General features: G+C 69.4%; 44 protein-coding genes and 1 tRNA gene (2 of these 45 cut by a window edge). 28 read left to right on the top strand and 17 right to left on the bottom strand.

Translation table 11 applies throughout. The annotated features are described in order from the left end of the window. From AC1DBE_RS10485 to AC1DBE_RS10475, 3 genes are all read right to left on the bottom strand, one after another. Window positions 1-385, bottom strand: partial view of a class II fumarate hydratase gene (locus AC1DBE_RS10485; protein WP_476970457.1) — the beginning only. It extends 1052 nt beyond the left edge of the window; only the first 385 of its 1437 coding nucleotides appear in the window; it begins with the start codon at window positions 383-385; its stop codon lies beyond the left edge, outside the window. A gap of 63 nt (window positions 386-448) precedes the next feature. Continuing rightward, window positions 449-1063, bottom strand: a complete 615-nt coding sequence (locus tag AC1DBE_RS10480; RefSeq protein WP_476903666.1) for a carbonic anhydrase — start codon at window positions 1061-1063, stop codon at window positions 449-451. 10 nt (window positions 1064-1073) lie between these two features. Further along, window positions 1074-1781: a DUF4245 domain-containing protein gene (locus tag AC1DBE_RS10475; RefSeq protein WP_476970456.1), complete on the bottom strand. Its 708-nt coding sequence runs from the start codon at window positions 1779-1781 to the stop codon at window positions 1074-1076. Between the two features lie 193 nt (window positions 1782-1974). On the opposite strand from AC1DBE_RS10475, the gene glpX reads away from it, so the two are divergent. Together glpX and galE are read left to right on the top strand one after the other, a co-directional pair. Further along, window positions 1975-2997: a class II fructose-bisphosphatase gene (gene glpX, locus AC1DBE_RS10470; RefSeq protein WP_476879322.1), complete on the top strand. Its 1023-nt coding sequence runs from the start codon at window positions 1975-1977 to the stop codon at window positions 2995-2997. A 149-nt stretch (window positions 2998-3146) separates the two neighbouring features. Beyond that, window positions 3147-4121, top strand: coding sequence for a UDP-glucose 4-epimerase GalE (gene galE, locus AC1DBE_RS10465; protein WP_476903667.1), 975 nt, complete (start codon window positions 3147-3149; stop codon window positions 4119-4121). A gap of 66 nt (window positions 4122-4187) precedes the next feature. Here the strand turns inward: galE and AC1DBE_RS10460 are convergent, their stop codons facing one another. The 5 genes from AC1DBE_RS10460 to AC1DBE_RS10440 form a co-directional block, all read right to left on the bottom strand. Then, complete coding sequence (locus AC1DBE_RS10460) at window positions 4188-5147, bottom strand: lipid II:glycine glycyltransferase FemX (protein WP_476970455.1); 960 nt, start codon at window positions 5145-5147, stop codon at window positions 4188-4190. Between the two features lie 3 nt (window positions 5148-5150). Beyond that, window positions 5151-6434, bottom strand: coding sequence for a mannose-6-phosphate isomerase, class I (manA, locus tag AC1DBE_RS10455; RefSeq protein WP_476970454.1), 1284 nt, complete (start codon window positions 6432-6434; stop codon window positions 5151-5153). 68 nt (window positions 6435-6502) lie between these two features. Beyond that, window positions 6503-8134 carry an LCP family protein gene (locus AC1DBE_RS10450; RefSeq protein WP_476970453.1) on the bottom strand — a complete coding sequence of 544 codons (1632 nt, stop codon included), beginning with the start codon at window positions 8132-8134 and terminating at the stop codon, window positions 6503-6505. Between the two features lie 11 nt (window positions 8135-8145). Then, window positions 8146-8670, bottom strand: a complete 525-nt coding sequence (purE, locus tag AC1DBE_RS10445) for a 5-(carboxyamino)imidazole ribonucleotide mutase (protein WP_476970485.1) — start codon at window positions 8668-8670, stop codon at window positions 8146-8148. 74 nt (window positions 8671-8744) lie between these two features. Beyond that, complete coding sequence (locus AC1DBE_RS10440; RefSeq protein ID WP_476970452.1) at window positions 8745-9950, bottom strand: 5-(carboxyamino)imidazole ribonucleotide synthase; 1206 nt, start codon at window positions 9948-9950, stop codon at window positions 8745-8747. A 195-nt stretch (window positions 9951-10145) separates the two neighbouring features. On the opposite strand from AC1DBE_RS10440, the gene AC1DBE_RS10435 reads away from it, so the two are divergent. Continuing rightward, on the top strand, window positions 10146-10715 hold the full coding sequence (locus AC1DBE_RS10435; protein ID WP_476879304.1) for a GtrA family protein: 570 nt from the start codon (window positions 10146-10148) through the stop codon (window positions 10713-10715). Window positions 10716-10726: 11 nt separating this feature from the next. Here the strand turns inward: AC1DBE_RS10435 and AC1DBE_RS10430 are convergent, their stop codons facing one another. Next, complete coding sequence (locus AC1DBE_RS10430; RefSeq protein WP_476970451.1) at window positions 10727-11443, bottom strand: TIGR03089 family protein; 717 nt, start codon at window positions 11441-11443, stop codon at window positions 10727-10729. 374 nt (window positions 11444-11817) lie between these two features. Between AC1DBE_RS10430 and AC1DBE_RS10425 the strand changes: the two genes are divergently transcribed. From AC1DBE_RS10425 to AC1DBE_RS10415, 3 genes are read left to right on the top strand one after another with little or no spacing between them, the layout of a single operon-like run. After that, a complete protein-coding gene (locus AC1DBE_RS10425; protein ID WP_476903669.1) occupies window positions 11818-12363 on the top strand; it encodes a WhiB family transcriptional regulator in 546 nt (181 codons plus the stop codon). Next, window positions 12363-15824 carry a glycosyltransferase family 2 protein gene (locus tag AC1DBE_RS10420; RefSeq protein ID WP_476970484.1) on the top strand — a complete coding sequence of 1154 codons (3462 nt, stop codon included), beginning with the start codon at window positions 12363-12365 and terminating at the stop codon, window positions 15822-15824. The genes AC1DBE_RS10425 and AC1DBE_RS10420 overlap by 1 nt, the downstream gene beginning before the upstream one ends. Continuing rightward, a complete protein-coding gene (locus AC1DBE_RS10415; protein WP_476970450.1) occupies window positions 15817-17550 on the top strand; it encodes a DUF5719 family protein in 1734 nt (577 codons plus the stop codon). Before AC1DBE_RS10420 ends, AC1DBE_RS10415 begins: the two co-directional genes overlap by 8 nt. An 8-nt stretch (window positions 17551-17558) precedes the next feature. Here AC1DBE_RS10415 and AC1DBE_RS10410 read toward each other — a convergent pair whose 3' ends face one another. Continuing rightward, window positions 17559-18059: a metallopeptidase family protein gene (locus AC1DBE_RS10410; RefSeq protein ID WP_476970449.1), complete on the bottom strand. Its 501-nt coding sequence runs from the start codon at window positions 18057-18059 to the stop codon at window positions 17559-17561. Between the two features lie 186 nt (window positions 18060-18245). On the opposite strand from AC1DBE_RS10410, the gene AC1DBE_RS10405 reads away from it, so the two are divergent. The 5 genes from AC1DBE_RS10405 (at window position 18246) to AC1DBE_RS10385 (ending at window position 23203) form a co-directional block, all read left to right on the top strand. Beyond that, window positions 18246-18635: a DUF3499 domain-containing protein gene (locus AC1DBE_RS10405; RefSeq protein ID WP_476879298.1), complete on the top strand. Its 390-nt coding sequence runs from the start codon at window positions 18246-18248 to the stop codon at window positions 18633-18635. Between the two features lie 83 nt (window positions 18636-18718). Continuing rightward, the gene (locus AC1DBE_RS10400; protein ID WP_476970448.1) at window positions 18719-18982 is read left to right on the top strand and encodes a hypothetical protein; all 264 of its coding nucleotides are present in this window, start codon (window positions 18719-18721) and stop codon (window positions 18980-18982) included. A gap of 88 nt (window positions 18983-19070) precedes the next feature. Further along, window positions 19071-20558, top strand: coding sequence for an adenosylhomocysteinase (ahcY, locus tag AC1DBE_RS10395; protein ID WP_476970447.1), 1488 nt, complete (start codon window positions 19071-19073; stop codon window positions 20556-20558). Between the two features lie 146 nt (window positions 20559-20704). Beyond that, on the top strand, window positions 20705-21928 hold the full coding sequence (locus AC1DBE_RS10390) for a L,D-transpeptidase (RefSeq protein ID WP_476970483.1): 1224 nt from the start codon (window positions 20705-20707) through the stop codon (window positions 21926-21928). Window positions 21929-21964: 36 nt separating this feature from the next. Beyond that, window positions 21965-23203 (top strand): L,D-transpeptidase, encoded by a 1239-nt coding sequence (locus AC1DBE_RS10385; RefSeq protein ID WP_476970446.1) that lies wholly within the window; start codon window positions 21965-21967, stop codon window positions 23201-23203. An 11-nt stretch (window positions 23204-23214) separates the two neighbouring features. On the opposite strand, the gene AC1DBE_RS10380 is transcribed toward AC1DBE_RS10385, so the two are convergent. Next, window positions 23215-24021 carry an RDD family protein gene (locus AC1DBE_RS10380; protein WP_476970445.1) on the bottom strand — a complete coding sequence of 269 codons (807 nt, stop codon included), beginning with the start codon at window positions 24019-24021 and terminating at the stop codon, window positions 23215-23217. 106 nt (window positions 24022-24127) lie between these two features. Here AC1DBE_RS10380 and AC1DBE_RS10375 point away from each other — a divergent pair, with 106 nt between their 5' ends. Together AC1DBE_RS10375 and AC1DBE_RS10370 are read left to right on the top strand one after the other, a co-directional pair. Then, on the top strand, window positions 24128-25120 hold the full coding sequence (locus AC1DBE_RS10375; protein ID WP_476970444.1) for a stage II sporulation protein M: 993 nt from the start codon (window positions 24128-24130) through the stop codon (window positions 25118-25120). Between the two features lie 125 nt (window positions 25121-25245). Beyond that, window positions 25246-26628 carry a TIGR01906 family membrane protein gene (locus tag AC1DBE_RS10370; RefSeq protein WP_476970443.1) on the top strand — a complete coding sequence of 461 codons (1383 nt, stop codon included), beginning with the start codon at window positions 25246-25248 and terminating at the stop codon, window positions 26626-26628. Window positions 26629-26703: 75 nt separating this feature from the next. Here the strand turns inward: AC1DBE_RS10370 and AC1DBE_RS10365 are convergent, their stop codons facing one another. After that, window positions 26704-28533 carry an AMP-dependent synthetase/ligase gene (locus tag AC1DBE_RS10365; protein ID WP_476970442.1) on the bottom strand — a complete coding sequence of 610 codons (1830 nt, stop codon included), beginning with the start codon at window positions 28531-28533 and terminating at the stop codon, window positions 26704-26706. A gap of 63 nt (window positions 28534-28596) precedes the next feature. Further along, complete coding sequence (locus AC1DBE_RS10360; RefSeq protein ID WP_476970441.1) at window positions 28597-30354, bottom strand: dolichyl-phosphate-mannose--protein mannosyltransferase; 1758 nt, start codon at window positions 30352-30354, stop codon at window positions 28597-28599. Between the two features lie 119 nt (window positions 30355-30473). Between AC1DBE_RS10360 and rsmI the strand changes: the two genes are divergently transcribed. Further along, complete coding sequence (gene rsmI, locus AC1DBE_RS10355; RefSeq protein WP_476970482.1) at window positions 30474-31331, top strand: 16S rRNA (cytidine(1402)-2'-O)-methyltransferase; 858 nt, start codon at window positions 30474-30476, stop codon at window positions 31329-31331. A gap of 212 nt (window positions 31332-31543) precedes the next feature. Further along, a complete protein-coding gene (locus AC1DBE_RS10350; RefSeq protein ID WP_476903676.1) occupies window positions 31544-33043 on the top strand; it encodes an NAD-dependent succinate-semialdehyde dehydrogenase in 1500 nt (499 codons plus the stop codon). Window positions 33044-33052: 9 nt separating this feature from the next. Here AC1DBE_RS10350 and AC1DBE_RS10345 read toward each other — a convergent pair whose 3' ends face one another. The 3 genes from AC1DBE_RS10345 to AC1DBE_RS10335 are packed head-to-tail and all read right to left on the bottom strand — an operon-like array spanning window position 33053 to window position 38084. Further along, on the bottom strand, window positions 33053-35551 hold the full coding sequence (locus tag AC1DBE_RS10345) for a transglutaminase TgpA family protein (protein WP_476970440.1): 2499 nt from the start codon (window positions 35549-35551) through the stop codon (window positions 33053-33055). Continuing rightward, window positions 35548-36927 (bottom strand): DUF58 domain-containing protein, encoded by a 1380-nt coding sequence (locus AC1DBE_RS10340; protein WP_476970439.1) that lies wholly within the window; start codon window positions 36925-36927, stop codon window positions 35548-35550. The genes AC1DBE_RS10345 and AC1DBE_RS10340 overlap by 4 nt, the downstream gene beginning before the upstream one ends. A gap of 14 nt (window positions 36928-36941) precedes the next feature. Continuing rightward, entirely contained in the window at window positions 36942-38084 is a 1143-nt protein-coding gene (locus tag AC1DBE_RS10335; protein ID WP_476970438.1) for an AAA family ATPase, read from the bottom strand. Window positions 38085-38245: 161 nt separating this feature from the next. Here AC1DBE_RS10335 and AC1DBE_RS10330 point away from each other — a divergent pair, with 161 nt between their 5' ends. The 5 genes from AC1DBE_RS10330 to AC1DBE_RS10310 all read left to right on the top strand — a co-directional run bounded on the left by AC1DBE_RS10330 (window position 38246) and on the right by AC1DBE_RS10310 (window position 44621). Then, a complete protein-coding gene (locus AC1DBE_RS10330; RefSeq protein ID WP_476970437.1) occupies window positions 38246-39157 on the top strand; it encodes a TatD family hydrolase in 912 nt (303 codons plus the stop codon). Window positions 39158-39439: 282 nt separating this feature from the next. Beyond that, complete coding sequence (locus AC1DBE_RS10325) at window positions 39440-40615, top strand: ubiquitin-like domain-containing protein (RefSeq protein WP_476970436.1); 1176 nt, start codon at window positions 39440-39442, stop codon at window positions 40613-40615. A 140-nt stretch (window positions 40616-40755) separates the two neighbouring features. After that, window positions 40756-41667: a 16S rRNA (adenine(1518)-N(6)/adenine(1519)-N(6))-dimethyltransferase RsmA gene (rsmA, locus tag AC1DBE_RS10320; RefSeq protein WP_476970435.1), complete on the top strand. Its 912-nt coding sequence runs from the start codon at window positions 40756-40758 to the stop codon at window positions 41665-41667. A 64-nt stretch (window positions 41668-41731) separates the two neighbouring features. Then, window positions 41732-42694, top strand: coding sequence for a 4-(cytidine 5'-diphospho)-2-C-methyl-D-erythritol kinase (locus AC1DBE_RS10315; protein ID WP_476970434.1), 963 nt, complete (start codon window positions 41732-41734; stop codon window positions 42692-42694). A gap of 85 nt (window positions 42695-42779) precedes the next feature. Continuing rightward, window positions 42780-44621, top strand: coding sequence for an ABC-F family ATP-binding cassette domain-containing protein (locus AC1DBE_RS10310; RefSeq protein ID WP_476879005.1), 1842 nt, complete (start codon window positions 42780-42782; stop codon window positions 44619-44621). A 634-nt stretch (window positions 44622-45255) separates the two neighbouring features. On the opposite strand, the gene AC1DBE_RS10305 is transcribed toward AC1DBE_RS10310, so the two are convergent. Next, entirely contained in the window at window positions 45256-45870 is a 615-nt protein-coding gene (locus tag AC1DBE_RS10305; protein ID WP_476970481.1) for a TetR/AcrR family transcriptional regulator, read from the bottom strand. Between the two features lie 281 nt (window positions 45871-46151). On the opposite strand from AC1DBE_RS10305, the gene AC1DBE_RS10300 reads away from it, so the two are divergent. The 8 genes from AC1DBE_RS10300 to AC1DBE_RS10265 form a co-directional block, all read left to right on the top strand. Then, window positions 46152-46223, top strand: a tRNA-Gln gene (locus tag AC1DBE_RS10300). Window positions 46224-46453: 230 nt separating this feature from the next. Next, on the top strand, window positions 46454-47944 hold the full coding sequence (glmU, locus tag AC1DBE_RS10295; protein WP_476879004.1) for a bifunctional UDP-N-acetylglucosamine diphosphorylase/glucosamine-1-phosphate N-acetyltransferase GlmU: 1491 nt from the start codon (window positions 46454-46456) through the stop codon (window positions 47942-47944). A 5-nt stretch (window positions 47945-47949) separates the two neighbouring features. Next, on the top strand, window positions 47950-48930 hold the full coding sequence (locus tag AC1DBE_RS10290) for a ribose-phosphate diphosphokinase (protein ID WP_138769945.1): 981 nt from the start codon (window positions 47950-47952) through the stop codon (window positions 48928-48930). Window positions 48931-49139: 209 nt separating this feature from the next. Further along, entirely contained in the window at window positions 49140-49763 is a 624-nt protein-coding gene (locus AC1DBE_RS10285; protein WP_476970433.1) for a 50S ribosomal protein L25/general stress protein Ctc, read from the top strand. Between the two features lie 96 nt (window positions 49764-49859). Further along, a complete protein-coding gene (gene pth, locus AC1DBE_RS10280; RefSeq protein WP_476970432.1) occupies window positions 49860-50447 on the top strand; it encodes an aminoacyl-tRNA hydrolase in 588 nt (195 codons plus the stop codon). A 285-nt stretch (window positions 50448-50732) separates the two neighbouring features. After that, window positions 50733-53390, top strand: a complete 2658-nt coding sequence (locus AC1DBE_RS10275; protein WP_476970431.1) for a helix-turn-helix transcriptional regulator — start codon at window positions 50733-50735, stop codon at window positions 53388-53390. Then, the gene (locus AC1DBE_RS10270) at window positions 53377-56106 is read left to right on the top strand and encodes a helix-turn-helix transcriptional regulator (RefSeq protein ID WP_476970430.1); all 2730 of its coding nucleotides are present in this window, start codon (window positions 53377-53379) and stop codon (window positions 56104-56106) included. The genes AC1DBE_RS10275 and AC1DBE_RS10270 overlap by 14 nt, the downstream gene beginning before the upstream one ends. Window positions 56107-56352: 246 nt before the next feature. Next, on the top strand, window positions 56353-57671 hold the start of the coding sequence (locus AC1DBE_RS10265; RefSeq protein WP_476970429.1) for a helix-turn-helix transcriptional regulator. Its footprint extends 1396 nt past the window's final position; only the first 1319 of its 2715 coding nucleotides appear in the window; it begins with the start codon at window positions 56353-56355; the stop codon falls past the right edge of the window.

Genomic DNA, 57671 nt, shown 5'->3' with positions numbered 1-57671 from the left:
CGGCCTTGAGTGAGCGGGACGCGAGCTCGGCGATGACCTCGTTGGTGTTCATGTTCGAGGACGTTCCGGAACCGGTCTGGAACACGTCGATCGGGAAGTCGCCGTCGTACTTGCCGGCGGCTACCTCGTCGGCGGCGTCCGCGATCGCCTGGGCGAGCTCGCCGTCGAGCACTCCCAGTTCTGCGTTCGCCTGGGCGGCAGCCTTCTTGACCCGGGCCAGTGCCTCGATGTGGGCGCGTTCCAGGGTCTTGCCGGAGATCGGGAAGTTCTCCACTGCACGCTGCGTCTGGGCGCGGTACAGGGCGTTTACGGGAACGCGGACTTCGCCCATGGTGTCGTGTTCAATGCGGAACTCTTCAGTGTTCAAATCTGCTGTGGAAGTCATGGGCCTAGCTTATTCGGCCCGAGGGGTCCACCGAAAACCGTGAACCCGGGGTCAACCGCAGCCCTAGAGCTTGCCGATCCCGGAGACGAGGTCCGCCCGGCCTTCGGCGAGGCTGTACGCCAGCCCGATCACCGCGGCCTGGCCATTCTCGACGGCCTCCGAAATCACCCGGGAGCTGTCCACCAGCCGCTGTGAGGTCTGCTTCACGTTCTCCACGACCATGTCGTTGATTTCGTGCTGGTCGTTGCGCAGCGAGGTGAGCACGGACGGGGTGATGCGTTCCACGAGGCTGCGCATGAACCCGACCGGCATCTCGCCGGTTTCCACCGCGTTTTTGGTGGCGGTGACAGCGCCGCAGCTGTCGTGGCCGAGCACCACGATCAGGGGCACACCAAGGACGCTGATGCTGTACTCGAGCGAGCCCAGCACGGCGTCGTCCATCACCTGGCCCGCGGTGCGGACAACGAACGCGTCGCCGAGGCCGAGGTCGAAGATGATCTCGGCGGCGAGCCGGGAATCCGCGCAGCCGAAGATGACGGCGAACGGGTGCTGGTTCTCCACGAGTTCCGAGCGGCGCGATGCGTCCTGGTTCGGGTGGGAGGATTCGCCGGCGACAAAACGTTCGTTGCCTTCGCGCAGCCGGCGCCAGGCGAGGGCGGGAGTCAGGTTAGTAGCCACGGCCCCTACTTTACGGTGCGGCGGTGGGAGACGGGGAAACCGTGGACGCCGGGTTACTTTCCAGGGCCTTTACGACGGCGGCGGCAAGGACCGAAAACTCGTCCAGCTGGGCCGGGCCACTGAGGATGACGGTGGTCCCGCGGTAGTCGAGCACCATGCTCTTCTCGCCCTTGCCGGTATCGCGCAGCTGCCAGTCGCGGCCGCCGGCGTTGCGGGTGCCCGTCACCGGTGCATTTTTGGTCTGCTGCAGCAGCCACGTCGGGTTGGCCTGCCGGGTCTGGACCAGGCCGATGAAGGACTCCTTGGGCGTCAGGTAGCCCACTTCCCAGGTGGCGACGCCGCTGCCGGAACCGGACTCCCAGCGGGCGTAATTCGAGCGGAACGTGTTGCCGGTTTCGGGTGCGACGGGTGTGAATCCCGCCACATCGGTGGCGTTCTTGGCGATCGCGCTGACGTTGATGTCCGGCCGGTATCCGTCGCCCTTGGGCGACGGGTTCATCAGCACCACCGGCAGGAAGGCCCCGATGCTCAGGACCAGGGCGATGATCATGCCGATCACCGACGCGTTCGCCCGCTTGGCCGCAGCGGCGCGGATGACGGGCTTGACGGGCTGGCCGCCGGCCGCGTTTCCCGCGTCCGGACCGGCCCCGCCCTGCGGTGATCCGGGGGTCTGGGGCGTCGTGTCCTGCAATTCATTCACCCCTCTATAGTCGCCCATTTCCGGCCGAACTCACATTCGGCGGGGTGCGGCCGCCGCCGCCGGACCGTTTCACTGTTTTGTCATTTCCATGACCCAAGGTGGCGCCGCGACTATGATCAATAACAGTCGGATCACCGCGGGGGCCGGAGCCCGGACACCGCGGGTTCAATGATCGCCACTCGAAGAAGAGGTTCACGTGTCACCAGCGTCCATGACCCAGAAGTACTCCACRCTTTCCCCGTCGCTCGCCGTCGGCATTGACGAGCCTGACCGCAACCTTGCCCTGGAACTTGTCCGCGTCACCGAAGCAGCCGCGATCGCCGGCGGCCACTGGGTGGGCTTCGGCGACAAGAACAAGGCTGACGGCGCCGCCGTCGACGCCATGCGCTCCTTCCTCCAGACTGTCCACTTCAACGGCGTTGTGGTCATCGGTGAAGGCGAAAAAGACGAAGCCCCCATGCTGTTCAACGGCGAACGCGTTGGCGACGGCACCGGGCCCGAGTGCGACGTCGCCGTCGACCCGATCGACGGGACCCGGCTGACCGCCCTCGGCATCAACAACGCTCTGGCTGTCCTCGCCGTCGCCGAACGCGGCTCCATGTTCGACCCCTCCGCCGTGTTCTACATGGAAAAGCTCGTCACCGGCCCGGAAGCGGCCGACATGGTTGACCTGCGCCTTCCGGTCAAGCAGAACCTGCACCTGATCGCCAAGGCCAAGGGCGTCAAGGTCAACCAGCTCAACGTTATGATCCTGGACCGGGACCGGCACCGCCCGCTGGTCGAGGAGATCCGCGAGGCCGGCGCCCGCACGAAGTTCATCATGGACGGCGACGTCGCCGGCGCCATCGCAGCGGCCCGCGCCGGGACCGGCGTTGACGCCCTGATGGGCATCGGCGGCACCCCGGAAGGCATCGTCGCGGCCTGCGCCATCAAGTCCCTGGGCGGCGTCATCCAGGGCCGACTGTGGCCCACTAGCGACGAGGAGAAGCAGAAGGCGATCGACGCCGGGCACGACCTCGACCGGGTGCTCTCCACCAACGACCTCGTCTCCAGCGACAACTGCTACTTCGCCGCTACCGGCATCACCGACGGTGACCTGCTCCGGGGGGTGCGTTACTCCAAGGACAAGGTCCTCACCCAGTCGATCGTGATGCGGTCCAAGTCCGGCACCATCCGCTTCGTCGACGGCGAGCACCAGGCCAGCAAGTGGGAGGGCTACGCCCGCAAGAGCTAGCCCCCAGCGCCGTTGCACAGCGTTGCACAGATCCCGGGACGCCCTGCGCGTCCCGGGATCTGTCGTCTGCGGGGGCTTCCCGGGCTCTGGTTGCCAGCGGTGTTGCGACGCGGGCCGTCATGGGCGCTGTCATTGGATAGGCTGGAGCCATGACTTGGCTTGTTACTGGCGGTGCAGGATATATCGGTTCCCATGTGGTCGCGGCGCTGCGCGCGGCCTCGATGCCGCCGGTGGTGGTGGACTCCCTCTCCAGCGGACACCGGGAATTCGTCCCGGACGACGTGCCGTTCGTGGAGGGGAACATCCTCGACGCGGACCTGATGGCGCGCACCATGATCGAGCACGGCGTGACCGGCGTGATCCACCTCGCCGGCTTCAAGTACGCCGGGGTCTCCGTGCAGGAGCCGCTGCTCACCTACGAACAGAACGTCACCGGCACCGCCCAGCTGCTGAAGGCCATGGAACTGGCCGACGTCGACAAGCTGGTCTTCTCCTCCTCCGCAGCCACGTACGGGACGCCCAGCGGGGACATCGTCACCGAGGACACCCCCACCCGGCCGGAATCCCCGTACGGGGAGAGCAAGCTGATCGGCGAATGGCTCATCCGGGACCAGGGCCGCGCCCGGGGCCTGAAGCACACCTCGCTGCGCTACTTCAACGTCGTCGGCTCCGGATCGCCGGAACTCTACGACACGAGCCCGCACAACCTGTTCCCGATTGTGCTGCGCGCCCTGACCTCGGGGAAGACCCCCAAGATCTACGGCACCGACTACAACACCGCTGACGGCACCTGCGTGCGCGATTACGTCCATGTGGCCGACCTCGCGACGTCCCACGTCGCCGCGGCCCGGGCCCTCGCCGACGGCCGGCCGCTGGAACGCGTCTACAACCTCGGCTCCGGCGACGGCCTCTCCGTCCGGCAAATCATGACGGCCATGGCCTCGGTCACCGGCATCGACTTCGAACCCGAGATCGGCCCCCGCCGCCCCGGTGACCCGGACCGGATCGTCGCCGACGGCGTCCTGGCCGCCCGCGACCTGGACTGGGAGATGCGCCACTCCGTGGAGGACATGGTGGCCAGCGCCTACGAGGCGCAGAAACGCGCCGGGTCGGCCGGAAGCTAAGCAGCTCCAGTAAGCCGGCCGACGCGTGCGTCCGCCGTCTTACCTGAGCCCGGAGCCCCCGTGGCCTTACCGGCGCAGCTTGGCCCGGAGCCTGCCCGCGGCCTGTGCCGCCCCGCGGGCCAGCTGGTAGGCGCTGTAGCGCAGCTTGTTGACCGGCAGGTCCCACGTTCCGGGGTAGGCGATCTCGCGGCCGCCGAAGGACTTCTTGAAGGCCGTGAATCCGGCCCACTTATGGTCAGGCTGGTCCGCCGGGGCCACACCCCACAAGTCCACGTGCGCCAGACCCTTGTCCTTGGCATCGGCCATCAGTGTCACGAGCAGCGGAATGCCCGCGCTGAGCTTCCGGTGGGTGTCATCGAGCGCGGCATGCGCGTAGGTCCGGGTGTCCGCGGAGTCATAGGCCAGGGCCGCGGCGATCGGCGTGCCCTCCAGCTCGGCAATGAACAAGGTGGCGGCGCCGGCCGGCATGAGGGTGCGGGCCACCTCGGTGAGGTAGCCGTCGCTTTGCGGCTTGAAGCCGTTACGGGCCGCCGTCATGTGCAGGAACTCCAGCAGCACGGAAATCTCCGCCGGGTCCTGGCTGGACCGGAACGTCACGCCCTTCTTGTGGATGTTCCGGTACAGGTTCCGGTTGACCGGCTTCATGTCCGCCAGGACGTCCTTGAAGTCACCATCCAGGTCCACGATCCAGCTGAGCTCGGGCTGCAGGTTCGCCGGCGCGGGCCGCAGGCCGCGGCTGCGCAGGACGGTGCCGGCGTCGGCGGTGGCAAAGCCGGCACTCACCGGCTCCAGCCGCACGGCCATGGCCCCGCAGCGGCGCGCCAGCGCCGTCAGCGCAGCCAGGGCGGCGTCGAACGCGGCCAGGGATTCGGCGAGCGGGCCGTACGGGGCGTAGAGCACCTTGCCGGCCGCGTTGGTCTCCTCGACGGCCAGGAACCGCCAGCCCTCTCCGGACTGTTCATGTACGGTGCGGCCGAGGGCACGCTGGACGTTGGCCCAGTCGGGGCCTTGCAGGAAGTAGTCCACGGGTCAGGCCCTCAATCCGGTCGTAACGGCAAATGCAACGGCGGGCCCGGTGGCGCCGGCGGCGGGGTGCACGTTGACCGGCGCCTCGGCGGCCGGCAGGAACGCGGAGGCGCCGCGCTCCAGGTGCAGGCCGGACTTGGGGGAGTCCAGCAGGACCGCGCCGGACACCACGATGATGACGGCGGCCCCTGCCTGCGCCAGCGGGACGGGCTCTGCGCCGGGCGCGAGTTCAATGCGCTGCAGGGAGAATTCCTCGAACGGCGGCCGGTAGAGCTCCTGGCCCAGCATGCTGGCCTCGGCGCTGAGCTCCGGGACACCCACGGCCTCGAAAGCGATGGTCTTCAGCAGCTCCGGCACATCGATGAACTTCGGTGTCAGCCCGCCGCGGAGCACGTTGTCCGAGGACGCCATCACCTCGATCCCGAGCCCGTGCAGGTACGCGTGGACGTTCCCGGCCGGCAGATACACGGCCTCGCCCGGCGCCAGCGAGATCCGGTTCAGCAGCAGCGAGATCAGCACACCCGGGTCCCCGGGGTACTCCGCATCGAGATTGACCACCGTGGAGAGGGCCGCCGTGTGCGCGCCCAGGGGTGCCCCGGACACCAGCACGGCGACGACGGCGGCCGTCGCCTTGGCAACGTCGTCACCGCCGGCGATGAGCCGTTCAAACGCGAACCGGAGGGCAGCGGGTTCGTCCGTGCGCGCCAGATCCCCGAGCAGCCGGGGAAGCAGGTCCGGAACCTCAATCCCGGCCAGGTCGAAGCAGTCCACCAGGTGCTGGAAGACCGCCCGCGCGTCCGCCGCCGGGCGGAACCCGCACAGTGCCTCAAAAGGCGTCAGCGCAAAGATCATCTCCGGCTTGTGGTTGTCGTCCTTGTAGTTGCGCTCCGTGGCGGTACGGGCGACGCCGGCAGCTTCCTCGCGGTCGAAACCGGCCTTTGCCTGTTCCAGGGTCGGATGCACCTGCAGGGACAGCGGGTGCTCCGCGGCGAGGACCTTGAGCAGGAACGGCAGGCGCGGACCGAACCGGGCCACGCTGTCGCCGCCCAGGAAGTGCTCCGGGTCGCCGGCGATCAGCTCGTCCAGCGGCCGCCGGCCGCCGTCGTGCCCTGCCCCCGCAGCGTCCGTCCCCTCCGTCGTGGTGAGGGCCACGGAGGGGGAGTCCGGGTGGGCCCCGATCCACAGCTCCGCCTCCGGGCCTCCGGACTCGGCCCGGCCGAGCAGCCGCGCGATCGCTGTGGTGGAACCCCACGCGTAGGGCCGGAGGACGTTCTCAAGTTCGTACACGGAATACCTATCTGCTCGCGGAGGGTGTGGCGGGAGCCGGCGGGACGGGCGGGATGCTGCGGCACGCCCTAGAGCGGGGCGCACTGGCCGTTGGTCGCGACCAGGTTGCGGATGGACTGCTCGTCCCCGTTGCGCTTGAAGTCGTTGAGCATCTTTTCGGTGATCGGCACGCCCTCGGGCGTGGTGGTCACCGGCGTGAAGTCGGACGACGTCGGCGACGGTGCCGGCGAGGTGCCCGGCAGCGTGCCGGCTGCCGAGAGCTGCCCGGGCAGGGCGTCCGGCTGCCGGAGGGAATCGTCGGCCGCGCCCTGGGCGGGGGCCGGCGCGAGAAGTTTGTCCACGGCCTGATGGATCTTGTTGAAGTCCGGGACGGTGGAGAAGGATGCGTCGAAGTCCGGCGGTCCGATGGTCAGCCGGCTCACGGGCTGGCCCTTGGACTTCATGGCAAGGTCGACGAAGCTGCCCAGTTGGCTCGAGGAAATATTGGAGTCGACCACCTTGGTGCCGGCCTTGACGATGTCCTCGAACTTCGCCAGGAGCGTTGCCGGGTCCAGCTGTTTGAGCATGGCCTGCTGGACACACTGCTGGCGGGCGATCCGTGCGTAGTCGTCCACGAATTCGCGGGAGCGGCCGTACCAGAGGGCATGAAACCCGTCCAGCTTGTTATCGCCTGCCGGGATCCAGCCCAGCGGCATACCGTGGATGCCGTGGGCCTCGTCAGTGGTGGGCCCGCTGATCGGCACCCAGCCGCCGGCCTTGATGCGGATGCCGCCCATGGCGTCGATAAGTTTGGCGAAGCCGTCCATGTCCACGAGGACGTAGGCCTGGACCTTGATGCCGAGGGTGCCGGAGACCGCCTCCAGGGTGGCCTGTGCGCCCGGATCCTCCACCCCGGGGTAGAGCTTCTTGTACTTGTTGGTGACCTCGGTGTTGATGGCGTTGATGAGGCACTCGTCGCCGCAGTTGTAGCCGTCCGGGTAGATCTTGCGCATGGGGGAGTCGGCGGTGAACTGGGCGTTCTGGAGGTTGCGGGGGATGGAAATAATGGCGGACTTGCCCGTCTTGGCGTCCACGCTGATCACGGACAGGCTGTCAGGGCGGCGGCCCGTGCGGTCCGCGCCGGCGTCTCCGCCCATCATCAGGAAGTTGTAGCGGCCCTCGGACGGCTCCATAGCCGGCCCGTTGGCGAAAATCGTGCCGATCGCGTCGCGCCCGACGTTCAGCAGGTACGCCGCGTAGCCCAGGCTGCCGCTGCTGAGCACCATCGCCAGGACCAGGGCGACCACGACGGCGGCCCTAGGACGCGGTTCCAGCAGTCCCGGCCGGATCAGCCGCAGCGTGTTGAGGAACAGCACCGCCCAGCCCACGGCCAGGGCCACAAGCACAATGACCAGCACCAGCGAGGCGGCGGCATTGGCGATGATGTTGATCAGCGTCGAACGGGAGGCGAGCAGCAGGACCAGTGCGATGGCCAGCAGCACCCAGGCCGTGAACGTGACCTTCAGGGCGTTGCGGCCCAGCCGGCGGTTTCCCGCGGCGATCTGGGCGCTGCCGGGGACCAGGAGCGTCATAACGATCAGCAGGAGGGCGCGTTTGACCAGGACCCGCGGTCCCGCACCCGAGGGGTAGCGGACCGGGTTGGTCAGGGCACCCCGGGGCGGCTGCTGTTGGTGCGGTGCAGCGGTGGAACCTTTGCTCATGGACGGGATACCTACCGGCCGCCCCGCGTGACGCAGTTTTCGGCGGAGAAGACCTCGGCCACCTTGCTGCGCAGGTTCGCGCCCTTACGGGTGGCGGCGTCGTTGAGCTCCTGGGCAAAGTCCATCAGGTCGGACCTCAGCCGCCCGGCCAGCTCGTCGGTGCCCGAGGCGAGCATCCGCACCGCCAGGAGACCGGCGTTGCGGGCACCCGCGATGGAGACCGTGGCCACCGGCACACCGGCGGGCATCTGCACGATCGACAGCAGCGAGTCCATCCCGTCCAGGGTTTTCAGCGGCACGGGCACCCCGATGACGGGCAGGGGTGTGACCGAGGCGAGCATGCCCGGAAGGTGGGCGGCACCGCCCGCTCCGGCGATGATGACCCGCAGGCCGCGTTCGTGGGCCGTCTGCCCGTAACGGATCATTTCCGTGGGCATACGGTGGGCGGAGACGACGTCTGCCTCAAAGGGAATGCCGAATTCTGCCAGGGCCTCGGCGGCGGCTTCCATCACAGGCCAGTCGGAGTCTGAGCCCATCACAAGACCCACGATGGGAGCCGCTCCGTTGGCGGCGGACCCTGAGGGCGGCGTTGGGGTTTCGGTGCTGGCGTTCACGCGGTCTCCTCGGTGGTTCCGGGTGCGGTGGTGGCCGTGCCGCTGTACGCCCGACCGTCCCGAATGATGTTGGCAACTGTGCCCGCCCGCTGGCGGACCGAATCGACGTCGGCCGTCGAGGTACCGACCAGGTTGACGTGGCCGATCTTCCGGCCCGGCCGCACGGCCTTGCCGTAGCAGTGGACCTTGGCGGCCGGTTCGCTGGCGAGGGCCGCCGGGTAGGCGGAGAAAAGGTTCTGGTTCTCGCCGCCGAGGAAGTTCTTCATCACCACAACCGGGCCCAGCAGGTCGGTGGCGCCCAGCGGCAGGTTCAGGACGGCGCGCAGGTGCTGTTCGAACTGGCTWGTGACCGAGCCGTCCTGCGTCCAGTGCCCGGTGTTGTGCGGGCGCATGGCCAGTTCGTTGATCAGGAAGCCCGCACCGACTCCGGGTGTTTCGAACATTTCCACGGCCATCACGCCGGTGACGCCGAGCTCGTTGGCGATCCGGATTGCGGCGTCCTCGGCGGCGGCGGCCACCTCCAGCGGGATCTCCAGTGCGGGGGCGATCACCTCATCGCAGACCCCGTCGACCTGGACGGTGTGCACCACGGGCCATGCCCGGGTCTCGCCGTCGGGGGTCCGGGCGACCATGGCGGAGAGTTCGCGGCTGAAGTCGACCTTCGCTTCGGCCAGGAGCGGGGACATGGCCTCGAACCAGTCAGCGGATTCGGCGGCGTCGGCCGCGGACGCAACGATCCGCACGCCCTTGCCGTCGTAGCCGCCGCGCGGCGTCTTGAGGACCACCGGCCAGCCGGCGTCGTCCCCGAAGGTAATGAGGTCTTCGACGCCGGCCACGGCGGACCAGCGGGGATTGGGCAGCTCCAGCCGGTCGATCGCGGCCCGCATCACCAGCTTGTCCTGGGCGTTGACCAGGGCATCGGGTCCCGGATGGACGTTGACGCCGGCATCGATCAGGGCCCGCAGGTGGGCGGTGGGGACGTGCTCGTGGTCGAAGGTGAGCACGTCGAGCCCGCGGGAGAACTCCAGCAGGTGGTCGAGGTCGGTGTAGTCGCCGACCGGGGCCTGGGCCACGGCGGCGACCGCCGAAACGTCCCCGCTCTCGGCGAGGACGCGCAGTTCGAAGCCGAGGGCGGTCGCGGCAGGGGCCATCATGCGGGCGAGCTGGCCGCCGCCAACGACGCCGATTACTGGAAAAGTCACATCCCCCAGCCTACCGAATACCGCACCGGAAGCGGCCCCCGGCCGCCGCGGCCGCCGCAACAGCCGTCTTTTTTGGCGTGTCCCGCCGGGCGGCAACCGATGGAATAGGGCCAGCTGGAAGCGCGCCGTCGAAAATCGGCGCTAAAATGGCATGTTGGCCGTACGGCCGCCAGGTACTACGGGCCACGGAGGGTCATGATTAACACACTTGCAGAGCGTGCGCGCGGGCTGGCCTCGCTTTTCTGGCGCGAGGTCGCTAAGTTCGGCGCCGTCGGCGGTGTCGCCTTTGTCATCGACAACGGCCTGACGTATTACCTGATGCACGGCGCCATGTCCGACAGTGAAGCCAAGGCCCGGTTTGTCGGCGCCACGGTCGCCACGATCTTCTCCTGGGTCGCGAACCGTTTCTGGACCTTCCGCCACCGCCGGCAGGAAAACGTGCTGCGCGAGTTCGTTATGTTCGTCCTCATCAACGGCATCGGCATCGGGATCTCCACCGGCCTCACCGCCCTGGCCAAGTACGGCATGGGCATCACCGACAAGAACATGCTGTTCCTCGCCGGTGTGGTCGGCATCCTCGTCGCCACCGTGGTGCGCTTCTTCGCCTACCGCTTCCTTGTCTTCAACAAGGAACTCGATGATGAGCCGGAGTTCTCCCACGACCACGAGATCATCGAACGGCACCAGCACGGCCAGGCCGGCGTCAAGGTACCGGGGCAGCCGGTCCACGAAGCCGACCCGTCCGGCACACCCGAGAACCGCTGATCCGGCGGCCGTCAGCTCCGACTGACGCGCTCGTCGCCCAGCAGACGGTCCGTCACGGCGACGTCCGGGTGGACCAGCACCACGGACCCGTCGCGCTGCCACGCCCCGAGGGCCTGCGCCAGGACTGACTCCAGCCCCTCCGCCGCCCGGACCAGCAGGCGTTCCCCGTCCCCGGCAGGCGCGGACGCTGACGCGGCGAACCCGTCCAGCAGCTCGGCGTGCGTGTAAAGGGTCCCGGACCCGCCGCGGACAGCCCCGCGGCCGGCCTCCGGGTCAACGTGGGCCATAAAGACGTCCCCGTGGCTGCGCACCTCGGCGGCATAGTCCAGCACCCCGGACGGCAACCCGCCGGACCACCGCATCGCCAAGGCCGGCAGCGCAACTGCCACAACGGCGTCGAACCCGCCCTCTGCGGCCGCCGGACCGGGCTCCGCGGTGGCCAGCAGATCGGCCTCCGCGGCGTCCAGCACCACCTCCATGCCAAGCTGCCATGCCGCCAGCGCGAGGACCACCGATTTCCAGTGCGCCGGCAGGTCCAGCCGCAGCCGGGTGCCGGGTTCGGCATCGAGCTCGTCCTGCAGCAGGTTGCTGGTCTTGGCCACCCAGTTGTCGAGGACCCTGCCGGAAAGTTCCACCCGCTCCGCGTCGGGGCCGTACCAGGTCAGCCGGGGTGAGGTCGACTGTCCGGAACGAAGGTCTGCCATGAGGTTCAATGCAGGGATGTTCATCCGATCATCTTGCCACGGGGCCGCGGGCGTGATCTCGGTCACAGCACTGACCCCCGCGGCCGCGGACCCGCCGGCGGCGGTGGAGCGCCCGGCCGGAAAAGTTGGCGTAATTGCACGCGAAACGGCGAAAAAGCTTCCAAAAAGTACTCAGTAGGCTGTCAATTTCGCGTCATCCCGCGGAACAGCCCGCAAAACTCCCGGGCGTGGCGTGCCCCGGCAATTCCCCGGAACTTGATTATTATCTCCGCTGCGGCTTGACTCCCGGATACTTACACACGTGTAATTAGGTATCGAAAGCCCATGCGCATCAGGCGGCACACAACCGAGTGTCCGAGGGTCAGGCAAGGGCTGTAAAAATCAGAGAGGGAACGCCGATGGGGCTTGCAGCGCGTATCCATGAAGACGAAGTTGTCGCCGGCCAGGCGACGGCAAAATACCGTTCACGCGGGGTGCCGAGCGACTGGTACGTAGACCCGGCCGATCCGGATGCGGCGGAGCGGTACAACGAACACACCCAGGATTCACTGCAGGACCAGGCCACGGCCTTCCTCGCAGCCCACGAAGCTCTTCTGGCGGGAAACCCGGAGTCGGACCATGATCCGCTCGACCCGCCAATGGAATTGCAGACCCTGCATTCCGGCACCACCGCCCAGCCGGTGTGGATCGGACTTCCCTCCCAGCAGGACTTCGACGATGAAGGCGAACTGGGATGGCAGACGGACGCGCTGTGTGCGCAGACCGACCCGGAGGCCTTCTTCCCGGAAAAGGGCGGATCCACCCGCGACGCCAAAAAGGTGTGCGGTGCGTGCAACGTGCGCTCGCAGTGCCTGGAGTACGCCTTGTCCAACGACGAGCGCTTCGGCATCTGGGGCGGCCTCTCCGAGCGGGAACGCCGCCGGCTTAGGAAGCGAGCAGTCTAATTCTTCAGGAAGTACGGGTCACCGCCGTTGTGGTAGCCCACAACGGTGGTGACTATCTCCCCAGGACCCTGGCGGCAGTGGCGGGGCAAACGCGCCCGGCGGATGCGGTCATCGGCATTGATACCGGATCCCGAGACCACTCGGCGGCACTGTTGGGGCAGGCCCTCGGACAGTCCAACGTCACCGTCTACGACCAGACCCGCAGCGGCATGGGCGGCGCGGTCCAGGCCGGGCTGAAGGCCCTTGCCCCTTGGCGCGGCGACGCCGGACCGGCCAGTGCCGAGTGGATCTGGCTGCTGCACGACGACTCAGCGCCGGACCCCGAGGCCCTCGCCGAACTGTTGCACGCCGTCGAACGGGCACCCTCAGTGACCGTGGCCGGCTGCAAGCAGCTGGACTGGCACGCCGGACGGCGGCTGATCGACGTCGGACTTTCCACCAGCCGCTGGGCCGAACGCCTCACCCTGATCGAAGCCGATGAACTCGACCAAGGCCAGTACGACGGCCGCAGCGACACCTTCGCCGTCAACTCGGCGGGCATGCTGGTCCGCCGTGACGTCTGGGAAGACCTCCGCGGCTTCGACCCCGCCCTGCCCGGCAGCGGCGACGACGTCGACTTCTGCTGGCGCAACCGGCTCGCCGGCCACCGGGTGGTGGTGGTACCGAGCGCCCGGATGTTCCACGTATCGCACCGGCCGCAGGCCCTGGGGAACGCGACGGCGGCCCGCAAGGCCCAGGTCCACCTCCGGCTCAAGCACGCCCCCGCATGGAAGGTCCCGCTGCACGCCGTCGGCGCCCTCTTTGGCAGTCTCTTCAAGCTTGTCCTCAGCATCGCCGTCAAGGACCCCGGCCACGGATTCTCGCAACTCCTGGCAACCCTGGGTGCACTGGCCCGGCCCGCCGCGGTATTCCGCGGCCGCCGCAACGCCGCCCGCACCCGTCGCATCCGCCGGTCCGTCATCAAGGGCCTGCAGACACCCCGGCGCGAGGTCTGGGCCCACCGCCGCTCACTGATGGAGGCCCTGGGATCGGATGATGCCAGCGACTCCGCCCGGCACGACGCGCTGGGCGAGCAGCCCAGCGGTGATTCTGCGGACGACTTCGCGGCCCTCGGCACCACCGAACGCGGCTGGGTGGGCAACGGCGCCCTGCTGGCCCTGCTGGTCACCGCGGCGGCTTCACTCGTCGGCCTCCTGAGCCTTTTCCGGGCCGAAGCCGTGACCGGCGGCGCCCTGATTCCCGTCTCAGCCCGCCTCGACGAGATCTGGAACCACGCCTCGAGCTGGTGGATCGCCCTCGGCGCCGGGCTGCCCGGCCACGGCGACCCCTTCGGCTACGTCCTGTGGGTGCTCGGCGTTCTTGGCGGCGGCAATGCCAGCGGCGCCGTGGCGTGGCTGCTGCTCCTGGCGATGCCGTTGTCCGCGCTGGGGGCCTGGTTCGCCGCCGGCGCCCTGACCGCCCGGCGCCGTCTGCGCCTCGCCGCAGCCCTCGTCTGGGCCGGCGCCCCCGCCCTTCAGGTCGCCCTCAACCAGGGGCGCCTGGGTGCGCTGGTGGCCCATGTGATGATGCCCCTCCTGGTCCTGGCCCTGCTGCGCGCCACCGGATCCGCTCCCGGCCGCGGACGTTTTGCCGTTCCGGCCCCGGGGGAGCGGCGCTTCACCGAGGCCCCGCCCGCCAAACCCGGTATCAACGGCACCCCGTCCTGGACCGCGGCCGCGGCCGCGGGCCTGGCACTGGCCGTAGTCACCGCCGCGGCGCCATCGCTGCTGCTGCCCGCCGTCGTCGTTGTGACGCTGTGCGGTGTGCTGCTGCGGCGCCGCGGACGCACCATCTGGTGGTCCCTACTGCCCAGCCTCGCCCTGTTCCTTCCCTTCGCCATCTCGGCCGTCGACCGGCCGCGCGCGCTGCTGGCCGATCCCGGCCTGCCGCTCGGCTTCGACGCGGCGCCGCTCTGGCAGCAGGCACTGGGACAGCCGCTGCGCTTTGAGTCCGGCGCCGGACTCGCCGATCTGGCGGCCTTCGGCCCCGGGCCCGTCCCGTGGGCGCTCCTGCTGGCACTGCTGCTGGGACTGCCTGTCCTGCTCCTGGCCCTCGCCGCCCTCTTCCTTCCCGGCCGGCACGGCACCAGCCGGCGGCCGCGGCTTGCCCGCAGCCTCTGGGCAGGCGCCCTGGTGATGCTGGCCGGCGGCTGGCTGGCCGGGCACGTTGCCACGGGCGCCAGCGCCGACGTCCTCGTCACCCCCTTTACCGGGCCCACCGTCTCCGCCGCGGTCTTTGCGCTGCTGGGCGCGGCGCTGTTCGGCGCCGAGGCCCTGCTCGACGCCGCTGACGGCACCGGCGAAGCCGCCCTGGCCCGCACCATCCTGATCCGCGGCACCGCCATCGCGGCCACCGCGCTCCTGCTCGCCGCCCCGGTGGCGGGCCTGGCCGCGTGGGCGGCGCACAACGTGCTGCAGTCCGACCCGCCGGCCCTCGCCACGGCAGCCGGCGGGGACCCCGCCGCGGGCACCACCGCGGACACCGCCGACGCCGGCAGCATTGCCGGTGCCACGGCGGGCACCGGCACCGATCCGGACGCCAGCGCCGCGCTCGGCTCCCGCCGGCTGGTGCAGGCGGGCAAGGCCCGCACCCTCCCGGCGACGGCCATTGATCGTGGCGAGGGGCCGGAGCAGACCCGGACCCTGGTCATCTCCGCGCAGGAAAACGGCACCTTCGCGGCCGCCCTGATGCGGGGGGCCGGCACACGGCTGGATGACCTCTCCACAATCGCCTCCGCCCGTCCTGTCATCGGCGCACCGGGAGAGGAAACGGTCCGCGAGGACGACGCCGTTGCGGCCTCGATCCGCAGCGTCGTCGCCACGATCGCCGCCGGCCAGGGCGTCGACCCGCGCCGCAAGCTCGAACAGCTCGGCGTCGGTTTTGTGGTGCTGGAAGCCAGCGACACCTCCGCAGAGCTGACCGCGAGCCGGATGGACGCCGTCCCCGGACTCGTCGCCGTGGGCCAGACCGATTCCGGCTGGCTCTGGCGGATCAGCCCCCTGGACGACAAGGCAACCAAGGCCGCCGACGTCGCCCACCGGGTCCGGATCATCAACCGCGCCGGTACCACGGTGGGGCTCCTCCCCGCCGGTGCCGTCGCCTCCGACGCCACCGTTCCGTCCGGACCGGAGGGCCGTCTGGTGGTCCTGGCCGACCGCGCCGACCCGGGCTGGAGCGCCTGGCTGGATGGCAAGCGCCTGACCTCCACCACCTCCGACTGGGCCCAGGCCTTCACCCTCCCCGCCCAGGGCGGCCGGCTCAGTATCCGGTACGAGAACCCGTGGGCCCTGTGGACCGGCATTGCCCAGTCCATCGTGATCGGACTGACCGTCCTGCTCGCCGTCCCGATGCCCGCGCGCCGACCCAACACCGGGCTCTCCAGGGACGAAGGCTCGCTGCGTAAGGAACATCAGCATGCATGACGACCAGAATCCGGCCACACCGGCGGAACCGGCCAAACCGGCCGACCTGTCCGGGCCCGCCGACACCAAGCGGGACCGGAGCGGCCGCACCGCCCCGCGTGCCGCCGCCGGAGTACCCGGGATAGCCCGGCTACGGCGTGTTTCGCGGACAGTCGGAGGGATATTGTCCGCCGTCGTGCTCGCAGGCGCCGGCGGCGGCCTGGTCGCTGCAGCCGCCCTTGCCCCGCAGGGCCCCGGCACCCGGCAACTGAACCCGCCGCTAGCCGCCGTCCCTGCCGGCAGCAGTGTTGATATCTGCCCCGGACCGGCACGCCTCATCCAGGGCTCACCGGTCGGGACCGACCCGCAATTCAGCCCCGAATCGGCCACCGCCAGGACGGCAGTCAGCGCCATGGTGCTCAGCACCGGCACCGGCAACCTGCCCGGAAGCCGGCTCGCCGCACTCACCGGGAACCCCGTGGTGGAACTCGCCAAACCCGTCCCGTCGGCGTCGGCTGCCCCGGCCCCCAGCCCAGCCCCCGCAGCCTCCGCGCCCACGCCCAAGGCCGGTGTGGTGCCGGACCGCAGTGTCGACGCCCCCAGTGTCCTCAGCGCCGACGCGCAGGGCAACCAGCAGCCCTCCGCCGGAGCCGTCCTGAGCTACACGGCCACCGACGGCGATCTCCGCGGCACGGCGGCAGCCGCCTGCCAGCGCCCGGCCAACGACCTCTGGCTGGTCGGCGCCAACACGGCCCTCGGCCGCACCGCCGTCCTCAGCCTCAGCAACGCCTCCGGCACGCCCGCCACCGTCAGCATCGATCTCTTCGGCGCCAAGGGCCCCATCCACGCCCCCGGCAGCCGCGGACTCCTGGTCGCCCCCGGCAGTACCCGCTCGATCATCCTCGCCGGCCTGGCGCCAGGGCAGGAGCAGCTGAGCCTGCGGGTCCGCAGCACCGGCGGCCCCGTGGCCGCCGTCGTCCAGCAAAGCGTCCTCCGCGGGCTGACCCCGGGCGGCGTGGATTTCATCACCCCCGGAACAGCCCCGACAACCCGGCAGGTCATCTCCGGGATCGACATCCAAAGCCCGGCCGGGCTGGCCGACCTCGCAGGAAAATCCGGCTTTGCCGACGCCACACCCGCCCTGCAGATCACCGTGCCCGGCGCCGCGGACGCCGTCGTGGAAGTCAAACTCTTCGGACGCGACGGCCAGAAACCGCTGCCCGGCGGCGGTGTGGTGACCGCGAAAGCCGGTGCCGTGACCCAGGTTTCACTCGCCGGCGTTCCGGCGGGGCATTACACGGTTTCGGCCAGCTCGGACGTCTCGTTCGCGGCAGCAGCCCGGGTCACCCGCGGGCTCAAAGCCGAGGACGCGCTTGACTTCGCCTGGGCGCCCTCATCCGCCCGGCTCGCCAGCCAGCACGTGGTCCCAGTGCCGCGGTCCGGCCAGCGGTTCCTCGTCTTCGGTGCACCGGACGGGAGGGCGGCGATCTCCTACGCGCCGATCACGGCCGACGGCACCATCCACCCGGCGGCCTCCGCCGACATCGCCGGCGGAACCACTGCCTCGGTCCGGATCCCCGGAGACATCGACGGCGCACCGCTCGTGGGCTACCTAGTCTCAGCGTCGGGGGAGGCAGCCTACGGGGCCGTGCTGCTGCAGAAGGATGGCGGCTCGGACATTTCGAGCATCCCGGTCACGCCCGGGGCGGCAGGCCAGGAACAGGTCCCCGTCACCCTGGGGTACTAAACGGCCCGTTAGTAGCGGCGCCGGTACACCGGGTCCAGTGACTCGGGCGGCACGCCGAGCATCTCGGCCGTGCGCTCCACGACGACGTCGTGCACCAGGTCCTGGAGCTCCTCGCGGCTGCCGCAGGCCTGCTCCACCACCCGGCGGTACAGGGTGATCACCGGGCCTTCCTCGGCGGTCGCCGGCGCGTACGCGCCCATCGGCGCCGGCGCGCCTTCGGCCACCAGCTGCTCGAGGCCTGGCGGGATCTCATCCACCGCGAAGCGGACACCGTCCAGCGGCTTACCCCAGATGTCATGCAGGCGCTGAGCCGAATCCAGGACAAAGTCGTCGAAACGGTCCGACCGCGTACGGTAGCCGGGCAGTGTTGGAAGCATCAGCTCTCCGCGAAGGCCCCGGCCGTGCCGGTTCCTGCGGCGTTGCCGGAAGCCCTTCCCCAGGGCGGTGCCGCCGGTGCCGGGGTCAGCCAACCGGACCGTAAAGCCGGAATCATGGTGCGATGACTGCATAACTCGACTCTAAACCCGGCGTCTGGTTTCTGCGATATGGCGCCCCCCGGACGCGCCGCCCGGCTGCCGGCCGGCGCGTGTGCGGCCCGCGGATGCCCTGCCGTTGCAGCGGTCCGGCCGCCGGCTCGGGCCGCACCGCGCGTCAATGCGCCCGGGCAGGGCCGCGGGGGAGTAGTCTGTGATGTCGTGGGTGCAATTCGTCAATGTTCAAGGTCAGCCTGCCGCAATTCGGCGGTGGCAACCTTGACGTACGTCTACGCCGATTCCACGGCCGTCCTCGGCCCCCTGGCGACCTACGCCGAACCGCACTGCTACGACCTCTGCGAACAACATGCCGGCACCCTGACAGTGCCGCGGGGCTGGGAAGTCCTGCGCCTGGCCATGCCCGCCACGCCGGCCGGCCCCGGACCCGATGACTTGCTGGCCCTCGCGCATGCCGTTCGGGAGGCCGCCGCACGGCCCGCAGCGCCCGAACCGGGCCAGGGCCAGCGTGCCGCGCATCCGGCGCTTGAGGCCCCCGCCGCGGCCGAGGGAACCCGCCGGGGACACCTGCGCGTCCTGCGCGAACCCTCCTGAACCGCGGACATGGCGGTAGGCTGGGAACAGATATTTCCGTACGCCACCGGCGCCAGCGGCGCCGCCCCCAGGGAGCCCTCACCATGCCAAAGATCAGTCCCGAACTGCTGTCTGTCCTGCGTTGCCCGGTGACGGGATCGGCGCTGGTCCAGGAGGGTGAAGAGCTCGTCGCCACATCCCCTGCCGCCGACGGCGTGACGCCGCGTTACGCGATCGAGGACGGCATCCCGCTGCTGCTCCCGCCGGAACTGCTGGCAGCGGCCACCGCGGCGCCGTCGGATCAGCACGACGGCGGCCAGCCCGACGGCGGCCGGCGCGAGGGCGCACCCCGGCACGCCGCAGAGTAGTTCCCGCCGCGGGCCCATCGCCGGGCGCTGCGGCGCCGAACCACTTCCAGTCCCTTCAGCTACATTCCGGCTACCACAAAGGAACCCCATGACGTTCGACTACAAAATCGCCGACATTTCCCTGGCCGAGGCAGGCCGCCACCAGATCCGGCTCGCCGAGCACGAGATGCCGGGCCTGATGTCCCTGCGCGAGGAATTCGGAGCCAGCCAGCCGCTCAAGGGCGCCCGGATCGCCGGCTCCCTCCACATGACCGTCCAGACGGCCGTGCTCATCGAGACCCTCACCGCCCTGGGCGCCGAGGTCCGCTGGGCATCCTGCAACATCTTCTCCACCCAGAACGAGGCCGCGGCCGCCGTCGTCGTCGGCCCCGGCACCGTCGAGGACCCCCAGGGCGTCCCGGTGTTCGCCTGGAAGGGCGAAACTCTCGAGGAATACTGGTGGACCGCCGAGCAGATCCTGACCTGGCCGGGCGCCGACGCCAACCCGGACCTGGGCCCCAACATGATCCTCGACGACGGCGGCGACGCCACCATGCTGGTGCACAAGGGTGCCGAATTCGAAGCCCTCGGCGCCGTCCCGGCCACCGCGGACGACGAGTCCGAAGAGGGCCGTGTATTCCTTGACGTGCTGCGCGCCTCGCTGCAGAAGGACCCGCAGAAGTGGACCCGGATCGGCTCACGCCTGCTGGGCGTCACCGAGGAAACCACCACCGGTGTGCACCGCCTCTACCAGCTCGCCGAGCAGGGCAAGCTCCTGTTCCCGGCGATCAACGTCAACGACTCCGTCACCAAGAGCAAGTTCGACAACAAGTACGGTATCCGCCACTCCCTGCCGGACGGCATCAACCGCGCCACGGACGTCCTTATGGGCGGCAAGGTCGCCGTCGTCTGCGGCTACGGCGACGTCGGCAAGGGCGCCGCGGAGGCGTTCCGCGGCCAGGGATCGCGCGTGATCGTCACCGAAATCGACCCCATCTGCGCGCTGCAGGCGGCGATGGACGGCTACCAGGTGGCGACCCTGGAGAGCGTGCTGGCCGAAGGCCACATCTTCATCACCACCACGGGCAACAAGGACGTCATTATGGCCGAGCACATGGCCGGCATGCGTGACAAGGCGATTGTGGGCAACATCGGCCACTTCGACAACGAGATCGACATGGCCGGACTGGGCCGGATCCCGGGCATCAAGAAGGTCGAAATCAAGCCCCAGGTGCACGAATGGGTCTTCGAGGCCGACGCCGCGACCGGCCAGGACAGCCACTCCATCATCGTCCTGTCCGAGGGGCGCCTCCTGAACCTGGGCAACGCCACCGGCCACCCCTCGTTCGTGATGAGCAACTCCTTCGCCAACCAGACCATCGCGCAGATCGAACTCTTCACCAAGGCCGGCCAGCCGGAGGGTGAGCGCGAGTACGAAAAGCAGGTCTACGTGCTGCCGAAGATCCTCGACGAGAAGGTCGCCCGCCTGCACCTGGACGCCCTCGGCGCGGAACTGACCGAGCTGACGAAGGAACAGGCCGCCTACCTCGACCTCGACGTCGCCGGACCGTTCAAGCCGGAGCACTACCGCTACTAAAACGGCCAGCGCGGCACAGGAAAGGGCTCCGGACTCGCCGTCCGGGGCCCTTTTTTGTGACCGTATCGTGGCGCGCGTGACGGCGGGCCGCCCCGGAAATTCACTTATGCTTTCCATGTAACGTCTGGAAGGACCCGAGTATAGTGATCGCCCCAAAAAGCTGGAGTACCGGCCGGAAAGTGGCCGTGCTGGCAGCTGTGTGCGCCCTCGCCGCAGGCGGCGGCGTGTTCGCCGCGGCCGGACCGCTGGCCCACGCCTCCTTTGCCTCCGAAGCCGCCTCGCCGGAGCGATCCACCCAGGGCCTGGCATTCCCCGTGGTGCCCCCGCTCGAGCTCACTGCCGCCCCCGCCGACGCCGCGGTGCAGGTCAACCCGGCCGCGCCCGTCACCCTCAAAGTCGGCAACGGCCGCATTGAGCGCGCCGCCCTGACCAGCGAGACCGGCCAGTCCGTGGACGGCGCAATCAGCGCAGACGGTTCGAGCTGGTCCGCCGCCGGTCCGCTGGAATTCAACACCCGCTACACCTACAGCTACTCCGTGACCGACGGCGCCGGACGGAGCACCAACACCACCCGCAGCTTCACGACGGTGACCACCGCCAACGAGGCCGACGCCGCCATCTACCCGCTGGACGGCATGAAGGTAGGCGTCGCGCAGCCGCTGCAGCTGACGTTCAGCGAACCGGTCCTGAACCGTGCCGCCGTCGAAAAGGCGATCAGGATCAGCTCCACCTCCGGCCAGGTGGGTGACTTCCACTGGTACAGCAACACCATGGTCCGGTACCGGCCAAAGGCGTTCTGGGCCGCCAACAGCACCGTCACCATGGACATCAAACTCTTCGGCGTCAACCTCGGCAAGGGCCAGGTGGGCAACTTCAACAAGAAGGTGACCGTCCACATCGGCGACAAGAGGGTCGCGGTGGCCGACGCCAAGGCCCACACCTTCACCGCCTCGATCAACGGCCGGCAGGTCGGCCGGTGGCCGGCCACCCTCGGCGACACCCGCTTCCCGTCCGCCCGCGGCTACCTCGTGCTGATGGAAAAGTACCGGGTGGAGCACATGGACGCCCGCACCATCGGGCTCAAACCCGGCGACCCGGCCTACTACGGCCAAATCGACGTCAATTACGCCACCCGGCTGACGCCCAGCGGCGAGTTCATCCACCAGGCCACGGACTCGGCCATGCCCTACCTCGGCAAGGTGAACCTCTCCCACGGCTGCGTCGGCCTCGGCCCGGCCGCGGCCAAATGGGTCTTCGACAACATGACCACCGGCGACGTCGTGCAGGTGGTCAACACCGACGGCGACTACGCCGCCCACACCGACGGCTTCGGCGACTGGAACATTCCGTGGGCTAACTACGCGAACTAGGCCTGAATCCGGGGGAATGCAGTGGGGGATGCACGAATGAAGAAAACACGCGCGGGCTCGCGAAGCCGCGGCAAGATGCTGGCGGTCGCCGCGATCTGCCTGGCCATCGGAGCCGGCGGGACCGGCGTCGCCGCGGTCCCCGTCTGGGCGGACGCCGAGCTGCCCTCGGAGGCAGCCTCGCCGATGCGCAACGTCGCCGGCCTGGCCGCCCCCGTGGTGACGCCCGTCGAACTCGGGGTCACGCCGCTCGACGGGGCCGCGGACGTCAACCCGGCCGCGCTGCCGTCGGTGAAGGCAGTCAACGGGACGGTCAAGGGTGTGGTGCTGCAGTCCGAAACCGGCGGTACCCCCGTGCCCGGGACCGCCAGCGCCGACGGTTCCACCTGGACCGCCGGCGAACCGCTGGAATTCGACACCCGCTACCGGTACAGCTACACGATCGTCGACGCCGCCGGCCGGGAAACGCACAAGAACCAGACTTTCGCCACGGTCGCCACCGCCAACGAGGCTGACGCCGCCGTCTACCCGGCCAACGGCAGCACCATCGGCGCCGGCCAGCCGATCGAGATCGTTTTCAGTGAGCCCGTCCTGAACAAAGCCGCAGTGGAGAAAGCCGTCAAAGTCACGGTCTCCTCGCGGCAGGCGGTGGCCTGGCGTTGGTACTCGGACCGGCGTGCCCGGCTCCGGCCACAAAACTTCTGGGCCGCCAACAGCAGGATCACCGTGGATCTGAAGCTGTTTGGCGTGGACTTCGGCAACGGCATGGTCGGCAACTCCAACGTGCCGGTCTCGTTCACCGTGGGGCAGCAGCGTCTCGCCGTCGTGGACGACATCACCAAAACCATGAAGGTCTATTTCGACGGCCGGCTGGTCCGGACGGCGCCGGTCACCCTCGGCGACAAGGACTGGCTCTCGCCCTCCGGCTACGCGGTCATTATGGAACAGGAGCGCCGCTCCAAGTTCAACGCCGGGAGCATCGGGCTCAAACCCGGCGACAAGGGTTACTACCCGCCGCTGACCGTGGAGTACGCGAACCGGCTGACGACGTCGGGCGTCTACGTCCACCAGGCCCTCGAATCCGCGTGGGGCGCAGTGGGCCGGGCCAACGTCTCGCACGGCTGCGTGGGCCTGCTACCGGCCGACGCGGCGTGGTTCTTCACCAACATGAAGACCGGCGACGTCGTGCAGACCCTGAACACGGGTGCTGCGCCCGTGGAACCGCTCGAAGGCTTCGGCGACTGGAACATCCCCTGGGCGCAGTACGCCAAACGCTAAGGCCGAGGCGGCTAGCGAACGCGCTGGTACGGCAGCCGGCCCAGCCGGGCACCGAGCCGGGCGTTCCGCTCCCCGGTGAGGCGCAGGCGGTCCAGTTCGCGCCGGCTCCGCTCGCCAAGGACCGCCGCCAGATACTCCTCGGGCCCGGTGCCCGGCGGCGGCGGGGGAGCGACGTGCGTGGCCAACTCGGTGGCCAGGGATTGCGCCATCGCCATCCGGGATGCGGGCGACATCCGGCCGGCCTGGCGGATGAAAAGGGACGCGCGGAGCGCGGCCGCATCCGGAATCCGGCCAATATCGGCCAGTGACGTCCACGGCTGGAGCTGGAACGGCACACCGTGCAGGACCGGCGCCTCGGCGCGGACCCGGCGCCGCAGCGCATACGTTCCGGCCACGAAGTCACCCAGCCGCTTGGACCGGCCGTTGAAGAGCGCGACGGCGACCGCCAGGCCGCCGACCGTGGCATAGATCTCCAGGAACCCGATCAGCCCGCGGATCAGGGCATGCCGGAACCGGATGGAACCGCCGTCGTCCCGCACGATCCGCAGCCCCGTGGCCAGCTTGCCCAGCGACAGGCCGCGGCTAAGGGTCTCCACGGTGACTGGCAGCACCACAAAGCAGAAGACCACGATCGACGTGACAATGGCTCCTGTGGCGGCGCTGTCCAGCCGGGGTGCCGCGGCGCCGAGCACCGTCAGCAGGCCGAACAGCAGGGCGCCGTGGGCCAGGACGTCCAGCAACAGCCCCAGCGCCCGCGCCGCGAAGGACGCCGGCCGCAGCTCAAGGACCACGGCCTCGCCTGTGATGATGGAACTCAACCCGGACCCCCACTCGTCTGCCAGTCACGCACAGTCTAATCACCCCGGCCACATCATCCCGCGCAGATGCCGGACGGATCGCGGCCCCGGGCGCTAGGGTGGTGCCGTGGACATCGAGGCGTTCTCCCTGGTGAACGGGGACAAGTGGGCGCGGCTGCACGCCCTGGCGCACCAGCGCCGGCTCAGCGGCGCCGATGCCGACGAACTGCTGCGGCTCTATCAGGGCGCGTCGGCCGACCTCTCGCTGCTGCGCTCCGTGGCGCCCGAGAGCGGGCTGTCCGCGGCGTTGTCAGCCACGCTGGCCCAGGCCCGCACCCGGTTCACGGGCGCCCGTTCGAACTTCATGGAGGACCTGGCCCGGTTCTTCGTCATCGCGCTGCCGGCGGCCCTGTACCGGATCCGCTGGCTGACGCTCTGGTGCGGGCTGGCGTTCTGCCTGGTCGCCACCGCGTACGGTTTCTGGATCGGGAATTCCCCGGATGCGCTCCGTGCCCTCGGCTCGGACGACGCGGTCCGCCGCTATGTGGAGCAGGACTTCATCAACTACTACTCCGAGAATCCCGCGGCGTCGTTCGCGGGCATGGTGTGGACCAATAACGCCTGGATCGCCGCGCAGGCCGTGGCGCTGGGCATCACCGGCTTCTGGGTCCCCATGATGCTGATCGGCAACGCCCAGGGCGTGGGGGTTGCCGCCGGGGTCTTCGCCGGCGCCGGGAAGCTGGACGTGTTCTTCAGCTACATCCTGCCGCACGGCCTGATGGAGCTGACGGCGGTGTTTGTGGCCAGCGCGGCCGGACTGCGGATCTTCTGGGCCGTGGTGGCGCCCGGGCCGCGCCGCCGCTCGCAGGCCCTCGCGGAGGAAGGCCGGTCCCTGGTCACGGTGGCCCTCGGGCTGGTCCTGGTGCTCCTGGTCTCCGGCATGGTGGAGGGCTTCGTCACGCCCAGCGCCCTGCCCGTCTGGGCCAAGATCACCATCGGCGCTGCGGTGCTGGCCGGCTACTGGGTGTATGTTTTGACACTGGGCGGGAGGGCCCACCGTGCTGGCGCCAGCGGCGACCTCGACAGCCGGGACGCCGGTTACACCGAAATTTCGGCCTGAATCGGTGCGGCCCCGGGGTGGCACCTCGCCGGGGCTGAGGCCCTGACGGTAGGCTCGGAGTCAGATATGTGGCGYTGCCGGTCCCCGGGCCCGGCRGCGCGGAASCCTACGGAAGCGAAGCAGCAGTGACGGAAAAAAGTCCCACCCCTCCGAATCGACAGGATCCGGATCTGGACCCCGCCGACGACGCCGATGAACCCGCCTTCGAATGGATGAAGCCGGCCGCCGCGGGCAAGCGGACCGACGCCGCCGCGGGAACCCCGCAGGCCCGGCAGGAAACCACGGCCGCGGGCGCCCGCGGGGAGGCACCGGCGGACGCACCCGCACCGGAGCCCGCGCGGGAAACCACAGCATCCGGACCCGTAGCAACAGCCGCCCCTGCTGACCCGGAGGACCGCACCCCGGCCGCCGGCGAACGCCAGGGCCGCCGCGCGGACCGGCGGGCAGCCGGCGCCGCATCCGCCGCCGCCGCAGGAACTGCGGCGGCCGGCACCGGCACCGGCACCGGCACCGGCACCGACCCTGCCAGGCCCGCGGGCCGGACCGGGTCCGGGGAATTCAAGGAAGCACTCCCAACGTCCGCCCTGCAGGTCCGGCCGCCCGCGGAAGAGGTGGAACGCCGCAACGCCGAACGCGAACAGGCCGCCAACGCCAAGCCGGTCGCACCCCGCGTGATGCAGGTCCTGCTCGCCATCTGCTACCCCGTGATCCTGCTGGTCCTGGCCGTCCGCGCCGTGACCAGCCCGCTCTTCCTCTGGGTGGAGTACAACCGCCCCGGCTTCCCCGGCGACGGCTACGGCTTCAACACCGACGACCGCATGACCTACGGTTCGTACGCCGTTGACTACCTGAGCAACTGGTCCGGCCCGCGCTACCTCGGCGAACTCGTCAACCGTGCCGGGGATCCGCTCTTCAAGGACGGCGAAGTCAGCCACATGGCCGACGTCAAGCTGGTGATGCTGTCCTCCTTCGGCGGCGGCGTCCTGCTGGCCCTGCTGAGCATCATCGCCATTCTCTACCTGCGCCGCCGCAGCACCGGCGGTGTCCGGCGCGGCCTCTTCGCCGGCTCGATCGCCACCCTCGTGATCATCCTCGGCCTTGGCGCCCTCGCGGTGCTCGGCTGGGAGCAGTTCTTCACCGAGTTCCACCGGATCTTCTTCGCCAACGGTACATGGACGTTCTCCCTGCAGGACACCCTGATCCGGCTGTTCCCGGGCCAGTTCTGGGTGGACGCCGGGATTGTGATCGGCGCGCTGGTGTTCCTGGCTTCCCTCGTCACCCTGATCCTGACCTGGCCCACCCGGAAGCGCCGCGGCCTGGCGCCCCGGGTCCGGGAAACCGCCACGGCGGACGGAACCGGCAGCGTGGACGCCACGGAACTCAAGGGCCGCCGCTTCAAGCGGGCACGCACCGGCTCCGGCGCCACCGCCGCACCGGAGACCGAACCCGACGTCGACGGCGTCGGTACCGACGCCGCCCAAGCGTCCGGTCGCGAGGCCAAGTCCTAAACGGTTCACACACAGCAAAAGCGGCCGGCACCCCAGTGCCGGCCGCTTTTGTGTGCGCAGGGGAGTGGCCGGAGCCTACCCGTAGATGCGGTCGATCTGCGCCTGGAAATCTTTGACGACGGCGGAGCGCTTGAGTTTCAGGGACGGCGTCAGGTGCCCGGACTCGACCGTGAAATCGGTGTCCAGCACCACGAACGTGCGGATCGACTCGGCCTTTGACACCAGGGTGTTCGCCGCGTCGACGGCCGCCTGGATCGCGGCGCGGACCTGCTCGTTGGCTGTGGCCTCCGCGACGCCCATCAGGGGCACACGCTGCGCCGCACACCAGTTCTCCAGGCCCTCGGGATCCAGGTTGACCAGCGCCGACACAAACGGCCGCCCGTCCCCGACCACCACCGCCTGGGCCACCAGCGGGTGCTCACGGATCTTTTCCTCCAGCGGCCCCGGCGCCACATTTTTACCCCCGGCGGTCACCAGCAGGTCCTTCTTCCGCCCGGTGATGGTCAGGAATCCGTCGGCGTCCAGCGACCCAAGGTCACCGGTGCGGAAGAACCCGTCCACGAACGCCTCGGCGTTGGCGGCCTCGTTGGCGTGGTAGCCCTTGAACACCCCAATGCCCTTGACCAGGATCTCCCCGTCGTCGGCGATCCGGATGGTGGTGCCGGGCACCGGGATCCCGACGGTTCCCACCTTGGAGCGGGACGGCGTATTGGCGGTGCACGGGGCGGTCGTCTCGGTCAGGCCGTAGCCCTCCAGGACCGGCACACCGGCGCCGCGGAAGAAATGGGCGTCGTTGGCGCTGAGCGGGCTCGCCCCGGAGACGGTGTAGCCGAGGCGTCCGCCGAACGCGTCCCGGAGTTTCGGGTACAGCAGCCGGTCGAACACGGCGTGCTTGGTCCGCAGCACCCAGCCGGGGCCCGCGCCAGTGCCCCGGCCCGCGGCGTCCAGGGCCGTCGAATACCCGATGGCGACCGCGGCGGCCGCCCCGAAGAGCCGGTCCTTGCCGGCCAGCGCCGCCTTGCGCGCGGCCCCGGCGTAGACCTTTTCGAAAATGCGGGGCACCACCAGCAGGAACGTCGGCTTGAACGTCCCAAGGTCATCCAGGAGTTCCTTGGCGCTGGCGGTGTGGCCGAGTGTGGCGCCCGCGCTGAGGCAAATGACCTGGACGGCCCGGGCCAGGACATGGGCCAACGGGAGGAACATCAGGCTCCGTGCGTGCGGCTGCAGCAGGACTTCCGGCAGGAACAGGACGATGTTCTTCGCAACCAGGGCGAAGTTGCCGTGCGTGATCTCGCAGCCCTTCGGCCGGCCGGTGGTGCCGGAGGTGTAGACCAGGGAGGCGACGTCGGCGAGGGCCGCTGTTGAACGGTGCCGCTCCAGCTCGGCGTCGCTGACGCCGCTGCCGGCGGCAGCGAGGCTGGCAAGGTTCGGCGCGGCGCCGTCGTAGTCCATCCGGACGACGCCGAGGACCCGGCCGGCCAGCAGCGCCGAACCGTCCAGGACCTGCTGGACCAGCGCAGCCTTCGCCTGGTCTTCAACGAAGATGCGGCGGGCGCCCGAGTCGTGCAGGATCCACTCCACCTGGCTGACCGAGGAGGTTTCGTAGATGGGGACGGTGACGCCGCCGGCGAACCAGATCGCGAAGTCCACCACGGTCCATTCGTAGCGGGTCGCGGACATCACGGCCACCGTTTCCCCGGGAGCCAGCCCGCCGGCGATCAGCCCCTTCGCGAGGGCCGTCACCTGGTCGAGGAACTGCTGGGCCGGGATGTCCGCCCAGCCGGAGGGACCTTTGCGGGAGTAGAGGGCGTGCACGGGGTCCTTGGCGTGCTGTTCGAGCAGCAGGTCCGTCACATTGCTTTCCGGATCCAGCTCGACGAGCAGTCCGGTGCTGGCTTCTCTCACAACACGTGTCTCCCGTTCCGTTCTGCGGCCCGGCGGACGCGGGGCTCCGCTAGTAATCCTGCCTTAGATCCAGGACGGCATCCACATCCGCATCCGCCAGTCCTGGTAGGTAATCAGCTCCGCCGTCCAGATCGGGTAGAAGAACGCCGAGAGCAGCACGGCCGCGACGACGAAGAGTGCCACCAGGTAGAGGCCGGAGCGGCGCCGCCAGAGCGGGTCCGAGCGCCGGCCGAGCACCAGCCCCAGGCAGTACACCAGGGCGAGCACCAGGAACGGTTCGAAGGACACCGCGTAGAAGAAGAACATGGTCCGTTCCGGGTACATGAACCAGGGCAGGTAGCCTGCGCCCACGGCTGCCAGGATGGCCCCGGCCCGCCAGTCACGCCGGCCGGCCCACCAGAACAGCAGGATCCCCAGGCATACCGCGGCGCTCCACCAGATCAGCGGGTTGCCGACCGAGAGGATGGCGGAGGTGCAGTTCGGCCCCCCGCAGTCCGCCGCCCCCTGCTTGGACGACTCATAGAAGAACGACGTCGGCCGTCCCATCACCAGCCAGCTCCAGGCGCTCGCCTCATACGGGTGTTCCGCGCTCAGGCCCTGATGGAACTTGTACGCCTCGAGGTGGTAGTGGGCCAGGGAGCGGAGCGAATCCGGCAGCCAGCCCCACTGCGCCGAGGGGTTGGTCTCGGCCCAATGCCGGAAATAGGCGTTGCTGGAGCGGAACCAGCCGGTCCAGGTGGCCAGGTAGACCAGGCCGGCGACCGGGACGATGCTCAGGAACGCCGCGATGCCGTCCTTGAGGATGCCGCCGGTGATCCAGCCGTGGACCCCGGCGATCCGGCGCGCGCTGAGGTCCCACAGGACGGTCAGCAGGCCGAAGCCGGCCATAAAGAACAGGGCAGACCATTTGGTGCCGACCGCCAGGCCAAGGCAGACCCCGGCGGCGAGCCGCCACCAGCGGATCCCCAGCCAGGGGCCGGCGGCCAGCTGCAGCCGCGAGGGAACGCCGCCGGCTGAGGCGGATCCCCGCCGGGCCAGCCGTTCCGCGAGGCGGCGGCGGCCGTCGTCGCGGTCCATCAGCAGCGCCCCGAAAGCGGCGAGGATCCAGAACATCAGGAAGATGTCCAGCAGCGAGGTGCGGGACATCACGAGGTGGTGGCCGTCCACGGCCAGCAGCACCCCGGCCACGGCGCCCAGGGTGAGCGAGCGGAAGAGTTTCTGGGCGATCAGGGCGAGCAGGAAGATGGACAGGGTGCCGGTCAGGGCGGCCGAGAAACGCCACCCGAAGGGATTGTCCGGGCCGAAGAGCCACATACCGGCGGCGATCATCCATTTACCCACCGGCGGGTGGACCACGTATTCGGGGGTATTCAGGAGGACCCCGGGGTTGCCGGCGATAAAGGAGTCGTTGGCCTTTTCCGGCCAGGCGCGCTCGTACCCGCTGACCAGGAGCGAGTAGCCGTCCTTGACGTAATAGGTCTCGTCGAAGACGAGGTTGCGCGGGGTGTCGAGCCGGACAAAACGCAGGATCCCGCCCAGCACGGCGGTGAGGACGGGAATCAGCCAGAACCAGAGCCGCAGGGTGGGCGGGTAGTCCCGCCAGCTGCGGATATCGCCGATCAGCCGTTCCTTGAGGGCTTCGACGCCGAACGCCTCGGCCGGCCGGCCGATCCAGCGGTGCCCCTCCAGGTTCCGCCCGGTGCGGGCCTGGTCCCGCCGGCCTGCGGCGTGGCGGGTGCTGTCCGGGGTTTGGTCGGCGGGCAATGATGCGGCTGAACCGGCCTCGGCAGGCCGCATGGGGGTCTGCGTCACGTTGCCCATGCTACCTTTCACGGCCGGGAACGGCGGTCCCGCGCGCCCACCGGCAGTAGTCTGGTGGGGTGGATCCCGAACTGAGCACCCAGCCAAGCACTGCACCCGCCCTTGCCGCCGACGACGCCGTGCCGGCGGCGGGAACGGCCGCCGGGCCGGGCAGGATCGTGCTGGCAGCCACCCCGATCGGCAACGTCGGAGACGCCTCCGCCCGGCTGATCGGACTGCTGGAGACCGCGGACATCGTCGCCGCCGAGGACACCCGGAGGCTGCACCGCCTCGTGCAAAGCCTCGGCATCACCGTGGCCGGCCGGGTGATCAGCTATCACGAGCACAACGAGGCCGCCAAGACCGGTGAACTCCTGGACCAGGTCCGCTCGGGAAAAACCCTGGTAATGGTGACCGACGCGGGGATGCCGGCCGTCTCGGACCCCGGCTTCCGGCTGGTGGAGGGCGCCGTCGCGGCAGGACTCACCGTCACGGCCGTGCCCGGGCCGTCCGCGGTGCTGACCGCCCTGGCCCTCTCCGGGCTGCCGACGGACCGCTTCTGCTTCGAGGGTTTCCTGCCGCGGAAGGCGGGGGAGCGCACCTCACGGCTCGCCGACCTCGACGCCGAACGCCGCACCATGGTCTTCTTCGAGGCGCCGCACCGGCTGGAACCCATGCTCCGCGCCCTGCACGAGCGTTTCGGCGCCGACCGGCGCGCCGCCGTCTGCCGGGAACTGACCAAAACGTACGAGGAAGTCATCCGCGGCACCCTGCGCGAACTCCTGCAGTGGACGGAAACCAACGAGGTCCGCGGCGAGATCGCCGTCGTGGTGGGCGGTGCCCCCGAGCGGGAGCCCGGCAAACCCGAGGACCACGTCGCCGCCGTCAACTCACTGATCGCCCAGGGCATCCGGCTCAAGGAGGCCGTGGCCGCGGTCGCCGAGGACGCCAGGATCAGCAAACGCGAACTGTATTCCGCGGTCCTCGCCGCCCGCTGATCCGGGCCCCCGGGGCCAGGCACTGGCAGGCGCGGCCAGCGCCCTGTCCTGCTCCACCGCTTGTGCAGCTGCACAGCGGAATCGCCCGGTCCTAGTGCGCACATGCGTAGACACCCCGGAGAGACCGGCAGTACCGTGGCAGTAGTCCGGGCCGGCGGCCAGACGCCGGGCCGATCCACCTTTCCAAACCCATTGCTGACGAGGGAGTCATTGTGACTGTAACTGCCCAGCCCACCGTTACCGCGGAGCGTGAGGCTGCTCTGCTGGCGTCCGTGCCGACCGGTCTGTTGATTGACGGGCAGTGGCGTCCGGCCGCGTCCGGGAAGACGTTTGATGTTGAGGATCCCGCGACGGGGAAGGTGTTGTTGAGCCTCGCCGACGCCGGTCCCGAGGACGGTGCTGCCGCGTTGGACGCCGCCGCCGCGGCGCAGGAGTCCTGGGCCAAGGTCCCGCCGCGGGAGCGTGGCGAGATCCTGCGCCGGGCGTTTGACATGGTCACGGAGCGGGCCGAGGACTTCGCGCTGCTGATGACCCTGGAGATGGGCAAGCCGCTGGCCGAGGCCCGCGGTGAGGTGACCTACGGGGCCGAGTTCCTGCGCTGGTTCTCCGAGGAGGCCGTGCGGGCGTTCGGCCGGTATTCGGTGTCCCCGGACGGGAAGTCCCGGCTGCTGGTGACGAAGAAGCCGGTGGGCCCCTGCCTGCTGATCACGCCGTGGAACTTCCCGCTGGCCATGGCCACCCGGAAGATCGCCCCGGCCGTGGCGGCCGGCTGCACGATGGTGCTGAAGTCCGCGAACCTGACGCCGCTGACCTCCCAACTGTTCGCGGCCGTGATGCTGGAGGCCGGCCTGCCGGCCGGTGTGCTGAACGTTATTCCGACCTCGACCGCGGGTGCCACGACCGGGCCGCTGATCAAGGATTCCCGGCTCCGGAAGCTGTCCTTCACCGGGTCCACCGAGGTGGGCCGGCGGTTGCTGGCGGACGCGTCGGAGACGGTCCTGCGGACCTCGATGGAACTGGGCGGGAACGCCCCGTTTGTGGTGTTCGAGGACGCCGACGTCGACGCCGCCGTGGCCGGGGCGATGCTGGCGAAGCTGCGGAACATGGGCGAGGCGTGCACCGCGGCCAACCGGTTCATTGTGCACGGGTCCGTGGCCGATGAGTTCGCGGAGAAGTTCGCCGCGAAGATGGCCGAGATGACCACGGCCCGCGGGACCGAGGCCGAGTCCAAGGTGGGGCCGCTGATTGATGCCAAGAGCCGGGACAAGGTCCACGAACTGGTCACCGACGCGGTCAACGCAGGCGCCGTGACGGTCCTGGGCGGGGCTGCGGTGGAGGGTCCGGGGTACTTCTACCAGCCAACGATCCTGAAGGGCGTCACCGAGGGCACCCGGATCCTGTCCGAGGAAATCTTCGGGCCGGTCGCCCCGATCATCACCTTCGACACCGAGGACGAGGCCGTCCGGCTCGCGAACAACACCGAGTACGGCCTGGTCGCGTACGTCTTCACCAAGGACCTGAACCGGGGCATCCGGATGGGCGAACGCCTCGAGACCGGCATGCTGGGCCTGAACGCCGGCGTTGTGTCCAACGCGGCCGCACCGTTCGGCGGCGTCAAGCAGTCCGGGCTCGGCCGCGAGGGCGGCCTCGAAGGCATCGAGGAATACCTCTACACGCAGTACATCGGCATCGCCGACCCCTACGCCGGCTAACTACACCGGCTAACCCCGGCGCAGCCGGCGGGCGGCGTCGCGGATCCTGGACCAGGACTCCGCGGCGCCGCTTCCTGCATTCCGGGCCGGCCCGGACACGGCACGCAGCGGTGACGAGGCCCGGCGCCGCCAGCGCGCAGTGAGGGAGGCCGGCAGCCAGACGGCCCGGAACTGCGTCCACCACGATGAATGGGCCCGGAACACACCGCGCACCAGCACGATCCTGTCCGCCGCCGTGTCACCGGCGGAGTCCTCCGCCGCAGGCCGGCCATACTGCTGGCGTTCAAAATCCCCGGTCAGCGACGCCACAGCCGCGTGCGCCCCGGCATCCAGGCCGCCCGCTTCGCCCAGCGCCGACGATTCCCGCAGCCTCGCCGAGAAGTGCCGCGGGGTCTCACTGCTCCGGGGAGGCACCCCGTAATCGGTCGCCAAATCCCGCAACTCCGCCCACGCCGGGACGGCCGAGCCCGGCACACCCGACGCCGAGGCTTTCAGCCGGCGGCGCCGGACCCCGCCGCGCACCAGCGCGGGTGAGGCCAGCAGCAGCGCCACCAGCAGCAGCCCGCCTACGCCGTACAGGGCCGGTACCAGGCTGTCCGCCGCCGTGTCCCGGACCGCGGGTGCGGGCACCGGCACAGGTACGGGGAGCGGTGCCGCGGTGGGCTTCGGGTCGCCCGCGTCGGGGAGCAGCCCGTCATTGTTCTCGTTGGTGCTGGCGCCACTGCGCGCCGCCTGCTCCGTCGCGTAGGCCGGCACCACACCGCGCGATGGCGTTGGTTCGAAGGCCACCCAGCCCACGCCCTCGAAGAAGAGCTCGGGCCAGGCATGGGCGTCACGGGCATCCACCTCGTACTCAGGCAACGCACCCAGTCCCGCGATGCTCACCGTCGAGCCCGTCGCACGCCCCGGGGCGTAGCCGACGGCGATTCGGCTCGGGATTCCTTCCAGCCTGGCCATCACCGCCATCGCGGAGGAGAAATGGATGCAATACCCGCTTTTCTGGGCCAGGAAGTCCGCCAGCACCGACAGGCCGTTCCCGTCGTAGCCGCCCTGGACCGGGGACTGCAGGGAGTAACTGAACTCCGCGGACCGCAGATATTGCTGGATGGCCATGGCTTTGGCGTAGCTGCTGCTGCGCCCTGCGGTGACGGTATCGGCGGTCTGCCGCACGATTGCGGGAACGTTGGACGGGATGCGGAGGAACGTGTCCGGTACCCCCTGCACCCGTTCCGGGGCGGCGGCCAGCACGGCTGCGGTGAGCTTCGGAACCACCGAATTCACCACGTACTGCTGGTTGCGGGAGTTGGTATCGACGCCTTTGATGCTCAAGGTGGCCGGGTCCCAGCTCCACCGGCCGGACAGCCCGCTGACGGACGACGGCGCATACGGTGCCGGCAGGTACGGGCTCGTGAACTGGTTGGTGTTGACCGCCGTCACCACCCGGAGCTGTTCCTCCACCGTGGACCCGATTCCCGGGTCGATCCGGCCCGTCCCCGCTTGCCGGCCGGAGTCCCGGTCATCAGGTGACCACGAGTCGCCGTCGAAGCTGTCCACCGTCACCGAACGCAGGTATGGCGCCTGGGCTGCGTTCGTGGCGTAGGTGATCCTGCCGTCGCCGGAGGGGTCGCGCAGGCTGTTGCCCAGGCTGATCATCGGGTTCAGGCCGCTCGCCGACCCCCAGGGGTTCAGGCGGGATCCCTGCGGGAAGGTGCCCTGGTCGAAGCCCGGGATGACCAGCTGCAGGACCAGCGTCAGGGCAAGGGCCAGGGCCCCGGTGAGGGAGGCACGCTTGAGGGCGCCGGGGATCCGCGCCGTATCCGTCCGGGTCCCGGACACGGGATGGAACCAGTGGCTGCAGGCCAGGATCATGAGGTATCCGACGGCGGCGCCGGCAAAGCCCAGCCACCCCACACTCTGCGGCTTCACCATCGCCGGGACCACCAGGATGGCCACCAGCCCCAGCCCGCTGGTGGCCGGGAGCGCCAGCGGGAACGCCAGCGCGTCGGTCAGGATCACCACCAGGCCGAGCACACCACAGATCAGGAACACAATGCCGGCGTTGGGCGCCACCGGGGAGCTCTCGGCCAGCACCGTCTCGCTGGCGCGCCGCAGGTACCGCTGAACCTGCTCCATGGTGTCCGCCGACGGAATGACCCCGGCGACGCTGTGCTGGCGGAAGAACGTGAACGTCAAAACGACGGCCAGCGCCGCAAAGCCCCCCGCGGCAACCAGGATGCCCCGCAGCCGCAGGGCCCTGAGGGCGGCCATGGCCAGCGCCACGGTGAAGACGGTGGTGAGCACGGCCGGGATCCAGGCCCAGCCGCGCAGTACGCCGTTGAGCCCCAGTGCGGCCCCCGCGACGGCCACGGCAACGGCCAGTCCCATGGCCCAGGGTTCGGCGCCGGCGCCCTTCAGCCGGAACAGGCCGCCGGGGCCGGTGGCGGGCGGTCCGCCGTCGTGCCCGGAGTCTCCCCGGGCCGTCGTGGTGCGCTGCGGTGCCAGGGTCATCGCCGTGCCCCCGCGCCGCGCCGCACGTCGGCGGCTGCCGTCGGTGCCCCCGCCCCGCCCTGGTCGAAGGCGGACCACGCAGCCGGCAGCGGGGTAGCAGCCGTGGCGGACACGGCGCGCCAGCCGCCGCGGCGCAGGATCTCCAGGACCGGCGCCGCGTCCGCTGCCCGGTCCGTCACCAGGAGGGCGAAGGCATTGGCGCCGAAGCCGGCGGCGGGTGCGAGGGCGCGCGCCTCGGCCTCCGAGAGGCGGCCCAGGATGGCGAGGACCGGTCCGCGCAGCCGGTGCGCGGACAGCTTGTCCATCAACCGGTCATCAAAAGGCTGCGGGCCGCCGTCGGCGCCCGGATGCCGCGGCCCGGTGAGCTGGATGGCGGCCAGGCTCTCGGCAATGGACTGCAGCCCGCCCGCGCCGATGTACTCGTCCGTGTCAGGTTCGGGCGCCGACGGCGAATGCAGGAAAGCCGGCTCTCCGGCCGGGTCCAGGCAGCGCAGGGCGTAATTGCGTTCCCCGAGGTGGGTGCTGATGGACATCGCGGCCGTGACGGCCCATTCGAAGGCGTCGCTGGTCACAAGTTCGTGGCCGTCGGTGGCGCCGGAGGTGTAGCCGGAGCCCTGGGCGTACGACAGGAACCGGTGGTCAAGGATGATCGTGGCCTCGGGTGTGGTGACGGACTCCTCCTGCCGGACCATCAGGGAGCCGTGGCGGGCCGTGGCCGCCCAGTGCACCCGGCGCATCGGATCGCCGTGCCGGTACTCCCGGGTCATGACGTCGTCATCGCTCGGGTTCGCCCGGATCCGGGTGGCGGTCACGCCGTCGTGGCCCCGCGCGCCGGCCAGGCCGGTGACCGGAAGGTCGACGGCGGCCGGAGTCACCGTGAGCACGTCTCCGGCGTCGATCGCGTGGCGGTGGACGGAAAGCCCGAAGGGGTCGCTGAACTCGGCCGTGACGGGTCCGATGAGGAATTGGCCGCGTTTGCCGCTGCGCAGCTGGTACTCGTAGCGGCTGGTCCCGGCATGCGCCGTCCGGGCCGGGAACCGGAACACCGGAGACTGCCCGAAGCGCGGCGGCAGGTGTTCCTCCATCAGGGCGTACCCGGCCCCGGGACCGGTTCGGGCCACTGCCAGCCGGACTGTGGTGGTGGCGGAGGCCTCCACGGGGGAGGGGTTGAACTCCCGGTAGACCCGGAACCGGGGCTTGAGCACCCGGGTTCCGGCCAGGGACAACAACGGCAGGACCAGCAGCAGCAGGGCCAGCGCCAGGAGGTCACGGCGGCCCATCACCTGCGCCGCCAGCAGGGACCCGACGCCCGCGGCCAGCAGTCCCCAGCCGCGCGAGCTGAAGATGTGCCTCGGGAACCGGTCCAGCAACGCCACGGCCGTGTCAGCCCCTAACGTCCGGTGGTCTGGGCGGACGCCTGGCCGCCGCGGTCGGACCGGGCGGGTGCGCTGGCCGGTTCCTGGCCGACCGGTACCTTTGCCAGGATCGACTGGATGACGCTCTGCGGAGTCTCGCCGGTGCTGGCGGCCTTGCGGTCCAGGATGATCCGGTGGGCCAGCACCGATTCGGCCACACTGACGACGTCGTCGGGCAGCACAAAGTCCCGGCCCTCCAGGGCGGCGGTGGCCTTGGCCGCACGCAGCAGCTGCAGCATGGACCGCGGACTGGCGCCGAGCCGGAGCAGGGGGCTCTCCCGGGTGGCGCGTCCCAGCGCCACCGTGTATTCCTTGATCGAACGGGACACGTAGACCTGCTGCACGGCCGCGATCATGGAAGCCACCTCTGCGGCGCTCACCACAGCCGTCACCCGGGTCAGCGGGGACGTCGCCTGGTGGGTTTCCAGCATTTCCATCTCGGAGTCCCGGTCCGGATAGCCCATCGAGATCCTGGCCATAAAGCGGTCCCGCTGCGCCTCGGGGAGCGGATACGTGCCTTCCATCTCGATCGGGTTCTGGGTGGCCACCACCATAAAGGGCTCGTCCAGTTTGTAGGAGGTCCCGTCCACCGTGACCTGGTGCTCCTCCATGCATTCGAGCAGGGCGGACTGGGTTTTCGCGGAAGCCCGGTTGATCTCGTCGCCGATCACGATATTGGCGAAGACCGCGCCGGGCCGGAACTCGAACATCCGGGAGGCCTGGTTGTAGATGGACACGCCGGTCACATCCGACGGCAGCAGATCAGGGGTGAACTGGATCCTGCTGACCGAACAGTCGATGGTCCTGGCCAGGGTCTTCGCCAGCAGTGTCTTGCCGACCCCCGGTACGTCTTCCAGCAGCAGGTGTCCCTGGGCCAACAGGACGGTCAGGGCGAGTTTTGCGGCTTCGGCTTTGCCATCGATCACGGTGTTGATGGCGCGCAGGATGCGCTCGCTGGCCGCGTGGAACGCCGCAGCCTCCATCGGCGCGGTTCCCGACGTGGCCGGGGCGGCAGCCGGCTGGGTCCGGGGGGCAGGGCCGGCAGCGCCGGGTCCCGCCGGGAAGCCTTGCGGATCCGGCAGCGCTTCGTCTACGGAGGTGCGTCGGTGGTAGTCCATCGGCAGCCTTTCAGCCCTGGAGCGGCCCGGGCGGAACGGCAGGGAATGCCGGTCCCGCCACTGGTGCACGCCTGTTTTGGTATCAGCGTACTAACACAACTGACAAAGCAGACAGAGAGTTCCGGGTAATTCTCCGGCCGGCCCGAGGCTAGGCTGGATGGATGTGCAATCCGCAGACCCCCGCCCCCTTCCGCGCCACCGGCAGTGACGAAGCCGCCGGCACCGGAAGCGGCCCGACGGGCCGCAAGCCGTACCCGCCGGCGCCGGAACCGTTGCCCGTGCCGGTGATGGACAACCACACGCACCTGAACTTCCCGGACGGCGGGCTGGAGGTCGGTATCAAGGACGCCCTCGACGCCGCCGAGGCAGTGGGCGTCAAAGGGGCTGTGCAGGTGGGCTGCGACCTCGAATCGTCCCGGTTCACCGTCCAGGCCGTGGAGCAGGACAGCCGGCTGCTCGGCGCCGTCGCGCTGCACCCCAACGACGCCCCGGGATACGCTGCGCGCGGTGAGCTGGAGGAGGCGCTCGCCGAAATCGAGGCCCTGGCGTCCCACCCGCGGATCCGTGCCATCGGCGAGACCGGACTCGACTTCTTCCGCACGGAGGGGGAGGGGCTGGCCCACCAGCGGTACTCGTTCCGCCGTCACATCGACATCGCCAAACGGCTCGACCTGACCCTGCAGATCCACGACCGCGACGCGCACGACGACGTCGTACAGGTGCTGCGCGAGGAGGGTGCCCCCGAACGCGTCGTCTTCCACTGTTTCTCCGGCGACGAAGAGCTCGCCCGGACCTGCAATGACCAGGGCTGGTACCTGTCCTTCGCCGGCACCGTGACGTTCAAGAACGCGGCCAATTTACGCGCAGCGCTGGCGATCGCCGACCCGGCCCGGATCCTGGTGGAAACCGACGCCCCGTTCCTCACCCCGCACCCGCACCGGGGCCGCCCGAACGCCAGTTACATGATTCCGTACACGGTCCGGGCGATGGCGGAGTTGACAGGCCGTGACCTCTCCGCGCTGTGCGGACAACTGGCCGAAAATACCTTGCAGGCCTACGGATCCTGGGACTAAAAACGCCGTCGGCCGTCACTCTGGAAACATACCCGGTATGCATAATTTCTTGGTTGGTTTATAACGCTACGGTTACAGTAGTCAACTATTAGCCGGGGTCGGGGAAGGCCTTCGGATAATTTCACTACCTCAGGGCGCGCATCGTGGCAGAGAATCCACGTGTGCGCTCTCGTTTGGAAGTGTGGCAGTGCCCGCGTTTTCCGCAAATATCCGGACCAGCTCCGGAACTGCCCTTGGGGGTGTTTGCGCCGGGGAAACGCGTGCGCTTTTCCCCGTGCCCGGATGGTCCAAAAGATATGGGCAATCGTGGTCAAGTTCTTCACATCGGACGGCAAAATCAGTTACGTCAAGGTCGGCTCACAGCTGGTGGTGCTTATGGCGCTCGTGCTGGGCCTCGTCGCCTTCGTCGGCAACAACAAGACAGTCACCCTCAACGTCGACGGGCGCGTCAGCTCCGTCCAGACGTTCGGCGGCACCGTCGGCCAGGTGGTCAGCGCCGCCAAGGTCGAGCTGCAGGCCGCCGACAAGGTGTCCCCCTCAGCCGATTCGCATGTGCAGGACGGCTCCGTCATCAACGTCAACCTCGCCAAGGCCGTGAAGGTCAGCGTGGACGGCGCGGAGCGCACCATCACCACCACTGCCCCCACCGTGGAAGGCCTCGTCACCGAACTCGGTGTCGCCTCCGCCTCGAAGGTCTCCGTCCCGAAGGACGCCCAGCTGGCCGTCTCCGGTTCGTACGTCAGCATCTCGACGCCGAAGGCCGTGACCCTCGTCGCCGACGGCAAGGCCACCAGGACCACGACGACGGCGGCAACCGTCGGGACCGTCCTCAGCGACGCCGGCCTTAAGCTCGGCGCCAGCGACCGGACCTCCCAGCCGCGCAACGCCCCCGTGGTCAACAACATGGTGGTCAAGGTCTCGCGCGTTGACACGTCCAAGACTGCCTCGACCACCGAAGACGTCCCGTTCGAGACGCTCACCGCGGAGGACTCCGCAATGCCCAAGGGCGAACACAAGGTCGTCCAGGCCGGTGTGGCCGGCAGCATCAGCAAGAACTTCAAGCTGGTCCTCGTCGATGGCCGCGTCGCCTCCAAGACCCTGGTGTCCCAGTCCGTGACCCGCGAGCCGGTGACCGAGAAGGTCAGCATCGGCACCAAGGAAGCGCCCAAGGTTGAGGCCGCCGCCAACACCGGCGCCGCAGCCCCGGCCATGATGAACGAAGGCATGTGGGACAAGATCGCGCAGTGCGAGTCCGGCGGCAACTGGTCCATCAACTCCGGCAACGGCTACTACGGCGGACTGCAGTTCGACATCCAGACCTGGCTCGGTTCCGGTGGCGGTTCCTACGCCCCGAACGCCAGCCAGGCCAGCAAGGCCCAGCAGATCGCCGTCGCCAACCGGGTCTACGCACAGCGTGGCCTGAGCCCCTGGGGCTGCGGCTGGGCAGCGTCCAGCTAACCCCCGTCCCGGCCCGCGAGGGCCGCACGGCACCATAAGGACCCGCGCAGGCTGACCACCACCGCGGGGCACCCTCGAGGCCGGTCCCGGATTCCCCGGGACCGGCCTCTGCCGTTCCCGCCGCGGGATAGGATACCTAGGTGACTGAACCGACCCCCGCCGCCCCCGTCGAACCTGCCGGCAGCCTCCCCTCCGGTGCCCCGGCGCCGCTGCTGGGCGCCTCCGACATCCGCCGGCTCGCCGAGGAAATCGGGGTTCGTCCCACCAAGACCCTGGGCCAGAACTTTGTCATTGACGGCAACACCATAAGGCGCATCGTCGCTGCTGCGGACATCGGCCAGGACGAGGCCGTGCTCGAAGTCGGCCCCGGACTCGGTTCTCTGACGCTCGGGCTGCTCGACGCGGCCGCGTCCGTCATCGCCGTCGAAATCGACCCCGTCCTCGCCGCCAAACTCCCCGCTACCGTCGCCGCGTGGCGGCCGGACGCCGTCGAGAACTTCCACCTGGTCCTCTCGGACGCCATGAAGGTGACCGAACTGCCGGTCCAGCCGACGGCCCTCGTTGCGAACCTGCCGTACAACGTGGCCGTGCCCGTGGTGCTGCACCTGCTCCAGCACTTCCCGAGCCTGCGTCACGGCCTGGTGATGGTCCAGGACGAGGTCGCGGACCGCCTCGCGGCCGGCCCTGGCTCCAAAACGTATGGCGTCCCCTCCGTCAAGGCCGCGTGGTACAGCGGGATGCGCAAGGCCGGGGTGATCGGAATGAACGTCTTCTGGCCGGCACCGAAGATCCACTCCGGGCTGGTCGCCTTCACCCGCCGGGAACCGCCGGCTACCACCGCGAGCCGGGAAGAGGTGTTCGCCGTCATCGATGCCGCCTTCGCCCAGCGCCGCAAGACGCTCCGGGCCGCCCTTGCCGGGTGGGCGGGCAGCGCCGCAGAGGCCGAACGCTGCCTGCGTGCCGCCGGCGTCGACCCCACCGCCCGCGGCGAGGTCCTGGACATCACCGCGTTTGCGCGCATCGCCGAAGCGCGTACCCAGCCTGCGGCCTAGTAACCTGTGGCTGAGTAGCCGGCCCTGCTTTGAGCCACGGGCCGCCATGCCATAGCGTGGAGCCATGAACGCAGTGAGAGGGCGCTTTKCCGCGAGGACCGTCCGGGTCAAGGCGCCCGGAAAAGTCAACGTCTCACTCGATGTGGGGCCGCTGCGCCCCGACGGCTACCACTCGGTGGCCAGCGTCTACCTCGCGGTGTCCCTCTACGAAGAGGTCGCGGCCACCAGCACCGACACCGGCGGGATCACCGTGAGTATCAGCCCGGACAGCACCCTGGACCTCGACGGCGTCGACATCCCGCTGGACGAACGCAACCTGGCCTACAAGGCAGCGGCCATCATGGCTGACGTGTCCGAGCACTCCACCGGCGTGCACCTGGAAATCACCAAACGCGTCCCGGTGGCCGGAGGGATGGGCGGCGGGTCGGCCGACGCCGCGGCCACCCTGCTGGCCTGCGACGCCCTCTGGAACAGCGGACTCTCCCGCGACGAACTCGCGCACCTGGCCGCCGAGCTCGGCGCCGACGTGCCCTTCTCCCTCCTCGGCGGCACCGCCGTCGGCCTCGGCGTCGGCGACGAACTGTCCCCGGCGCTGGTCAAGGCGCAGACCGACTGGGTGCTCGTCACCGCGGACTTCGGGTTGTCCACCCCGGAGGTATTCCGCGCCCTCGACCGGCTCCGTGCCGCCGAAGGGGTGGACATCGAGGAACCCACGTCGGTGGACCCCCGCGTCCTGGCCGCGCTGCTCAGCGGCGATGCCGATGCCCTGAGCCGGGTCCTGGTCAACGACCTGCAGCGGGCCTCGATCGAGCTGGCGCCGGGCCTGCGGGATGTCCTGGGACTGGGGGAGTCCTGCGGCGCGATCGCCGGTCTCGTCTCCGGGTCCGGCCCCACGGTGGCGCTGCTGGCCCACAGCCCGGCCGCCGCGGCGGGCCTCGCGGAGGACCTCCGTCATCACGGCCTCGACGCCCAGGCGGTGCACGGGCCGGTGCACGGGGCACGCATCATCTCCGATACGCTCCTTTAGTAGCTTTGACTGTATATACGTCAGGGGTACGGCAGCATAATCGGCCCTTCTAGCCCGATCATTTCCTCTCAGAAAGCAGTTCCCAGTGGCACACCTGCTCGGCGGCGAGAACCTCACGGTCTCGTATGCAACCCGCACCGTCCTCGACGGCATCACCCTCGGACTCGAAGAGGGCGACCGGATCGGCATGGTGGGCCGCAACGGCGACGGCAAGTCGACCCTCATGCGGCTGCTGGCCATGCGGTCCACCCCGGACTCCGGCCGTGTCACGAAGCGCAGCGAGGTCAACATCGGCTACCTCGACCAGAGCGACGTGCTCGACGGCGACCTGACCGTCGGCTCCGCGATCGTCGGCGACCAGGCCGACTATGAGTGGGCCCGCAACCCGCAGATCCGCGAGGTCATGGGCGGCCTTGTGTCCGACGTCGACTGGCACGCCAACGTCCACGCGCTCTCCGGCGGGCAGAAGCGCCGGGTGGCCCTCGCCAAGCTGCTCATCGAGGACCACGACGTCATCATGCTTGACGAGCCCACCAACCACCTCGACGTCGAAGGCGTGGCCTGGCTCGCCCGGCACCTGAAGACGCGCTGGCGGCCCAACCAGGGTGCATTCCTGGTGGTCACCCACGACCGCTGGTTCCTCGACGAAGTCTGCAACCGCACGTGGGAAATCCACGACGGCATCATGGACCCGTTCGACGGCGGTTACGCCGCCTACGTACTGGCCCGCGCCGAGCGCGACCGCACGGCCGCCGTCGTCGAAGGCAAGCGCCAGCAGCTGGTCAAGAAGGAACTCGCCTGGCTCCGCCGCGGCGCCCCGGCCCGTACCGCGAAGCCGAAGTTCCGGATCGAGGCTGCCAACGCCCTGATCGCCGACGTCCCCGAACCGCGTGACTCGACGGCCCTGAGCAAAATGGCCACCGCCCGGCTGGGCAAGGACGTCCTGGACCTCGAAAACGTCTCCCTCGACTTCCTGGGCGGCTCCGCCGGGGAGAAGCTCTTCGACAACATCACGCTGCGCCTCGCGCCCGGTGAGCGGCTGGGGCTGGTGGGCGTCAACGGCGCCGGCAAGACCACCCTGCTGAAGCTCCTCAACGGCGAGATCCAGCCCAGCTCCGGACAGGTCAAGCGCGGCAAGACGGTGGTCACCGCTGTCCTCAGCCAGGAGGTCAAGGAGCTCGACGACGTCTCGGACCTGCGGGTCATCGAAGTGATCGAGCGCGAAAAGAGGTCCTTCAACGTCGGCGGCAAGGAGTTCACCGCCGGCCAGCTCGTGGAGCAGCTCGGCTTCACCAACGAGAAGCAGTGGACCCCGGTCAAGGACCTTTCCGGCGGGGAGCGGCGCCGGCTGCAGCTGCTGCGCCTGCTGGTGGGGGAGCCCAACGTCCTGATGCTGGACGAACCGACCAACGACCTCGACACCGACACCCTCGCCGCGGTCGAAGACGTGCTCGACGGCTGGCCGGGGACGCTGGTGGTGGTCAGCCACGACCGGTACCTGCTCGAGCGCGTCACGGACCACCAGATGGCCCTGCTCGGCGACGGCAAGATCCGTGCCTTGCCGCGCGGCGTGGACCAGTACCTGGAACTGCGCGAGGCTGCACTGGCCGGATCCACGATCACCGGCGGCGGCAACCCGGTCACGTCCTCCGGTGGCGGGGCTGGTGGGGCGGCCGGGGTTGCCGCCTCGGGGCCCTCCGAAGCCGAGAAGCGCGACGCCCGCAAGGCCAAGAACAGGATCGACCGACAGCTGGGCAAACTGAAGCAGCAGGAAGACAAGATCCACGCCCAGATGACCGCCGGGGCCGGGGACGCCTCCAAGTTCGACGAACTCGCCGCCCTCAACGCCAAGCTGCAGCAACTCGCCGCGGAACGCGAAGGCCTCGAACTCGAATGGCTCGAAGCCCTGGAGGTCCTCGGCGAGTAGGCCGGGGGCGGGGCTCCGATTGGGGTGGGGCCGCCGTGCCGCGGCCGCGGGGGCGCCGGGCGCGGGGTCGCCGTCGTGACACCCTGAGTGTGAGCTCGGTCGCGGCAGGGCACCTGTGCTGCGGGAATGGACATGCCCGTCTTTGCCTCTCAGAGCTTCCGGACATGCCCAATACTTACCCCGGCGGATGGACATGTCCGTTACCAGCTTCGAAGAATGGACATGCCCATCCCTGTGCCTAGGGGTGTCCGGACATGCCCAGTCTCGGCGCCGACGGATGGGCATATTAGGTAGATGTCCAATGGCCGAGCCCAGGGATGAGCATGTCCGTCGGGTCGGGCAAAGGATGGGCATGTCCGTCCTGAATGATTCAGGGCGACGGGGCATGTCCCGTGGTGCACTCGGCGGATGGTTATGTCCAGTCTGAGGCGCGAAGAATGGGCATGTCCGTTCGGAGGGTTCGTGACCGATGGGCATGTCCGTCTGTCCCGGTTACGCAGACCCCCACGCAGCTACCGGCAGGTCACGCAGACCCACGCGCAGCTATCCGCGGGTCACGCCGGGCCACGCACAGCTACCGCAGCGCCCCACCCACCGGCGCCCCACCCAACCGGACCCCGCACCAGCCAGCCGCCTACTCCGCCGCGCTGCCGTCCCCGCTCCTGAGTTCCGGCTCTTTTCGCAGGCCGGTCAGGCCGTTCCAGGCGAGGTTCACCAGGTGCGCGGCGACGTCGCGCTTGTCCGGGGTCCGGCTGTCCTGCCACCACTGGCCCGTCATGGCGACCATGCCGACCAGCATTTGTGCGTACATCGCACCGTCGGCGGCGCTGAACCCACGCCGGGCGAACTCGTCCGCGAGGATGTATTCGACGCGCGCGGTGACCTGGGAGAGCAGGGTCGAAAACGCGCCCTCGGGCTGCGACGGCGGGGCGTCGCGCATCAGGATGCGGAAACCGTCGGTCCGGTCCTCGATGTAGCCCAGCAGTGCCAGGGCGGCCCGTTCGACCAGCACTCGGGGTTTTGCTTCTTCGGCGAGGGCGGCGTTGATGGAGCCGAGCAGGATCCGGAATTCGCGCTCTACCACCTGGGTGTACAGGCCCTCTTTGGACCCGAAGTGTTCGTAGATGACAGGTTTTGAGACCCCGGCCGCGGCGGCGATCTCGTCCAGCGTCGTGCCGTCCAGGCCCCGGAGTGCGAAGAGCCCGCGGCCGACGCCGATTAGCTGGGAGCGCCGTTGGGCCCCGGTCATCCTCGCCTTGCGGATTGGTTCAGGTTCCCCGGTGGGCCGGTCGGTACGGTGGTCCGCCCCCCTGGCCGCTCCTGCGCTGTTGCTCACAGCACCATCATGCCCTACCGCCCTGCAGCCCGAGTCGAGCCCGAGCCGAGCCCGAGGCTGCCACCAACCGGAGCCACCGGCCCACCCCACCCACCCCCACCCCACCCACCCCGCCCCAAAACCCCAAGTCGCACCGGCAACAGCCTTCGTGGCAGAATTGACTCTTGTGCCACAGGCTTACGGCCATGGCATGGTCCGCTCTGGTGTAATGGCAGCACCCCGGCCTTTGGAGCCGTGGAGTATAGGTTCGAGTCCTATGGGCGGAACTGCCGCGGGCGTCGGCGGCCGGGAGGAACCGGTCCCGGCGGGCCGGGGACGGCGGCAGTCCAGTAGGATGAACGGGACGCCGTGACCGGAAAGTGGTCCGGCGCTGCCGTGCCGAGCCGGCAACAAGCGAGCCGGCAACAAGGTGGACCACCGGGCTGATGTCCAGGGGTCCGCCAGATCCACCGAGCAGCGGCACTGAGTCAGGCCACTGAGCAAGGAGAGCCCGTACGTGAGCCCCGAGAACACCGGCCCAGCCGCCGTCATTGTCCTAGCTGCAGGCGCCGGTACCCGGATGAAGTCCCGTACCCCCAAGATCCTCCACGAAATCGGCGGACGCTCGCTCGTGGGCCACGCCCTCAACGCCGCCCGCGCCATCGACCCGCGTGAACTGGCCATCGTTGTCCGGCACGAACGCGAGCAGGTCGCCTCGCACATCGCCGGAATCGACCCGCAGGCCCTGATCGTTGACCAGGACGACGTTCCCGGCACCGGCCGCGCGGTCGAAGCCGCCCTCGAGGCCCTCGACGCCCGCCAGCCCGACGGCGGCCTGAGCGGCACCGTCGTCGTCACCTATGGCGACGTGCCCCTGTTGACCGGTGCGCTGCTGACCGAACTGGTCGCCGCGCATGAGGCCGCGGGCAACGCCGTCACCGTCCTCACCGCCGTCCTCGACGACGCCACCGGCTACGGCAGAATCCTCCGCGGCGCGGACGGCACCGTCACAGGCATCCGCGAACACAAGGACGCCAGCGACGCCGAACGCCAAATCCGCGAGATCAACTCCGGCATCTACGCGTTCGACGCCGGCGCGCTGCGAGGCGCGCTGGCCCACGTCACCACCGACAACGTCCAGGGCGAGAAATACCTCACCGACGTCCTCTCCCTGGCGCGCGACGCCGGGGGCCGGGTAGCCGCCGTCGTGACCGGTGACCGCTGGCAGGTCGAGGGCGCCAACGACCGGGTTCAGCTCTCCGCCCTCGGCGCGGAACACAACCGGCGCATCGTGGAGGCCTGGATGCGGGCCGGCGTCACCGTCGTCGACCCGGCCACCACCTGGATCGACGCGACTGTGACCCTCGACGAGGACGTCCGGCTGCTCCCCAACACCCAGCTGCACGGCGCCACCACCGTGGCCCGTGACGCCGTCGTGGGCCCGGACAGCACCCTCACCGACGTCCAGATCGGCGAGGGCGCCAAGGTCACGCGCACCCACGGTTCCGGCGCCGTTATTGGCGCCAACGCCAGCGTCGGCCCCTTCACGTACCTGCGCCCCGGCACCCGCCTCGGCGAGACCGGAAAGATCGGCGCGTTCTACGAGACGAAGAACGTCACCATCGGCCGCGGCTCGAAGCTCTCCCACCTCGGCTACGCCGGTGACGCGGAAATCGGCGAGGACACCAACATCGGCTGCGGCAACATCACCGCCAACTACGACGGCGAGAAGAAGCACCGCACGATCATCGGTTCCGGGGTGCGCACCGGGTCCAACACCGTATTTGTGGCCCCGGTCCAGGTGGGCGACGGCGCCTACAGCGGCGCGGGCGCCGTGATCCGCAGCGACGTCCCGGCAGGCGCCCTGGCCGTGTCCCTGGCCAAGCAGCGGAACTCCGAGGGCTGGGTGGTTTCGCACCGTCCGGGCTCCATCTCCGCCGCGCTGGCCGAGGCAGCCGGCACCACCCCAACATCTTCCAGTACTCCGGCATCGACAGAAGAGGGCTAGCAAACATGAGCGAAATTACGGCACACGGGGAGAAGAAGCTGGTGCTCGCCGCCGGGCGGGCACACCCTGAGCTGGCGCGCGAGATCGCCAAGGAGCTGGGCACCGAACTGCTGCCCCTGGACGCCTACGACTTCGCGAACGGCGAGATCTACGTCCGGGCCGGCGAAAGTGTCCGCGGCACCGACGCCTTCGTGATCCAGGCGCACCCGGCCCCGCTGAACAACTGGCTCATGGAACAGCTGATCATGATCGATTCGCTCAAGCGGGCCTCCGCCAAGCGCATCACCGTGGTCTCGCCCTTCTACCCGTACGCCCGCCAGGACAAGAAGGGCCGCGGCCGCGAGCCGATCTCCGCCCGCCTGGTCGCAGACCTGTACAAAACCGCGGGCGCCGACCGGATCATGAGCGTTGACCTGCACACCTCGCAGATCCAGGGCTTCTTCGACGGCCCCGTGGACCACCTGATGGCCATCCCGCTCCTCGCCGACTACATCCGCACGCGCGTCGGTTCGGACAACATCACCGTCGTCTCCCCGGACACCGGCCGTGTCCGCGTTGCCGAACAGTGGGCCGAACGCCTCGGCGGCGCCCCGCTGGCGTTTGTGCACAAGAGCCGGGACCTGACCGTTCCCAACCAGGCCGTCTCCAAGACCGTCGTGGGCCAGATCGAGGGCCGCACCTGCGTGCTGATCGACGACATGATCGACACCGGCGGAACCATCTCCGGCGCCGTCCAGGTGCTCAAGAACGCCGGCGCCAAGGATGTCATCATCGCCGCCACCCACGCCGTGTTCTCCGATCCCGCCTCGCAGCGGCTCGCGGAGTCCGGCGCCCGCGAAGTGGTGGTCACCAACACCCTGCCGATCTCCGCCAACAAGCACTTCCCGCAGCTGACGGTCCTCTCGATCGCCCCGCTGATCGCCCGGGCCATCCGCGAAGTGTTCGACGACGGCTCCGTCACCAGTCTCTTCGACGGCAACGCCTAGCCCCGTGCCGGGCCCCGTTTCGCTAATCGGGGCCCGGCACTGCTAAACTCTTTTTCGATACCTTGGCGAGGGAGAGCACCGGAATTCCGGTCTCCGTTATCGACTGGGTCTGAATCTCCCTTCTGATGGGCGGCCCGTCCGCCCCGCGTTGAAGGTCGCTGACAGACCTCCGCCCTTGCTGAACACCGTTCATCCCACAGGAGATTTCCATGTCTGAGCAGAAGCTCGCAGCAGAAGTACGCACCGAATTCGGCAAGGGCTTCGCCCGCCGCGCCCGCATGGCCAACCTGATCCCGGCCGTCATCTACGGCCACGGCGCCGAGCCGATCCACATCACCCTGCCGGCCAAGGCAACCACCCTGGCTGTCCGCACCGCCAACGCCCTGCTGTCCCTGGACATCAACGGCGAAGAGCGCCTGGCCCTGGTCAAGGACATCCAGCGCAACCCGATCAAGCAGATCATCGAGCACATCGACCTGCTGACCGTCCGCAAGGGCGAAAAGGTCACCGTCGACGTCCCCGTGCACGTCACCGGCGAGGTCGCCCCGGGCAACGTCCACAACCTCGAGATGACCACCATCTCCCTTGAGGCCGAGGCAACCCACCTGCCGACCGCCGTCGAGGTCAGCGTCGAAGGCCGCGCCGCCGGCGAGCACATCCACGCCTCCGACGTCGTGCTGCCGAAGGGCACCGTCCTGCTGGCAGACGCTGACGCCCTGGTGGTCAACGTCTCCGAGGCCGTCGAAATCGTCGAGGAAGAAGAGACCGGCGAAGAGGCTCCGGCCGCCGAAGCCGCCGAAGGCGAAGAGAACTCCGAGGCTGCTGCCGAGTAATTCCGGCGTATTCTCAGGTGGCCGGGTCCCAGTGGGGCCCGGCCGCCGTCGTCTCTGCCCCGCCCCTGACCCGACGCCCCCACGAAGGATGGATCCATGACTGATACCTGGCTGATCGTAGGCCTCGGCAATCCGGGGTCCGAGTACGCCCACAACCGGCATAACGTCGGGCAGATGGTGCTCGACGAACTCGCACTCCGGGTGGGCGGCGGCTTCAAGTCCCACAAGTCCCGGGCCCAGGTCCTTGAGGGCAGGCTGGGCATCGGCGGTCCCCGGGTGGTGCTGGCGAAGCCGATGAGCTACATGAACGTCTCCGGCGGCCCCGTCTCCGCGCTTTCGAAGTTCTACGACGTCGGACCGGCGAACGTCATTGCCGTCCACGACGAGATCGACATCCCGTTCAACACCATCAAGCTCAAGATCGGCGGCGGCGAAGGCGGCCACAACGGCCTGCGCGACATCTCCAAGGCGCTGGCCACCAAAGACTACCTGCGGGTACGCGTCGGGGTCGGCCGTCCGCCCGGCCGGATGGACACCGCCGATTTTGTGCTCCGTGACTTCTCCGGGCCGGAGAAGAAGGAACTGCCCTTCCTGATCGACTCCGCCGCCGACGCCGTGGAGGCGCTGGTCCGGGAGGGCCTGCAGCCGGCCCAGCAAAAGTTTCACCCCGCCAAGACCCCCTAGCGGGGAGGGCCGCCTTCCGGCGCGGTCCGCGTGCTGACCCGCGTAGCCGGGCCCCGATACGAAGCCCGCGTGTCAGGGCCGGATGTCCCTACCAACAGTGCCGTTATGCCGTTATGATCGCTCTACTTTCCTGTCGGGGGATGGGGTTAGGCTACTTCTAGGCGGACGGTATTGGGGCCGCCCGCAGAGCGGTACGAAGGAAACTGGATGTCGAGGGATTCACTGGGCTGGGGAAATGTTTCCACTGCACTGCCACGTGCCGACGTTCATCAGGCTGGGAGGCCGGTGAGCAGGCACGCGTGGTCCGGGCTGGCACGCGGCGCTGACGCCGACCGTGTCCGGCACGACCTCGCCGCGCCCGGAAGTATGGGCGTTGTCATCACCGGCGACCGGGGCGTCGGAAAGTCCCTCGTCGGCCGCAGTGCACTGGCCGGTTTTGGCCCCKACGTCTTCACCCTGCAGCTGCGGACCTCCGGCCCGGCGACGCCTTACGGCTGCCTCGCCTTTACGCTCGCGCGGCTGCCGCAGAGTGCCCTCGGCTCGCCCACCGCCATCCTGCACGGCATGACCTCGCTGATCCGCAACGACGCCGGGGGACGCAAGTGCGTGATCCTGCTGGACAACGCCGGGTCCCTGGACGAACAAAGCACCGGTGTGCTGCTGAACCTGCTGCAGACCGGGACGGCACGGCTCGTGGCCACCGCGCAGCGCACCACGGACCTGCCGCCGGACTTCTACTGGCTCATCACCTCCGGGCAGCTGGCGGAGGTCCGGCTGTCCACCATGACGGAGATCGAGACCCAGGAAGTGCTGCAGGCCGCGCTGGGCCACCGGGTTTCCACCGCCCTGGCGAGCCAGATGCATCAGCTGGTCGGCGGCAGCCCTACCCTGCTGCAGGCTGTGGTGTCCGAACAAATCGAACGCGGCAACCTGGTGCTCGCCGGCGAGGTCTGGACCCTGGTGGACGAAGTTGTCCTCGACGGGAGGACAGCGCTGGAGGACATCGTCAGGGCGCGCTATGCCCGGGAATCGCCCGAGGCCCGGGAAGTGATCGAGGTCCTGTCCTGTGCCCGCAGCATGTCCCTGACCAGGCTGGCCCGGATGTACGGCCCCGGGCTGATCGCGGACATGGAAGAGGCCGGCCAGATCGTCGTCGACCGCACCGACCAGCACCACGTGACGCTGGGGGACCGCTACCTGGGGGACATCGTCCGGAACTGGCTCACCGTGGAACGCCGGCTGGAACTGCGGGACAAGGTGCCCGGGCACCAGGCCCATGAGCTCGCGGAGCTCACGGTGGAGGACCTCCTGGCCTACGCCGCGTGGACCCACGACTGCCATGCCGAGCTTGCCCCCTCCCACGCCCTGGCGGCAGCGCAGGCCGCCGTCCTGCTTTTCGACCCCAAGTTCGCCCTCAAATGCGCCGGCGACATCAGTCCCAGCGATAAGGAATGGTCCGCCGGGCAGCAGCAGAAAGCCGCCGCCTACCTTCAGCTGGGCCTTCCGCTGCAGGCCATGTCCTCCCTTGATGACATCTCCGAGGAACAGATCAACCGGCTGGAACCGGAACCGTTCGCCGACCTGATCACGGCCAAAGCCGATTGCATGGCCTGGCTGGAGGACCGCTGCGGGAAGGTCCCCGAACTGATCCGGCAGGCAAGGCTCCGGCTCCAGGATTTCGGGCAGGAATCCGCCCCGGCCGACTCCCTGGCCCGCGCCGGACTGAGCCTGGACCTGTGCGAGTTCAACTACCTCTCCTTCGTTGGCGACTACGAACCCATGATGGAGCGGCTCAGCGCGGCCGCCGCGTCCTCCGACGCCGACGCCCTCGACCCGGTCCACCGGCTGCGGGCCTCGATCATCCTGATGGAAGCCCTCTGCATGACCGGCAAGGAGGTCGAGTCCCGGCAGCTGATGCGCGAGATCGGCGGCCGGCTCGGTGAATGGTCCAACGTCCCCCGGATCCGGGAGAACTTCGCCTGGCGCGCCTTCAACGTCCTGCTCCTCTCCGGCCAGTGGCGCCAGAGCATCGACATGCTCAAGGATGCCAGCGGCCGGGCCGGCCACGGCCTCCACTCCGGGAGCGCCGCGACCGACCTCGCCGTCGGGCTGGCCTACGTGTACGCGGGCCGGGGCTACCTGGCCCTGGACCCGCTGCTGGCCGCCATCGCCCAGCTTGAAGTCCGCACCAGCCTGCACGCGCTCCGGCAGGCCTACGCGGCGACCGCGTTCGCCTACGCCCAGACGGGCAACTCCATGCAGGCCACCGTCTACCTGGACCGGGCCCGGTCCGCCGACGGCCCGGCCCGCTTTGTGGTCAGCAGCTCCACCGAGTTCTGCATGGACATGGCCTCGCGCTGGCTGGGCGACCCGAACGCGAAGGACCGGCTGGTGCACGCCGCCGAAGGGCACTACCGCCGCGGCCGGTACACCCTGGCCGGGATCTGCATGCTGGGGGCCACCGTCAACGGCACCGCGAAGGACTTCCACTTCATGGAGGAGATCGCCGGCCTCCGGCAGGGACCGCTCGCCGAGCTGTCCAGGCTGGTGGCCGTCGGGAGCCGCAAGAAGGACGCCGCCACCATGCTGGCGGCCGCCGAACTCTCCGCCACCATGGAGCTCGACGCCGTCCAGGCCCGGTGCGCCGCGCTCGCCTTCGACTTTGCGAAGGCTGCCGGGCTCGCAACCAGCGCCACCGCAGCACACAAAATGCTGGAATCCCTGTCCGAGTCCGTTCCGACGCTTCCCATCGTTCCCCGGACCCAGGGCCCGCTGCTGACCGACCGGGAACGGCAAATCGCGGCCCTCGCCGGAAACGGGGTCTCCAACAAGGACATCGCGCTCGAGGTGGGCATCTCGATACGGACCGTGGAGGGGCACCTTTACCAGGTCTTCACCAAGCTCGGGGTGTCCTCGCGGAGTGATTTGCTTGGACTCATCTAGAGCCAGCGGGGAGAACCCCGCCGCAAAGCGCCCTGCCCTCGCCGGCCGGGCGGAGGACGTGACATCCGCCGTCGAGTCCCTGCAGGGGGGAGCGCACGTCGCGGTCCTGCTCGTGGGCGACCACGGGATCGGCAAGTCATCGATCATGGAGACCGTGGCTGCGGAGCTCGGCGGCCACATGACCCCCGTGCGCCTGCACGGCAGCCCGGCGCTGAGCCACGTCCCCTACGGCATCCTCGCGCCGTTCATCGTGGACCTGCCCGTGGAGGAGGCCACCTCCCAGCTGGCCGTGCTGCGGACCTTCTGGAGCTACCTTGAGGGGCAGCGGCGGGCCACCCAGAAGCCGCTCCTGTTGCTGGTGGACGACGCCCACGACCTCGACGAGTCCACCGCAGGTGTCCTCGTGGAGCTGGCCGCGGCCGGCTGGGCGAAACTCCTCGTCGCGGCCGCCACCCGGCCGGGCCTGCCCGAGCCGCTCCTGCAGCTCTGGTTCGAGGGCATCGCCGAACGGCACGACCTCCGGCCCCTGACCCGGGAACAAACGGACGAACTCCTGGCCCAGAAGCTCGGCCCGCAGGTGGTCTCGAACGCCGCCGATGTCCTGTGGGAGGCGTCCGCGGGCAACCCGCTGCTGCTCAGCTGCCTGATCGACGACGCCAAAAGTGACGGAACGCTGCTGCAGCGCAACGGGGTTTGGCTCCTGACCCACCAGCTCAACAGCCACGGCGAGCGGCTGACCGACGTCGTCCGCCGCCAGCTGCTGCGCCGCTCCTCCGAGGAACGCAAGGCGCTGAACCTCGTGGCGCTCGCCGAGCCCGTGTCCCGGCGCCTGATCGAGGCGTTGGTTGATGAAACGGCCGTCGCGTACCTGATCGAGCAGGAGCTCATCCGGGTTGCGGACACACCCGACCACGAACTGCGCCTGTGGCATTCGGTTTACGGGGACACCATCCGGAACCTGATCTCACCGGCCCGCAGCCTCGAGCTCCGCCAAAGCCTGCTGCGGCTTATGGACCGCGAACCAACCTCCGCCGAAGGGCTCCTGCGCCATGTCAGCTGGTCGCTGGAATGCGGCGTCGAAGTCGAGGACCGGCAGCTGCTCCGGGCCGCGGTCCTAGCCAGCAGGCTGTTCGAAGACGACCTGGCCCGCAGGGCAGCCTCCCAGGTCCGGGACCCGGACCTGCAGATTGCCGCGCGGTCGGTGATAGCACGGACACACTACAACAGCTCCCAGCATGCGGCGGCACGGGACATCCTGGAGGCGGACTTCGCCAAGGGGACCACCGTCGCCAGCCTCCTGACGGGCTCACTGCTGTGGGCCGCGGTCCTGTCCGCGCTGGGCCACAGCCCGGCCGAGATCATTGACCGCGCCCAGGCGCTGGTGCACGCCGGGGAGCGGCTCGCGGCTGCCAACCCGGCCACCGCGGACGTCATCCTCGCCGCCACCCGCGACCGGGTGCGTACCATCCGCAGTATGGTCCTGGCGCTTGCCGGCGACGGCGGCGCCGCCGGTTCGCTCGACGGCGGCGCCGCGGCGTCGGACGGGAGCGGGGATCACACGGGGGAGCGGCCGCCCGCCAGCAACCTGGAAAAAGCCTTCCGGCTGGCCCTGGAAGCCGAGCAGCTCCTGGTCCAGGGCAAGCCGGAGAGCGCCTACGCCGCGGCCCGGTCCGCGCTGGCAGCGGCCGGCGACCAACACGACGAGCTCTACTTCCTCTCGGACTTCCTGGTGGTCCGGGCCGTTACGGCAGTTATCCATGGCGGGGACTGGGGCGCCGTGGAGAACCTGCTTGGCGGATTTGTGGCGGCGTTTGGCCCCAGCCTGATCTCCTTCGGCGGCGGGGTCCATGCCGCCACCGGCATCGTCCTGCTCTACCAGGGGAAATCGCTGGAGGCCAAGCGGACCCTGCGCGCCGCAATCGAGGCGCTCCGCCTCTCGGATCCCCAGCAGTTGTTCTCCGTCACGGCTGCGATGGCGTTCGCCGCCGCGGCCGACGCCGGTATTCCGGACAAGGCTGCCGGGCACCTCGCAGACTATGAAGCCGCCATGCCGGTCGTTTCAAGGTACCTGCGGACGCTGTCCGAAATGGCCGTGGTCTACGGCAAGGCCCGGCTCGGCGGGCTTGGGCATGCGGCCGAGGAGCTGGAGCGGCTCGGACGGCCGGACGGGGCCGGCAACACCGCCGGGCTCGAGTTCGACTCCCTCTTCTTCCGGCTGGCCCTCGGCGACCTGTCAGCGGCCGGGCGGCTGCGCGAACTCAAGCCCCAGCTCGAAGGCCGGCGTGCCGCGGCCGTCTGCGGCTACGCGGAGGCACTGGGGACGGAGCGGCCCGCGGATCTGATGGACGCCGCCAAGCGTTGCGAGGACGCCGAGCTGTGGGGTTTCGCCGCGCAGGCGTACGGGGCCGCAGCAGGCGCCTACCGCGCGGCCGGGGACGGCCTCCGGGAACGTATGGCGGCGGCGCAGCGGCAGCGCTGCCAGGACTACGCCCAAAGCCTGCCGGGCGGGGAACCTACCGGCCAGGGGGACAGCCTGGGCCTGCTCACGCGCCGGGAGCGTGACATTGTGGCGCTGGCCATCCGGGGGCTGAGCGACCGCCAAATCGCCGCCGACCTGCATGTTTCGGTCCGCACGGTCGAGGGCCACCTGTACCGCAGCTACGCCAAACTGAACATCAAGGGACGCGACGAGCTCCGCCAAATCGCCGCCGAGTAGGTGTTTGCCGCCTTGCGCGCCCGCACCTCGCCGGCTGCACTCTAAGGCCCCGGCCGACTACTTGGTTTTCTACTCCGGGACGGCCGGGGATTTCTGAGTACTGCCGGGTAGGAAGGCATTCGATACCCGCCCGGCATTCGAGTACTACCTACGGATGCCGTGGCATTGGCCGGTCTCTAGCGTGGACCTATCACTGGTTAAACATTGATAGCAAAGGTCTCTCCTATGTTTCAGCAAGAAGCTGGCGTGCCTGCCGGCAGCGGTAAATCGGACGTGGTCTCTCCAGCGCAACGGGCAACCCGGGGGAGGCAGGAAAAGCCCTTCACCCGGCAGCAGACAGTTTCGGATATCGTCGAAACCCTCACAGGGGGTGCAGGGTGCGGCGTCGTGCTGGTCGGGGAGCACGGGGCCGGAAAGTCCTTCATTGCCCAGCGTGCCCTGGAACAGCTGGCCGATGACTACCTGGTGGTCCAGGTCCGGGGCAGCTCCATCGCGTCGAAGCTGCCCTACGGGGCGCTGAGCGTCCTGCTCAACGACCTCGACGCGGCCCACCTGGAGCACCCCCTGATGGTGTTGCGGGGCCTCACGCATTTGCTCCAGACCAAGGCGCAGGGACGCCCCATCATGCTGTTCGTGGACAACGCCCACGACCTCGATGACCTCTCGTGCATGATGGTGGCCCAGCTCAGCGCGGGCGGGCATGTAACCCTGCTGGCGGCCTGCGTGGACCTGCACCATGTGGGCAGCGACATCATGGGCCTCTGGAAGGATGACATGCTCCGCCGCGTGGACGTGGCGGCGTTCGACTTCGGCGAGACCGTGGCGACACTCAACCAGGAATACGGCGGCCACTTCTCGCAGTCGGCGGCCCGGGCGCTGTGGAGCGCCAGCGGCGGGAACGCCCTGTTCCTGCATTCCCTGGCACGGGAACAGATCAAGCTCGGCACGATTGTCCAGCAGGAAGGTGCGTGGGTGCTCGACGGGCGCCCCATCGCCCTGACCGGAGAAATCCGGGACGTCGTCAAGGCGCGGCTGAACCGGCTCAGCCCGGGCCAGCGCGATGTCTTTGAACTGCTCGCCCTCGCCGGCTCTGTCCCGCTGCAAACCCTCATGAGGATCTTCAACCCGCAGGACATGGACACCCTCCAGGAGCGCGCCCTCATCCAGGTCAGCCACGACCATCCGCCCATGGTCAGCGTCGCCAATGCGGTCACCGGGGCCATCGTGGCCAGCGTGGTTCCGCCGGGCCGCAGCGCGGAGCTCCGGCGCCGGCTCACCGCCGTGCTCACGGACGCCGAGCTGGCCGACGCCGGCGCGGCCACCAACCTCGCCTGGTCCCTGGACTGCGGGGAGCAGATCAGCCCCGAGACCGCGCTGGCCGCCGCGCACCGTGCCAACAACGGCTCCGATCCGGAGTCGGCGCTGCGGTTCATCCAGGAAATCGAGGGGTGCGAGGGGCTGGCCGGAGCCGCCGTCGAAACGGTCCGTGCCCACATTGCCGCCAACAACAACGAGTCGGCGCGAAGGGTGCTGCACAGCCTGGACGAACCCGCCGGGGGCGAGTA

This window comes from Arthrobacter sp. 10T416 (genome assembly GCF_056394165.1).
This window is presented reverse-complemented; position numbering and strand designations above follow the sequence as displayed.

Excerpts from the sequence above, each read along its gene's own strand:
- AC1DBE_RS10400 (WP_476970448.1), top strand. The coding sequence starts at position 18,719 with ATGCCAAAGATCAGTCCCGAACTGCTGTCTGTCCTGCGTTGCCCGGTG.
- AC1DBE_RS10335 (WP_476970438.1), bottom strand. The coding sequence starts at position 38,084 with ATGGACTACCACCGACGCACCTCCGTAGACGAAGCGCTGCCGGATCCG.
- AC1DBE_RS10345 (WP_476970440.1), bottom strand. The coding sequence starts at position 35,551 with ATGACCCTGGCACCGCAGCGCACCACGACGGCCCGGGGAGACTCCGGG.
- AC1DBE_RS10435 (WP_476879304.1), top strand. The coding sequence starts at position 10,146 with ATGATTAACACACTTGCAGAGCGTGCGCGCGGGCTGGCCTCGCTTTTC.
- purE (WP_476970485.1), bottom strand. The coding sequence starts at position 8,670 with ATGGGCTCAGACTCCGACTGGCCTGTGATGGAAGCCGCCGCCGAGGCC.
- ahcY (WP_476970447.1), top strand. The coding sequence starts at position 19,071 with ATGACGTTCGACTACAAAATCGCCGACATTTCCCTGGCCGAGGCAGGC.
- AC1DBE_RS10450 (WP_476970453.1), bottom strand. The coding sequence starts at position 8,134 with ATGAGCAAAGGTTCCACCGCTGCACCGCACCAACAGCAGCCGCCCCGG.
- AC1DBE_RS10360 (WP_476970441.1), bottom strand. The coding sequence starts at position 30,354 with ATGGGCAACGTGACGCAGACCCCCATGCGGCCTGCCGAGGCCGGTTCA.
- AC1DBE_RS10330 (WP_476970437.1), top strand. The coding sequence starts at position 38,246 with ATGTGCAATCCGCAGACCCCCGCCCCCTTCCGCGCCACCGGCAGTGAC.
- AC1DBE_RS10325 (WP_476970436.1), top strand. The coding sequence starts at position 39,440 with ATGGTCCAAAAGATATGGGCAATCGTGGTCAAGTTCTTCACATCGGAC.
- AC1DBE_RS10290 (WP_138769945.1), top strand. The coding sequence starts at position 47,950 with ATGAGCGAAATTACGGCACACGGGGAGAAGAAGCTGGTGCTCGCCGCC.
- AC1DBE_RS10475 (WP_476970456.1), bottom strand. The coding sequence starts at position 1,781 with ATGGGCGACTATAGAGGGGTGAATGAATTGCAGGACACGACGCCCCAG.
- AC1DBE_RS10430 (WP_476970451.1), bottom strand. The coding sequence starts at position 11,443 with ATGAACATCCCTGCATTGAACCTCATGGCAGACCTTCGTTCCGGACAG.
- AC1DBE_RS10410 (WP_476970449.1), bottom strand. The coding sequence starts at position 18,059 with ATGCAGTCATCGCACCATGATTCCGGCTTTACGGTCCGGTTGGCTGAC.
- AC1DBE_RS10385 (WP_476970446.1), top strand. The coding sequence starts at position 21,965 with ATGAAGAAAACACGCGCGGGCTCGCGAAGCCGCGGCAAGATGCTGGCG.
- galE (WP_476903667.1), top strand. The coding sequence starts at position 3,147 with ATGACTTGGCTTGTTACTGGCGGTGCAGGATATATCGGTTCCCATGTG.
- AC1DBE_RS10305 (WP_476970481.1), bottom strand. The coding sequence starts at position 45,870 with ATGACCGGGGCCCAACGGCGCTCCCAGCTAATCGGCGTCGGCCGCGGG.
- pth (WP_476970432.1), top strand. The coding sequence starts at position 49,860 with ATGACTGATACCTGGCTGATCGTAGGCCTCGGCAATCCGGGGTCCGAG.
- AC1DBE_RS10415 (WP_476970450.1), top strand. The coding sequence starts at position 15,817 with ATGCATGACGACCAGAATCCGGCCACACCGGCGGAACCGGCCAAACCG.
- AC1DBE_RS10285 (WP_476970433.1), top strand. The coding sequence starts at position 49,140 with ATGTCTGAGCAGAAGCTCGCAGCAGAAGTACGCACCGAATTCGGCAAG.
- AC1DBE_RS10425 (WP_476903669.1), top strand. The coding sequence starts at position 11,818 with ATGGGGCTTGCAGCGCGTATCCATGAAGACGAAGTTGTCGCCGGCCAG.